Genomic DNA, 55,812 nt, shown 5'->3' with positions numbered 1-55,812 from the left:
CACGCCGTCGTGGTGGAGTCGCCGGCCGACGCCACCGAGGACGCCCCGGACCCGGAGAACCTGGGCGCGGTCGCCGCCGACCTGCTGGGCGAACTGGTCAACGAGGGCGACGTACTGGGCCTCGCGTGGGGCCGCTCGACGATCCACATGGCCGCCTCCCTGCACCGCCTGCCCCAGTGCACGGTGGTGCAGCTGACCGGGGTGTACGACGCGGGTACCGCGGAGCGCGGCTCGGTGGAGGCCGTACGCAGGGCCGCGCAGGTCTCGGGCGGCGACGCGCACCCGATCTACGCCCCCATGCTGCTGCCCGACCCGGCGACCGCGGCCGCGCTGCGCAGCCAGACCGGGATCGCGCGCGCCTTCGACTACTTCGACAAGGTGACGGTCGCGGCCGTCTCCATCGGTTCGTGGGAGCCGGGCATCTCGACCGTCCACGACATGCTGACGGACGAGGAGCGGGCCCACTACGCCTCGCTGGGCGTCGCGGCCGAGATGTCCGCCCACCTCTTCGACGCCGAAGGCCGGCGGGTCGGCCGGGACCTCGGCGAGCGGTGCATCACGGTCGAGGCGGACCGGCTGCGGCGGATCCCGGAGGTCGTGGCGATCGCAGGCGGGCTGCGCAAGGCCTCCGCCATCGGCGCGGTGCTGCGGTCGGGGCTGGTCACCAGCCTCGTCACGGACACGGCGGTCGCCGACTACCTCCTGACGGAGTCGGCCCCGGGACTGCGGCCGGCGCTGGACCGGGCCGACCCCGACGACCTGTAGGGGCGGGGCGGGGGCGGGGGCGGCGGGCGCCGCACACGAAGCGGGGACCTGTGGGCCTGCGGGGCCGGGGGCCGCGCCGCCTCCGTGTGTCTCCGTGTGCCTCCCTGTGCATCCACGCTGCCCTGGTGCGGGCGCTTCCGGGGCGCTGGAGGTGCGGATGGTGCCCGGATTGAGATGCGAAGGGCGACCGCACGGGCGCCCGCGGGGCGCATACTGGTTCCGATGACAAAATCAGCAGTTCCTCGCCGCCACTTGCCGTCCAGCCCGTTCAAAGCCCCCGTGGAACAGCCCATCCGGCAGTTCAACGTGGGCGACCGGGTTACTCACGACGAGCACGGCCTCGGCCGTGTCGTCGGAATTGAGGAGGGGATCGCCGTTCTCGTCGACTTCGGTTCGGTCCAGAAGCGCATCCTGAGTCCGTACAGCAAGATGGCCGCGCTCTGACGCGACCGAACGATTCGCGGGCGAATCGGATATTTGGCACGATCGGCGCATGATCTTCCGGAACGTGCCCCGATGGGTTTGGCGTTCGCTGGGGGCCGTGTTCCTCTGCGCCGCGCTCGTCGCAACGGCGGGCTGTGGTGCGCGTAAACCACCCGGCCCCGCCGTGGCCGGCGGCAGTGCCGAGCCGAGTGCGGCCTCCAGCGCGGCCTCCAGTGCCGTGGCTCCCGATGCCGGTCCCAGCTGGGCGCGGGGGATGGCCGTCGTACGTGCCGACGTGCTGCCGCGCCAGGCGCGGGACGTCCTCGCGCTCATCGACAAGGGCGGCCCGTACCCGTACCGGCAGGACGGCACCGTCTTCGGGAACTGGGTGGGGCGGCTGGTCGCCGTGACCTCGGCGCGGGTACGCGGGGGCGCGGCCGGCGGAGTGGGAGACGTTCGTGGAGGTGCTGGAGGAGGCCGTGGACTTCTGGCGGGGGCCGGAGGGGGAGCCGGGGCTCACGGTGCTCCTGGCCGCGCCCGAGCCCGAGGGTGAGCCTGAGCCTGAGCCCGGGCGCGGGCCGGCCGCCGGGGCTCCGCCCCGGACCCCGGGCCTCAGGCGTCGGCGGGGCTGATGGTGCGGCGGGGCTGAAGGATCGAGGCTCCGCCCCTGGTCCCGCGCCTCAGGCGTCGGCGGGGTTGGAGGGGCGGTCCTGGCTGAAAGGTCGGCGCTCCGTCCCTGGCCCCCGGCCTCAGGCGTCGGCGGGGCTGGAGGTGCGCCGGCGGGGCGGAGAGAAGGGAACCGGGCGGCCTGGGGGCGCCCGGCTCGGGGTCAGTCGGTCTGGGGGATCCAGGGCGGGGTCTGGCCCCAGGACCAGACCGGGATCTTGGCCGCGTCCACCGGTGGGGGGTTGGGGCCCGAATAGATGAGGGCCATGCGGGTGCCCCACTCGATGTAGTAGGCGAACACCCCGCGGAACTCGGGGTCCGTCGGGAGGCCGACCTCGTCGGCCGTGTCCATGAGCAGGTCCACCCAGCGCCGGCGCTGCTTCTCGGTGATCGCGCGGCCCAGGTGCTTGGTGGCCATGTGCTGGTGACCGCCGTGGTGGGCGGTGTACTCCGCCGGGCCGCCGAAGACCTCCGCCAGCCAGATCGCGACGTGCTGCGGGTGCTCCGAGTCCATGCCCGCGAAGACCGGGGCCAGGATCTCGTCCTGGAGGGCGTGGGCGTAGAAGGCGTCGGTGAGGCGGTTCATCGCCTCCGCCCCGCCCATCCACTCGTAGATGGTGGGTGTGGTGCTCATCGCTGTCCGGCGCCCTTTCCCGTGCCCACGACGCCCGTCACGAGGTAGTGCTGCATCTCCTCGATGGCCGTCACGTACGGACGGATCGCGCTGAAGAACGCCGGGAAGTGCTCCCCCTTGCGGAAGCCGCCCAGGTGGGCCTCGATCGAGGTCCAGCGGATCCGGAGGATGTACCGCTCCTTCTCCTCCTCGCACCGTGCCAGTTCGTAGTCGATGCACTCGGGCGAGGCGGCCAGGGCCTCGGCCGCCCGGGCGTACGCGTCCTCGAAGGCCTGCTGGTCGTCCAATGCGATCCGGTAGCGGATGTATTCGACGGTGGTCGTCATGGTGCGTACCTCTCCCTGGGTGTAGGTCTCGGCCAGCCTTACGCGATCACACGGCTCCATGGGGCCGATTCGTCATTCGGACCCGGACTTCATGGAGTCCGTCGTGCCGTCGACGTCCGGACCCTGCGCGCGGACCCGCCCGACCTGGTCCAGGGAGTCGCGCAGGTCCGCCAGCCAGCTGTCGGTGTTGCGCCCGACGAGGCGGACGCACCAGGCCAGTGCGTCGGCCCGGCTGCGGGCCACGCCGCCGGCGACGAGGGTGTCGAGGACCTGGCGTTCGGACTGGCGCAGGCGGGTCATGACGGGGACGGCGAGGTGGGTGAAGAGGGTCGTCTCGTCACCCACCCGTACGCCCCACGCGACCTTGCGGCGGTAGAGCTCCTCGGCCTCGCGGGCCACTTCGATGCGCTGTTCGCGGGTGCGTTCGCGGAACTCCCGGACCGACTCGGTCGCCGGGACGGTGCCGACGACCGTGATCTCCTCGCGGTCGGCGGTCACGGGGTCGAGGGACTCATAGACGTCCGCCGGCAGGCGTTCGGCGAACCACGCGCGGAGCTGCTCGCTCTGTTCGGATGTAATCATGTAATCAACGTTGCGTCCGATGTGTACGTGATCACAAGCCCTGGAGCGTTCGCTCTCAGCCCATCGAGCGGTAGCGGTGGATCAGCGAGACGGCCATCGCCCCCTCGCCCACGCCCGACGCCACCCGTTTGACCGAGTGGGCGCGGACGTCGCCCGCCGCGAAGACGCCGGGCACGCTCGTCTCCAGGGGGTAGGGCGCGCGCTCCAGGCTCCATTCGGCCGGGAGCTCGCCCCCGTTGGAGATCAGGTCCGAGCCGGTGAGGACGAAGCCGTACTCGTCCCGCTCGACGACGCCCGAGAGCCAGTCGGTGTGCGGGCGGGCCCCGATGAAGGTGAACATGAAGCGGGCGGCGACCTCGGTGTCCTTGCCGGTGTCCGCGTCGTGGAGGGTGAGGCGCTCCAGGTGCTCCTCGCCGTCCAGCCGGACCACCGTGGTGCGCACCTTGACCTCGATGTTCGGGGTGCGTTCGATCTCGTCGATCAGGTAGCGGGACATGCTCGCGTCCAGGGAGGACGCGCGGACCAGGATGGTCACGCGGGCGGCGTACTTCGCGAAATGCACGGCGGCCTGCCCCGCCGAGTTGGCCCCGCCGACGATGAACACGTGCTGGGAGATGCAGGCAGAGCTCTCCGTGGTCGCCGCGCCGTAGTAGAGGCCGGCGCCCTCGAAGCGGTCGGCGCCCGGGGCGTCGAGCCGGTTGTACGAGACTCCGGTCGCGAGCAGGACCGTCTCGGCGGAGATCTCCGTGCCGTCGGCGAGGGTGAGGATCTTCGCCGGGTCGTCCCGGGTCAGTGAGACCACCTCCACCGGGTGCAGGATCTCGGCGCCGAACCGGGAGGCCTGGATGGTCGCCCGGCGGGTCAGGTCACCGCCGGAGAGGCCCGAGGGGAAGCCGAGGTAGTTCTCGATCAGGCTGGAGGTGCCGGCCTGGCCGCCCGGGGCGCGGGAGTCCAGCATCAGGGTGGAGAGGCCCTCGGAGGCCGAGTAGACGCCCGCCGCCAGGCCCGCGGGGCCCGCGCCGACGATGACGCACTCGTAGTGCGGGCGCGAGGCGGTGGTGGCCAGGCCCAGGTGCTGGGCGAGCTGCGTGTCGGTCGGTGCCGAGAGGACCGCCCCGTCCGGGAAGCGGACCAAGGGCAGGGCAACGTCGGGCTGGGCGGCGATCAGGGTCAGTGCCTCGGGGTCCCGCTCGACGTTGAGGAAGCGGAACGGCTGGCCGTTGCGGGTGAAGAAGTCCCGTACGGCGTGGGTGCCGGGGGAGACGAGGTGGCCGGCGACGATGATCCCGTCGTAGGCGGGGCGGTAGGTCGCCAGCCAGTCCGAGAGCAGGTCGTCCAGGACTGGGAAGAGCCGCTCGTGGGGAGGGTCCCACGGCTTGAGCAGGTAGTAGTCCAGACGGACCCGGTTGATGGCGGTGATCGCCGCGTCGGTCTCGGCGTACGCCGTCAGCAGCACCCGGCGGGCATCCGGGAAGCGGCTGACGGCCTCCAGCAGGAACTCGACGCCGGTCACGTCCGGCATGCGCTGGTCCACGAGGAACAGCGCCGGGTCGTGGCCGCGCTCGTCGAGGGAGTCCAGGATCTTCAGGGCGTCGGCCGCCGAGGAGGCACCGAGGACCCGGTAGCGGTCGCCGTAGGCGCTGCGCAGGTCGCGGCGGACGGCGCGCAGCACCTGCGGGTCGTCGTCGACGGCCAGGATCACAGGCTTGCGGCTCTCCGCGCGCTCGGCCGCGGCCGAGGCGGGGGCGACGGGGGCGGGGGCGGCAGGGGAGCTCTCCCGGGCCGTGCTCATGCCGAGTCCAACATCAGCTTGTCGGCGTAGCACCAGACCCAGTCCTCGCCCGGCTCGTGGGAGGCCGCGATCGGGTGCTCGGTGGTTCGGTAGTGCCGGGTGGCGTGACGGTTCTTCGACGAGTCGCAGCACCCGACGTGTCCGCAGCTGAGGCACAGCCTCAGGTGCACCCAGGTATCGCCGGCGACGAGGCATTCCTCGCAGCCCACCGCGGTGGGCCTCACCGGACGTATCTGATCGATGTGTGTGCACAACAGGTCCATCGCCATCGTCGCCGTCCCTCTCCTCGTGCTTCGCGCGCCCGCGATTCACGGCGCGTCCAGACCTTAGGACGGGTCTCGCGAAACGGTTCACCGATTCGGCCGAAGTCACCTAGTCCTGGGGCTACTTCATGACGTCCGCGAACGACTTCCTGAAGTGCCGCGGTCACCTGTCCGGCTACCTCACGAAGTCGCATGCCGGCGCTTTGACGAAGGCTCTGGGCCCGGCCAGTGTGGGGGACGCCAACGACAACAGGCGGCGCTGGAGGAATACGTGAGCAGAAAGATTCTGGTCATTGTCTCCGAACACGGTTACTGGGCCGAGGAACTGATAGGCCCCGTCTCGAAGTTCGACGAGCGGGGCTACGAGGTCATATTCGCGACGCCGACCGGAAAGCGTGCGCACGCTCTTCCGCCGAGCCTCGACGCGAACTACGTCGACCCGCCGCTCGGACGCTCGGTGACCACCGAGGAGAACGCCCGGCTGGGGCGGGAGTTCGAGCAGTCGAGCCGGCTGGACTCGCCGCTCGACATCGAGGCGTGGGTGCCCGAGCGCCCGTACACGAGCGACCCGGCCTACCTGCCCAAGCTGGAGCAGTACCACCGCGATCTCGACGGACTCGACGCCGACATCGCCGGATACGACGCGATCCTCATCGTCGGCGGCAGCGGCCCGATCGCCGACCTCGCCAACAACGAGCGCGTGCACGCCCTGATCCTGGGCTTCCGGAAGGCCGGCAAGGTCGTGGCCGCCGAGTGCTACGGGGTCGCCTGCCTGGCCTTCGCCCGGGACTGGGACGACCGCAAGAGCATCATCCGGGGCAAGCACGTGACCGGCCACTGCAAGGAGTACGACTACAAGGACGGCACCGGATTCCTCGGTACCGACTTCAACATGGGGCCGCCGCCGTACCCGCTGGAGTACATCCTGCGCGACGCGACCGGACCGCGCGGCGCGTACCACGGGAACTTCGGAAAGCCGGTCTCAGTGATCGTGGACTTCCCCTTCGTCACCGGACGTTCCACCCCCGACTCCTATCTGACGGGGCAGAAGATCGTGGAAGTCCTGGAAAACGGGCTCACCCGATACGGCTGGTGAACCGGGAAACCGCTGGGAAATCGGATGGTCGAGGGGGAATTCATGGAAGCCACTCCCGGACGGGAAAGGCTGATCGAGCAGTTCAAGGCCGACGGCCTGAAGGTGATGTTCGGAAATCCGGGGACGGTGGAACAGGGATTCCTCGACGCGGTGGACGCGGCGGAGGACTTCCGGTACGTCCTGGCCCTCCAGGAGACCGTGGCCGCCGGCATCGCCGACGGGTACGCCCGGGCGACCGGCGGCGCGGCCCTGCTCCAGCTGCACTCCGGAGTGGGCCTGGGCAACGGTATCGGGATGCTCTACCAGTCGCTGCGCGGCCACACCCCGCTCGTCGTCGTCGCCGGCGACGCCGGGGTGCGCTACGACGCCATGGACGCGCAGATGGCGTCCGACCTGGTCGCGATGGCCAGGCCCGTGACCAAGTACGCGACCCGCGTCACCGATCCGCGGTCCGTCCTGCGCACCGTCCGCCGGGCCGTGAAGATCGCGCTCACCCCGCCGCGCGGGCCCGTGTTCGTCGCGCTGCCGATGGACGTGCTGGACGAGCTCAACTCAGAGCCCGTGCTGCCGGCGACGGTCCCCCTCACGGACGTGGCGCCCTCGCCGGCGTCGGTGGGCCGGGCGGCCGAATTGCTGGCCTTGGCCGAGCGGCCGGTCGTGCTGGTCGGAGACGGGGTGGCGCTCTCCGGGGCGCAGCGCGAGCTCGCCGCCGTCGCCGAGCTGCTGGGCGCCGACGTGTACGAGGTCGACTCCTCCGAGGTGAACATCGCCGCCTCGCACCCGCTGCGGCGCGGCCAGACGGGCCACATGTTCGGCCCGCACAGCAAGGAGCTGATCGGCGACGCCGACGGGGTGCTGGTCGTGGGCACCTACGTCTTCCCGGAGGTGTTCCCCGAGCTGGAGAGCCCCTTCCGGGCCGACGCGAAGGTCGTCCACATCGACCTCAACGCCTATGAGATCGCCAAGAACCACCCGGTGGACCTCGGCCTCGCCGCGGATCCCCGGCAGGCGCTGCGCGCGCTGGCCGGCGTACTGGAGCGGCAGCTGCCCCCGCAGCGGCGGGCCGCCGCGGCCGCCCGGCTCGACGTACGGACCCGGGAGCGGGCCCGGTCGGCGGGCGCGGCCGCCGAGGACGACGGCACGCCGATGGCCGTCTTCCTGCGGGCCCTGGCCGAGCGCACCGGCGGGGACCTGATCGTCTTCGACGAGGCGCTGACCACGTCGCCGCTGGTCACCCGGTACCTGCCGGCGGAGCGCCCCGGCGACTACCACCTCACCCGGGGCGGATCGCTCGGCGTGGGCTTCCCGGGGGCGGTCGGCGCCAAGCTGGCCCGCCCGGACCGGCTCGTCGTGGGCTTCTCGGGCGACGGCGGGTCCATGTACACCTACCAGGCACTGTGGACGGCCGCCCGGCACGGCATCGACGCCAAGTTCGTCGTCTGCAACAACCGCAAGTACCGGCTGCTGGACGACAACATCGCCCAGTACTGGCGGGAGCGGGACATCCCGGAACACGGCTTCCCGGGCTCCTTCGACCTCTCGCACCCCGAGATCGACTTCGCTGGGCTCGCCCGTTCGCTCGGCGCCGGCGGGATGCGGGTGGAGAAGCCGGACGAGGCGGTCGCCGCGGTGGGCCGGATGCTGTCCCACCCCGGACCGTTCCTCGTCGACGTCCAGATCTGACCGCAGACCGGATCGGACCTGAACCGAACCGCTCCGATCCGACCTGCCCCGATCCGACCGGCCCCCATCCGACCTGCCCCGCCCAGTCATCCCGCCCGACACGGAACAGGAGGAGACCGCATGCCCGCCGAGCGGCAGCTGACCGAGGACGCGATCCGCAGTTTCGCCGAGAACTGGTACGTGGCGCTGGACCAGCACGTGGGCCTGGCCGATGTGCTCGCCCTGATCACCGAGGACCTGGAGTTCAAGGTTCCCGAGGACACCTTCCTCGGACACGAGGGCTTCGGCCGCTGGTACGGGGCCGTCACCCACCGCTTCTTCGACGAGGTGCACACGGTCACCAAGGTGGAGCCGGTCATCGAGGGCGATCGGGCGGTCGTCCGGGTCCTCGTCAACTGGCAGGCCAAGATCTGGGACCCGCCGGCCGCCCGCAGCCAGTGGCTCGGCTTCGACGCCGACCAGACCTGGACCGTGGTCGCCGGCCCCTACGGGCCGCTGATCAAGCAGTACACCGTCAACGACCTGGCCCCGATGCCCGGTTCCGGCTCCCTGTGACCGTGACCGCGACCGCGACCGCGGTGAAGGAGAAGCGACGATGACCGAAGTGACACGGGAGCGGGTCCGGGCGGCCTACGCCGCCCTCGGTTCCGGCGACCGGGCGCGGATCCTGGAGTACTACTCGGAGGACCTGCGCTGGCTGGTGCCGGGCAACCACCCCCTGGCCGGCTGGTACGAGAGCCTGGACGCCTTCCTGGAGCTGATGGGGCAAACCCACAAGCTCACGGGCGGCACCTTCCGGATGGACCTGGAAGCGGTGCTGGTCGGCGAGGGCTGCTCGGCGGACGTGTGCCGCAACGTCGCCCTGCGGGCCGGCGCGGCCGAGGCGAGCGGGTCCCCGTACGAGCGGATGGACTACCCCGTCTTCCACTTCATGCGGTGGCGGGACGGCCGGATCGTCGAGGGGCGCGACGGTCTCTTCGGGGACTCGGCGACTGCCTTCAGCCAGTTCTGGGCGCCGTTCGCGCCGGACGGAACCCGCAGGGACCGATAGGGGGATGAGCGCAATGGACGCACGACAGATCCTGCAGAAGTACTACGAGTACGCCAACGCCGGGGACTGGGACCGCTGGTGCGACCTGTTCGCCGACGACCAGGTCATGGACGAGCAACTCGCCGGCCACATCGAGGGCCTGGAGGTGCTCCGCTCGATGATGAAGGGCATGGGGACGATGTACCGCGTCTTCCGCAACGAGCCCGTGCACTTCCTCGTCGACGGTGAGAAGGCCGCGGCCGTCTCCCACCTGACCGCGGTCAGCGCCTCGGGCGAGCCCGTCGAGGCCGAGGTCATGAACTTCTTCCGGATCGTGGACGGAAAGATCGCCTACATGGCGAACTACCACGACACGGTCCCCTTCCAGGTGCTGAGCCAGGACTGAGGGGGGAGCGGTGAGCGTGGAAGAGTACGACTACATCGTCGTGGGATCCGGTACCGCGGGCAGCGTCCTGGCGGGCCGGCTCTCCGAGGACCCGGACGTCTCCGTCCTCGTCCTGGAGGCGGGCGGCTCCCGGATCCCGCCGGAGGTGGACGACCCGTCCTCCTGGTACAAGCTCCTCGGCGGCCCCGTGGACTGGGGCTACACCAGCACACCGCAGCCCGGGCTCGACGGCCGCCGTACGTACGAACCGCGCGGCAAGGCCCCCGGCGGCAGCAGCAACCTCTACATCATGATGCACATCCGCGGCCACGCCTCGGACTTCGACAACTGGGCCTACCAGGGCGCGGCCGGCTGGGCGTACGAGGACGTGCTGCCGTACTTCGCCCTGCTGGAGGGCCAGGAGGACGTCACCGCCTCCACCACCGGCACCCGCGGCCCGCAGCGGATCACCAACGCGGGGCTGCACGGCCCCAACCCGGTCTCCCGGGCCTTCATCGACGCTGCCGTCGAGCTGGGGCACGAGGAGATCGCCGACTTCAACACCGACGGGCCCCGGCGCGGGCTCTTCGGCACCGGCTGGCACCACATCGACGTGGCCGACGGCCGCCGCCAGGGCGCCCTGGCCGCCTATCTGGAGCCCGCGCTCGGCCGGCCCAACCTGACGCTGCGCACCAGCGCCCAGAGCACCCGGCTGCTCTTCGACGGCGATACCTGCACGGGCGTCGAGTACGTCCAGCTCCAGGCGCCCGCCGTGCTTTCGGACAGCGACGTCCCCGGCCGGACCGTCCGCGACGGCCACAGCAGCGCCGCCGCGCCCGGGCCGCACACCGTACGGGCCCGGCGCGAGGTGGTCGTGGCGGCCGGGGCGATCGAGTCGCCGAAGCTGCTGCTGCTCTCCGGCATCGGCCACCCCGAGCAGCTGCGCGAGCACGGCATCGAGGTCACCGCGGCCCTGCCCGGGGTCGGCGAGAACTTCCACAACCACGTCCTGACCGGGCTGATGGCCGAGGTCACCCAGGAGCTCCCGCCGCCGGCGCAGAACCTGTCGGAGAGCGCTCTGTTCCTGTCCTCGCAGCCGGGGCTGCCCGCCCCCGACCTGCAGATCGCCTTCGTCCACGTCCCCTTCGACGTGATCGTCGGCAAGGACCACCCGAACACGGTGTCCATCCTGCCCGGCGTCGTACGCCCGGTCTCGCGCGGCTGGATCAAGCTGGCGAGCGCCGACCCGCTGGCCCACCCGCTGATCAATCCGAACTACCTGGGCGACCGGTGGGACCTGGAACGCATGGTGCAGGGCGTCAAGATCGCCCGGGAGATCTTCGCGACCTCGGCCTTCTCGCCCTGGTACAAGCAGGAGCTGCAGCCCGGTCCCGGCTGTGCCGGCGACGAAGAACTGCGCACGTTCGTGAGGCAGAAGTCGGAGAGCTACCACCACCAGGCCGGCTCCTGCCGCATGGGCATCGACGACCTCGCCGTCGTCGACCCCGAGCTGCGGGTGCACGGCGTGCGCAACCTGCGCATCGTGGACGCCAGCGTCATGCCCGCGGTCCCGTCGGGCAACTGCCACACCGCCATCGCGATGATCGCCGAGCGCGCGGCGGACTTCCTGAGGGGGACCCGCCGTGCCTGATGCCGTCCTGCGCGAGGGCCCGCTGTCCGGGACCCGGATCGCGGTGCTGGTCGAGAGCGACTACTACGAGCCGGAGATCTTCTACTACCAGCACCGGTTCGCGGAGGAGGGAGCCGAGGTCGACTTCCTGACCCGGCTGTGGGGCAACGACTCCATCACCTTCACCGGACACGAGTACCGGGCGCCCTTCACCGTGAACCGGTCCCTGGAGGGGCTGACCGACGAGGAACTGCGCCGGTACGCGGCGGTCATCGTGCCCTCGGGCATGGTGGCCGACCGGCTGCGCTACACCGAGGACGTGGACGTCCTCGCCCCGGCGACCGAGCTGCTGCGCCGGGCCTTCGAGGAGCCGACGGTGCTGAAGGGGGTCATCTGCCACGGCATGTGGCTGGCGTCCTCGATCCCCGGGAAGATCCGGGGCCGCAAGGTGGTCTGCCACAACAACCTGATCGGCGACGTCCGCAACATGGGCGGGGAGTACGTCGACGAGGACGTGGTGGTCGACGGGGACCTGGTCACCGGCCGTACCGGCGCGCACCACCACCTGTTCGCCCGCCGGATCATCGAGCTGATCGCGGCCGGGCGGGGCCGGGGGGCTGGCTGATGCCGGGCTCCGGGGACCGGCCGATGGCCTGGTCGCACGTGGGCCTGAACTGCGTGGACCAGAAGACCACCGAGGACTTCTACACCCGGTACTTCGGCTTCTCCCGGGCCAGGGTGGTCGACCTCGGGGAGTCCCGCATCGTGTTCCTGCGCAAGGGGGACGCGTACCTGGAGCTCTTCGCGGCCGGCGCCGACCCGGCCCGGCCGGCGCCCGGCGACGGGCCGCAGGTTCCGGGCAGGATGCGCCACCTGGCGTTCCAGACCGACAGCGTGGACGCGTTCCTGGCCGACCTGGGCGACGCGGCGGAAGTGACCCTTGGACCGCTGGACTTCGACGACTTCATCTGCGGCTGGCGGACTGTGTGGGTCCGCGACCCGGACGGGGTGGTCGTCGAAGTGAGCCAGGGATACGAGGACGACAGCACTCACGACAAGGACGGTGCATGACATGGCGCACGCCGTGAGCTTCTCCTTCTCCGACACCATCGCGGGCTATGTCGTCCGCTTCCACTCCGGTACGCGCCTGCTGCGGCTGAAGACCCCGGACAGTCGGGAGTTCGACGTCTCCGTCGCCGGCGACCCCAGCGCCGAGCTGGTCCGCAACCTGGACGAGCCCTACATCGACGCCTCCGGGCACATCGACGAGATGCTCTCGCCGGGCCGGTTCCTCTTCGTCCACGGCGTGCACTACCCGGAGCACGGCGGCCGGTTCGAGGCCAAGCGCCTGGTGTTCCTCGGCCGCGGCGCCGAGGACTACCGCTTCGAGGAGGGCAGCTGGTGGATCAAGCAGATCGAGTCGCTGGCCGACTTCTACAGGCGGGCACAGTTCGGCGACGGGCCGGTGGACTTCACCGAGTACCGCACCGAGATCCGACTCGGCGGTGACAAGACCGCCAGCCACGTCCAGGAGACCGACACCATCTCCCGCCTGGTCTACGGCATGGCCTCGGCCTACCTGCTGACCGGCAAGGACGAGTACCTGGAGGTCGCCGAGCGCGGCACCGAGTACCTGCGCAAGCACATGCGGGTCGTGGACGGCGAGGAGGACGTGGTCTTCTGGTACCACGGCATCAGCGTCGACGGGGACACCGAACGCAAGCTGTTCACCTCGGAGTTCTCCGACGACTACGACGCGATCCCGATGTACGAGCAGATCTACGCGCTGGCCGGGCCCATCCAGACGTACCGGATCACCGGTGACGTCCGGATCAAGAACGACGCGGACGCCACCATCCGGCTGTTCGACAAGTTCTTCTTCGACCCGGAGCAGGGCGGCTACTACTCGCACATCGACCCGATCCTCTTCAGCGCCGACCACGAGTCCCTCGGGGAGAACGCCGAGCGCAAGAACTGGAACTCGGTCGGCGACCACGCGCCCGCCTACCTGATCAACCTGTACCTGGCGACCGGCGACCAGAAGTACGCCGACTTCCTCGAGTACACCTTCGACACCATCGCGGACAAGTTCCCGGACTACAAGAACAGCCCCTTCGTCCAGGAGCGCTTCTTGCGCGACTGGTCGCACGACACCGCGCACAGCTGGCAGCAGGACCGCGCGGTCGTCGGCCACAACCTGAAGATCGCCTGGAACCTGATGCGGATGAACTCGCTGAAGGCCAAGCCGGCGTACGAGGAGCTCGCCAAGAAGATCGGCGCGATCATGCCGGCCGTCGGCAGCGACGTGCAGCGCGGCGGCTGGTACGACGTCGTGGAGCGCGTGAAGCAGGGGGACCAGGAGACGTATCGTTTCGCCTGGCACGACCGCAAGGCCTGGTGGCAGCAGGAGCAGGCGATCCTCGCCTACCTCATCCTGAACGGCACCGTCGGCGGCGACGCGAACCTGCGCGAGGCCCGGCAGGCGCAGGCCTTCTACAACACCTTCTTCCTCGACCACGACGAGGGCGCCGTCTACTTCAACGTCCTCGCCAGCGGTACGCCGTACCTGCTCGGCACCGAGCGGCTCAAGGGCAGCCACTCGATGTCCATGTACCACTCGGCGGAGCTCTGCTACCTCGCCGCCGTCTACAACAACCTGCTGATCAACGGCCGGGAGATGGACTTCCACTTCCAGCCCGACCCGACCGGCCTGCCCGACCGCATCCTGCGCGTCTCGCCCGACCTGCTGCCCGCCGGCTCGGTGCGCATCGCGTCCGTGGAGATCGACGAGAAGCCGTACACCGACTTCGACGCGGAGGCGCTCACGGTGCGCCTGCCCGACGTCCAGAGCCGCGTCAAGGTGAAGGTCCGGCTGCGGCCGACGGCCAAGAAGTAGCGCTCAACGGGGGGCGCCCCAACCAGAGGGGAATGCAATGACTCTCAACGTCAAAGAACGCCGGAACAAGACGGCCACCGTGCTCGTCGCCACCGGTGAGATCAACAGCGAGACGTCCGGCACGCTGCTCCAGTCCCTGCTGCCGCTGGTCCGCGAGGGCAAGCCGCTGCGGATCGACCTCACGGCGGTGACCTACGTCTCCAGCGCGGGCCTGCGCACCCTGCTCGTCGTCTACCGCGAGGCCCAGCACGCCGGCGTGGCCGTCACCCTTTACGGGGTGAGCGAGGAAGTCCGGTTCGTCATGTCGGCCACCGGTTTCCTCGACTTCTTCGAGACCGGCGAGGCCGCCGCGGCGGCATCGGCGGCCGCCAAGGCCAAGGCCGCGCGATGAGCGAGACCCGGTCCGAGCAGGTCCTTCGCGTCGACGCGTACCCGACCCACGAGGTGGGCGGGTACCGCGTCCGCGCGGGCAAACCGTTCCCCTTCGGGGCCAACGTGGTCCCCGGCGGGGTCAGCTTCTCCGTCTTCTCCGACCAGGCCACCTCCATGACCCTGGTCATCTACAAGCGCGGAGAGCCCGAACCGATGGCCGAACTGGAGTTCCCCGAGGAATTCCGCACCGGCAGCGTGTTCGCCATGACCGTCTTCGGCCTCGACCACGAGAACATCGAGTACGGGTACCGGGCCGACGGCCCCTACGACCCGGTCACCGGCCACCGCTTCGACGCCCGCCAGGTCCTCTCCGACCCCTACGCCCGGCTGATCGCCGGCCGTGACGTGTGGGGCGTGGAGCCGGACTACAGCCGTGACTACCAGTACCGCTCCCGCGTCTGCCTCCAGGACTTCGACTGGGGCGACGACACCCCGCTGGGCATCCCCGCCGAGGACCTCGTCGTCTACGAGGCCCACGTACGCGGCTTCACCCGGCACCCCAACTCCCAGGTGACCGCACCCGGCACGTTCGCGGGACTGCGCGAGAAGATCCCGTACCTGAAGGAACTCGGGGTCAACTGCATCGAGCTGCTGCCCGTGTTCGAGTTCGACGAGAGCGACAACCCGCGCTCCAACCCGGAGACGGGCGAGAAGCTCTTCGACTACTGGGGCTACAACACCGTCTCCTTCTTCGCACCCAAGGCCGGCTACGCGGCCACCGGACGCTACGGGATGCAGGGCGACGAGTTCCGCACCCTGATCAAGGACCTGCACGCGGCCGGCATCGAGGTCATCCTCGACGTCGTCTTCAACCACACCGCCGAGGGCAATGAGCAGGGGCCGACGATCTCCTTCAAGGGGCTCGACAACGCCACCTACTACATGCTCACGCCCGAGGGGTACTACTTCAACTTCAGTGGCACCGGCAACACCGTCAACTGCAACCACCCCGTCGTACGCAACTTCGTCCTCGACTGCCTGCGCCACTGGGTGGCCGACTACCACATCGACGGGTTCCGCTTCGACCTCGCCGCCATCCTCGGCCGGTCCCTGGACGGCACCCCGCTGCCCAACCCGCCGCTGCTGGAACTGCTCGCCTACGACCCGGTCCTGCGACACACCAAGCTCATCGCCGAGGCCTGGGACGCCGGCGGCCTCTACGAGGTCGGCAACTTCCCGGCGTACGGCCGCTGGGCGGAGTGGAACGGCAAGTACCGCGACACCGTGCGCCGCTTCCTCAAGGGCGACCCCGGAGTCACCGGAGAACTGGCCACCCGCATCGCCGGCTCGCCCGACCTCTACTCCGGCCGCGGCACCGCCGCCTCGGTCAACTTCCTGACCGCGCACGACGGCTTCACCCTCGCCGACCTCGTCTCCTACAACGACAAGCACAACGAGGCCAACGGCGAGGGCAACAACGACGGCGCCAACGACAACAACAGCTGGAACTGCGGCGCCGAGGGCCCCACCGACGATCCGGCGGTCAACGCCCTGCGCACCCGGCAGATCAAGAACGCCCTCGCCATCCTCCTCACCAGCCAGGGCATCCCGATGCTCCTCTCCGGCGACGAGGTCGGCAGGACCCAGCAGGGCAACAACAACACGTACTGCCAGGACAACGAACTGTCCTGGTTCGACTGGGACCAGGTCGACGGCCAAGCCGAACTGCTGCGCTTCACACGCGAGATGATCGCCTTCCGCAAGCACCACCGCGAGCTGCGCTCCACCTCCCACCCCACCGGACGGGTCCGCGAGCACCTCGGCCTGCCCGACATCAGCTGGCACGGGGAGCGGGCCTGGCAGCCCGACTGGTCGGGGGAGAGCCGGCTGGTGGCGGTCGCCCGCTGCGGCGCCGGGGACGACGACGTGGTGTACGTGGCCATGAACTCGCACTGGGAGTCGCACGACCTGGAACTGCCCGCCCTGCCCGGCGGACGCAGCTGGCGCCTGTTCGCCGACACGGGGGCCGGGGCACCGCACGACATCCGCACCCCGGGCACCGAGCCGGAGCTGGACAACGCCGGCAAGTACCTGATCGGCCCGCGCTCCGTGGTCGTCCTGGTGGGCCGCACCGGCGACGCCGACGAATCCGACACGCCCTGACCGAAGGAGACCTGACATGCCGCTTTCCGTGTCCCTGAGCATCGAGGGCGACACCACCGTGATCGAACTGTCGGGCGAGCTGGACGCCGAGACCGCGCCGGACTTCCACCGGACCATCGAGAAGGCCGCCGGTCACGGCACCACCACCGTCGAGATCAGGATGGCCGGCGTCGGCTACATGGCCAGCGCCGGACTGCGCTCCCTGGTCTTCGCCCAGCAGAAGATCGCCGACAACGTCACCATCAAGGTGGTCGGTGCCATCGAGCCCGTCTCCCGGACCATCCGGACGGCCGGCCTCGACCGCAGCATCGTCATCTCCGATGAGTGACGACCGTGAGTGACATGGTCGAGCTGGCGAGAACGCCCGTCGTACTGGAGGTGCCCGCCACGGTCGGGGCGCTGGGCGACATCGCCGCGTTCGTCCTGCGGCTGGCCGGACGGGCGGGGCTCGGTAAACGCGCCTCCTACCGGCTCCGGCTGGCCGTCGACGAACTGGCCACGAACGTCGTGATGCACGGGTACCGGGGCGGCGACGGACGGATCACCGTCCGCGGCCGCTCCGGCCCCGGCGGGGTGCAGATCACCATCGAGGACTCCGCCCCCGCCTTCGACCCCGTCGCGGGCCGCCTGCCGCCCTGCCCCGGGGTTCCCCCGCAGGACCGGCGGATCGGCGGCCTCGGCATCCACCTGGCCCTGACCAGCGTGGACGAGTTCTCCTATGCGCACAGGGACGGCCGCAACATCAGCACGCTGACTGTGAAGGCTGAGGGGACGGACCCATGCCCTCCACGACCGTGATCATCCTCGACGCGCACCCGGCACCACCGCCCGAACTCCTCGACGCCCTGCGGACGATGGACGCCTCACTCATCACCCGCACGCTGACGGAGCTGCGCGAAGGCCCGCTGGAACGGCTGCCCGTCGCGGACGTGCTGCTCGCCCCGGCCGAGTCCGACGGGGACGCCGTACGGACGGCCGTACGCCGGCTGCGCCGCTGGGCCGGGGCCCCCATCGTGGTCGTCTGGACCGTGACGGAGTTCGCCGCCCTGGAGGAACACGTCCGGATCGGGCACGACTACCTCGTACCCCCCTTCCTCCCCGCCCTGGTCGGGGCACGGCTGCACAGCTGCTCGGAGCGCGCCGGACTCGGCCGCACCCTGCGCGAGGCCGACGCCCGCGCCGAACTCATGGGCTACGAGAAGGAACTGGAGATCGGCCGGGAGATCCAGGCGGGCTTCCTGCCCGAATCACTGCCCGTACCCGACGGCTGGGAGATCGACGTACGCTTCCGACCCGCCCGGCAGGTCGCCGGGGACTTCTACGACGTCTTCGAGATCTCCCGCGGCCGCCGGCTGGCCTTCGTCGTCGCCGACGTCTGCGACAAGGGGGTCGGCGCAGCGCTCTTCATGGCGCTCATCCGCTCCCTGCTCCGGCACACCGCGCAGAACAGCGGACTCCAGCACCTGGTCGCCGCCGGCCGGGCCGGCGGCAGCCGGCGGATCCCGGTGGTCGGCGCCACCCCGCTGCTCAACGCGGTCACCGCCACCAACGGCTACCTCACGAGGAACCACCTGCGGCAGGGCTACTTCGCCACCCTGTTCTTCGGGGTGCTGGACCCGCTCACCGGCAGCCTCGTCTACATCAACGGCGGCCACAACCCGCCCCTCCTGCTGCCCGCGGACGGCAGCCCGCCCGCCGCCCTGGACATCACCGGACCTGCCGTCGGAGTCCTGCCCGACTGCGTCTACACGCTCGGCTACGCCCAGCTGGACCCGGGCGACACCCTCTTCGTGTTCACCGACGGAGTCCCCGAGGCCCGCTGCCCGAACGGCAGCTTCCTCGGCGACGAACGGATGCTGGACCTGCTCGCCGGCCCGCCGGCGAGCGGCAAGGACGTCGTCGACCGGATGGACCTGGCGGTGCGCGAGCACACCGGAACCGCCGAACAGCACGACGACGTCACCATGCTCGCCCTGCACCGTCCGCGTACGGCGCGGGGGCCGTACGCGGACGGCACCGGCCATCAGGTGGTGGCCTAGGTGACCCGCACCATCGTGGTGCACTCGCACCGCGGCGGTACCGGGAAGTCTTCGGTACTGGCCAACCTCGCGCTGCTGATCGCGGCCGGTGGGCGCCGGGTGGGGGTGGTGGACACCGACATCCAGTCACCCACCCTGGACCTGCTGTTCCGGCTCGGCCCCGGCCCCTCCCTGGCCGACTACCTGCTCGGCCGCTGCGAGATCGAGGCCGCCGCCCAGCCGGCCGGCGTGCCCGGGCTGTACGTCGTCCCGGCCCGGACCGGGACGGCGGCCTTGCGGGAGCTGATGGCCGGCGGCTACGACGTGGGCCTGCTGCCGGAGGGCTTCGACCGGCTGGCCGAGCACTACGCCCTGGACGTGCTGCTGCTCGACACGCACGCCGGGCTCAACAACGAGTCGGTGACCGCGATGGCGAGCGCCGACGTACTGATGATCATGGCCCGGGCAGACCGGATCGACCTCTCCGGGGTCGAGGAGACCATCGCCCTCGCCGGGCGCCTGGCCTGCCGGCGGACCCTGGTGCTGAGCATGGCACCCGCGGGCATCGACCGGGACGCGGCACGGCGGCGCTCCGAGGAGGTCTACGGCGCACCCGTGGCCGGAATCCTTCCCTATTCGCCGGAGATGGCCTCCCTGTACGGGGAGCGCATATTTGCAGAAGCCCATCCCGACCACCCCTTGGTCGGTGAATTCCGCACCATCATCTCGGCGTTGGACGCACGTGACGAAGTATCGCGGGCCTGACGTCACCCCCTTACGCCCCCTGCGGGGGGCGTGTTGAATCGGCAGCGAATCCAGAACAAGGAGAGAATCATGAAGATTCTCGTCGTCATGACCGCCAAGGCGACCCTGCACCTGCTGGACGGCGAACAGCATCCGTCGGGATTCTGGGCGGAGGAATTCGTCGTTCCCTTTTCGCTCTTCAAGGCCGCCGGCCACGACGTGGACGTGGCGACGATCGCGGGCCGCCCGCCCACGGTCGACCTGACGAGCATCGACCCCCAGTTCCTCCAGTGGGTCCGGCCCCAGGGTTCACCCGACGAGGACGCGGCCAACGCGGCCGAGTACGTCCACGTCATCGAGAACACCCCCCAGCTGAGGGCTCCCCTGGCCCTGGAGTCCCTCACCGAGAAGGACGTCGCCGACTACGACGGCGTCTACGTCAGCGGCGGCCACGGCGCGATCGGCGACCTGCCCAAGTCCGACGAACTCGCCCAGGTCCTGCGCTGGGTCATCGCCCAGGACAAGCCCCTCGCCACGGTCTGCCACGGCCACACCTCACTGCTCGCGCTGCGCGACGGCGAAGGCCGCTGGCCCTTCGAGGGCTACCGGATGACGGCCTTCTCGCACGACGAGGAACTGGTCACCAACATGGCCGGCCGGCTCCCGCTGATCCTCGAAGTCGAGCTCACCCGGCTCGGCGCCCGCTACGAGAAGGCCGCCGCGATCTGGGACTCACACGTGGTCGTCGACCGCAGGCTGACGACCGGCCAGAACCCCTATTCCTCCAAGGCCCTCGCGGAGACGTTCTTGGGCCAGCTCGCGAAGGGCTGACCCCCGCCCGCCCCGCATCCGACACCGGAAGGCAGCCATGACCAAGCGTGAGCTGAGCGGCCCGCCCCTCGCCAACCCTGGGAAACTGTTCATCGGCGGCAAATGGGTCCCGGCCCGGGACGGCCGTACCGAGCCGGACATCAGCCCCGTGGACGGACAGGAGATCGTGCCGGTCGCCCAGGCCGCCGCGGCCGACGCGGACGCGGCCGTCGCCGCCGCCCGCACGGCGTACGAGGAAGGGCCGTGGAGCAGGCTGTCCGCCCAGGAGCGGGCGCTGCGGCTGAACCGGGTCGGTGAGCTGATCGAGCGCGACCTGGAGGAGATCGCCCTGCTGGAGACCGTGGACATGGGCAAGCCGTTCGCCTTCTCCAGCACGGTCGACGCCCCCATGGCCGCCCAGCTCATGCACTACTACGCCGGGGCCGTGACCCGCGTCGACGGCTCCTCGCGCGCCCCGGCCGGCGGCCAGCTCGCCTACACCCTGCGCGAACCGCTGGGCGTGGTCTGCGCGATCACCCCGTTCAACTTCCCGCTGCTGCTGTCGATGACGAAGATCGCACCGGCCCTGGCGGCGGGCAACACCGTCGTCCACAAGCCCTCCCCGGCCACCCCGCTCACCGCGCTGAAGATCGCCGAGCTGTTCCAGGAGGCGGAGATCCCCGACGGGGTGCTGAACGTGGTCACCGGCCCCGGCGTGGAGCTGGGCGAGACGCTCACCGGCCACCCCGACATCGACAAGATCGCCTTCACCGGTTCCACCGTGGTCGGCCAGTCGATCATCCGCAAGGCGGCCGGCACCCTGAAGAAGGTGACGATGGAACTCGGCGGCAAGTCCGCCAACATCGTCTTCGCCGACGCCGACCTCGACGCCGCCGAGGAACTCGCCTTCTTCGGCATCTACTACAACAAGGGCGAGATCTGCACGGCCGGATCCCGGCTGCTCCTCCAGCGCCCCGTCCACGACGAGCTGGTGGAACGCCTCGTGCGCCGGGCCGCCGCCCTCAGGCCCGGCGACCCGCGCGACCCGGCCACCCTCTTCGGGCCCCTGGCCCACCGCGCCCAGTTCGACAAGGTCAGCTCCTACATCGAGGTCGGCGAGAAGGAGGGCGCGGTCCTGCGGACGGGCGGCACCGGGTGGACCCCCGAGGGAGCCTCCGCCGAAGGCCTGTACTTCCTCCCGACCGTGTTCACCGGCGTCGACAACGGGATGCGCATCGCCCAGGAGGAGATCTTCGGCCCGGTCCTGTCGATCATTCCCTTCGACACCGAGGAGGACGCCGTGCGCATCGCCAACGACAGCGCGTACGGCCTCGCCGCGGGGGTCCACACCAAGGACCTGCGCCGCGCACACCGCGTCGCCTCGCAGATCAAGGCGGGCACGGTCTGGGTCAACTGCTACAACCAGTACGACCCCTCGGTGCCCTACGGCGGCTACAAGGCCTCCGGATTCGGCCGCGAATGCGGGCCCGAATCCCTGGAGAGCTACACCCAGACCAAGTCGGTCTGGATCGGCATGGACTGAGACACCCCCCTTTCCGAGGAGCGTCAATGCGTACAGGCATCATCGGCACCGGGCGCATCGGCACGGTCCTCGCGAGGATCCTCGTGGCGGCGGGCCACCAGGTGGTCCTCGCCAACGCCCGGGGCCCGCAGACCCTCGGCCCGCTCGTGGCCGAGCTGGGACCGGCGGCCTCGGCGGCGCACCCCTCCGAGGCCGCCGCCCAGGCCGAACTCCTGGTGCTGATGGTGCCCTTCGAGCGCGTCCGCGGACTGCTCCCGCCGCACGCCGCGCAGGACAAGGTGCTGGTGGACGCGACGAACGCGTTCGGCGGCCCCGGCGCGCCCGCCGACCTCGGCGGGCGCGGCTCCAGCGACCTGGTCGCCGAGTGGTATCCGGACGCCCACGTCGTGAAATCACTGAACACCATGCATTTCGAAACCCTCGCCGTCGCCGGAACCGCATCCGGAGAGCGCCTGGCACATTTCACCGCGGGCGACGACGTGAAAGCGAAGAAAATCGTCGCGGGAATCATCACGGATCTCGGATTCGCCCCCGTCGACACCGGCCCGCTGCACTCCGGGGGAATTCTCCAGCAACCCGGCGGGCCCCTCTTCAACCGGCCGCTCACGGAAGCGCAGGCGCTGGCATGGATATCACACTGAATGTGAACGGAAGACCCGAGCAGTTCTCGGCGCAGCCGAACGAACTGCTCGTCGAACGGCTCCGCGACGGCCTCGGCCTGACCGGCACCAAGGTCGGCTGCGACACCGGCCAGTGCGGCACCTGCGTGGTCCGCCTCGACGGCCGGTCCGTCAAGAGCTGCCTGGTCCTCACCGCCTCCGCGGCCGGCGCCGAGGTGGCCACCATCGAGGGCGTCACCACCCGGGGCGGGGAACTGTCCGGCCTCCAGGAGGCCCTGCGCCAGGAGCACGGCACACAGTGCGGCTTCTGCACCCCGGGCATGGTCATGGCCCTCGGCGAGCTCGTCGAAGCCACCGCCGGCGGCCCGGCCCCCACCGAGCCCGAGATTCGCGAGTGGCTCACCGGCAACCTGTGCCGCTGCACCGGCTACCACAGCGTCGTACGGGGAGTGCAGCGCGCCTGCGCCGCCACCCGCGACGAGGTGACCGCCGGCTCCGCCGCATCCACCGCAGCCGCACCGGAGGTGTGAGGGACATGACCACAGTGACGGGGGAGCCCCCGGCCGACCGGGGCGGCGTGCTCGGGCAGCCGCTGGACAGCCGCGAGGACCCGCAGCTCCTGCGCGGCGAGGCCACGTACGTGGCGGACATCGACCTGCCGGGCACCGCGCACATGGCCATCCTGGGAAGCCCGGTGGCCCACGCGAGGATCCTGTCCATCGAGACCGAGGCGGCCGAGCAACTGCCCGGGGTGCTGAAGGTGGCCACCGCGGCCGACTTCACCGACGTCATGCCGCTGCCCTGCATCTGGATCCCCGGCGGGGTCGAGAGCCACTTCCCGCCGCACCCCTACGGACTGCCCGGCGCCCGCCCGGTCCTGACCGGCGACACCGTCCGCCACGTCGGCGACCCCATCGCCGTGGTCGTCGCCGAGACCCCGCGGCAGGCCGCCGCGGCGCTGGCCGCCATCTCCGTCGAGTACGAGCCGCTGCCCGTCGTCACCCGCGCCGACGAGGCCCTCGCCGACGGCGCGCCCCAGCTCCACGAGGCCGTCCCGGGCAACCTCAACGCGTACTGGACCTGCGGCGACAAGGACCGCACCGACGCGGCCATCGCCACCGCCGAGGTCACCGTCGAGCTCGACCTGGTCAACCAGCGCACCATCAACAGCCCCATCGAGCCGCGCGGCGCGATCGGCGACTACGACCCGGCCACCGGCGAGTACACCCTCTACGCCTCCACCCAGGGCCCGCACAACCACCGCTTCCTGCTCGCCGCACTGGTCCTCGGCATCCCCTTCAACAAGCTCCGGGTGATCGCCCCGACCGTCGGCGGCAGCTTCGGCACCAAGGGCTACCTGTACCCCGACATGCCCCTGGTGCTGCTGCTCTCCAAGGCGCTCGGCCGGCCCGTGAAATGGGTGGACACCCGCACCGGGCTGATGAACTCCACCGTCCAGGGCCGCGACCACCGCCAGCACGTCACCCTCGCCGGCACCCGAGACGGCCGCATCACCGCCGTGCGCTGCACCAGCCACGCCAACCTCGGCGCCTACCCCTCGACGATCGGCCCCGGAGTCGCCACCGCCCTGATGGGCCGCTCCATCAGCGGCATGTACGACATCGACGCCGCCTTCTGCGAGGTGTACGCCGCCTTCACCAACACCGTCTCCCTCGGCGCGCAGCGGGGCAGCGGACGCGCCGAGGCCGCCTTCCTCATGGAGCGGCTCGTCGACCGGTACGCCTCCGAGATCGGCATGGACCCGGCGGCGGTGCGGCGCAGGAACCTGGTGCCGAAGGAGAAGTTCCCGTACGACAACGGTCTCGGCTGGACCTACGACTCCGGGGACTACCAGCTGAACTTCGACAAGGCCATCGAGCTGGCCGGCTACGCCGGCATGCCCGCCCGCAAGGCCGAGGCCCGCACCCGCGGCAAGCGCCTCGGCGTCGGCATCGCCACCTACGTCGCGATCTGCGGCGTCGGCCCCTCCACCCGGATGTCGCAGGAGGGCATGCTCGGCGGGACCTGGGAGAGCGCGAACATCCGCGTCCACCCCACCGGCGAGGTCACCGTCACCGTCGGCTCCGCCTCCACCGGGCAGAGCCACGGAACGGTCTTCGCGCAGGTCGCCGCCGACGAACTCGGCATCGACCCCGAGACCGTCCAGGTCCACGAGGGCGACACGCAGAAGGCCCCGTACGGGCAGGGCACCTACGGCTCCCGCTCCTACAGCATGGCGGCACCCGCCGTGGCCCTCACCGCCCGCAAGCTCAAGGCCAAACTGGTCCGGGCCGGCGCCGTCTTCCTGGGCGTGCCCGAGGACAGGGTCGTCTACGAGAACGGCGGGGTCCACGAGATCGGCAATCCGGAGAACGCCAAGACCCTCGCCGAACTGGCCATGGCCATGTGGTACGGCTGGGGGCTGCCCCCGGAGATCGAGCCCGCCCTCGACGAGACCACCCACTTCGACCCGCCGGACTTCAACTACCCCTTCGGCACGCACGTCGCCGTTGTCGAGATCGACGAACTGACCGGCGAGACCGAGGTGGTGGCCTACACCGCCGTCGACGACGCCGGAAACATAGGCAACCCGAAAATCGTCCAGGGGCAGATCGAAGGCAGCATCGTGCACGGCCTCGGCCAGGCCCTCATGGAAGCCGCCGAATACGACGAGAACGGCCGGCTCATCAGCGCCGACCTCGGCCACTACGCCCTGCCGCGCGCCGCCGACGTGCCGTTCTTCGCCCTCGACAAGACCGTCACGCCCAGCCCGCACAACCCGCTCGGAGCCAAGGGAGCGGGCGAGATCGCCACCGTCCCGCCCGCCGCCGCCGTCGTCAACGCCGTCGTCGACGCCCTTTCCGACCTGGGCGTCCGGCACATCGACATGCCGCTCACCCCCGAGAAGGTCTGGCGCCGCCTGAGAGGGGAAGCCCAGTGATCCTCACCGAGTTCGACTACGCACGCCCCACCGGCCTCGACGAGGCCCTGGCCCTGCTGTCCGGAAGCCGCGGCGCCCGGGTGCTCGCCGGCGGCCAGAGCCTGCTGCCCGACCTGCGCACCGGAGCCGACAGCGCCCGGCTGCTCGTCGACATCCGGCAGCTCGCCGAGCTGCGCGGCACCACCCGCACCTCGGACGGCCGGCGCTTGCGCATCGGGGCCCTCACCACGCTCGCCGACCTCGCCGCCGACCCGCTGGTGCTCGCCGAGGCACCGGAACTTGCCGCTGCGGCCCGCTCCAACGGCGACCCGCAGGTCCGCAACCTCGGCACCGTCGGCGGCAACCTGGCCGCCGCCGGGCAGCCCACCGACCTGCCGGTCGCCGCCATCACCGCCGACGCCCTCGTCGAACTGGCCGGCCCGGGCGGGCGCACCACCCTCCCGGCCGAGGAGTTCGCCGCCGGCAACGCGCCCGCCGGCGAGGTCCTCACCGCCCTCCTGGTGCCCGCCGCCGGCCCGGCCGCCGCCTTCCAGAAGTCCGCCGACCGCGCCACCCGCTACCCGGTCTGCGCCACCGCCGTACGGATCACCCCCGACGGGCCGCGCATCGCCGTCACCGGGGCCACCCCCCGGCCCCTGCGCCTGCGCGGGGTCGAGGACCGGCTGGGCGCAGGCCCGTACGCCACGGAAGCCGTACTCGCCGCCTTCCGCGCCGAACCCCGCCAGCTGTTCGTCCCCGGGCGCGGCACCTCGGCCGAATACCTCGGGCACCTCGCGGGGGTCCTCACCGCCCGAGCACTGCAGAGGGCCGAGCGGGCCCTCGCCTGACCGTCCGACCACGGGGCCCGACCAGTGGTCCACCACGGGGGAGTTGAGTGAAGCAGTGGCCGAACCGTCCAGAACGACCACGGGAGTAACCGTGCAGCCAGCCGCCCACGCGGCCAGTGCGCCCAGAGGCTCCGGCTTCTGGGTGGTGGGCGCCGTCCTCGTGCTGCTGATGCTCTCCTCCTCCGTGCCCTCCGCCCTCTACGTGCTCTACCAGCAGAAGTGGGGGCTGTCCTCCGGCACGATCACGGTGGTCTTCGCCCTGTACGCCGTCACCGTGCTGGCCGGGCTCCTGCTCTTCGGCTCCCTCTCCGACACCCTGGGCCGGCGCCCGGTCCTGGGCGCCGGACTGGTCCTGGCGATCGTCTCGATGGCCCTCTTCGCCGGAGCCCAGGGGCTCGGACTGCTCCTCGCCGCCCGAGCCGTGCAGGGGCTCGCCGTGGGCCTCGCCACCGGCGCGATGGGCGCGGCCCTGCTGGAACTCGGCCCCGCCGCACGGCCTGCACTCGGCGCCCAGGTCAACAGCGCCGGCCCGACCGTGGGCATCGGGCTCGGCGGGATCGGGGCCGGACTGCTCGTCCAGTACGCGCCCGCACCGACCGTCCTCAGCTACCTGCTGCTCATCGGGGCCTTCGCCGTCACCCTGGTGGGCGTCGTCCGCATGCCGGAGAGCGCTCCCGGCGCCGGCGGCCGGCTGCGGGTGGTCCCGCACCGGATCCACGTCCCGCAGGGCGCCCGGGGCCGCTTCGCCGTCCTCGGCCTGACCATCGTGGCCGTCTGGTCCGTGGGCGGGTTCTACCTCTCCCTCGGCCCGCACCTGGCCCTGTCCCTGCTGCAGTCCACCAACTACCTCGTCGGCGGGGCCACGGTCGCACTGCTCGCCGGCGCCGCCACCGTCGCCCAGCTCATGCTGGGCCGCACCGGGGCGCTGCGCACCGCCGTGCTCGGGCTGCTGGGCCTGCTCGCCGGACTCGCCCTGGTGCTGATCGCACTGGGCCTCGGCTCGGCCACCGTGTTCCTGGCGGCCACGGCCGTTCTCGGCAGCGGCTGGGGAGCCGCCTTCCTCGGCGCCTTCCGGGCGCTGAGCGGGCTCGCCGAACCGGCCCACCGGGGTGAACTGACCGCCGCCGCATACGTCTTCGCGTACCTCGCGATGAGCGTGCCGGCCGTACTCGCAGGGATGCTGACCAACATCCACGGCCTGCACCGCACCTCGGTCGGCTTCATGGCCGCCGTCGCCGCGGTGTGCGCGGTGGCCCTGCTGGCCACCCTGCGGCTCGCCGCCCGTACCAGGGCCGAGGGGAGCACCGCGTGACCACACCGGGCATTCCCATCCCGGGCACGACCGCCCCGGAACTGCGGTCCGCCCTGCGCGGGCTGGAGGTCTTCGCGGGGATCACCGAGGAACAGTTGGACTGGCTGGTCTCGGTCTCCCGACCGCAGGTCCTCTCCGACGGGGAGGTCCTCTTCCGCGACGGCGAGGAGGCCACCGGCTTCCACGTCCTGCTCTCGGGCGGGCTCGTCGTCACCAAGGTCGTCGACGGCCGGGAGGAGGTCCTCACCCGGCACTCCACCGAGGAGGAGAGCGCCGCCGCCGAGGACCACGACGGCAAGCCCCCGGCCGCCCACCGGTTCACCGGCGAACTGCCGCTGCTGACGGACGGCGCCTACGTGGCGACGGCCGCCGCGAGCGGGCCCGCGACCACGGTCGTGGCGTACCCCAAGGCGGTCTTCTTCGAGATGCTCACCCGCTGCCACGGGGTGGCCGCCGTGCTGATCCCCGTACTGGCCTGGCGCATCAAGTCCTCCGAGGTGCAGGCCCGTAAACGGGCCACCGTGGAGGCGCTCGGGACCCTCGCCGCCGGGCTCGCGCACGAGCTGAACAACCCGGCGGCCGCCGTCGCCCGGGCCGCGCAGGAACTGGCTCCCGCCCTGGACCGGCTCACCCGGACCGCCCAGGAGTGGGGCGCGGCCGCCACCCCCGACGAGCGCTCGGTCCTTGACCGGCTCGCCGCCGAACTGGACACGCTGCCGCCGCCGGTCACCACCGACCCGCTGGCCCAGGCCGACGCCGAGGAGGAGATCGCCGACTGGGCCGAAGGGGTCGGCGCCGAACGGTCCGGCCTGCTCGGCTCGGGCGTCTCCGACCTCGGACTGGAGCTGGACTGGCTGCTGCGGCGGACGGAGGGCGTCGGCAAGGAGTCCCTCGCCCGCGCGCTCGACCACCTGGCGGCGCTGCTGGAGGTCCGCTCACTCGCCGCCGAGCTGCGGGCCGCGGGTCCCAGGATCTCCCAACTCGTCTCCGCCACCCGGGATTACGCCAATCTCGACCGGGCGCCCGAGCAGCGCTTCGCGGTGACCGAGGGCCTGGAGAACACGCTGGTCGTGCTGCGTGCCAAGCTCGACGGCATCAGCATCGTCCGTGCGTACGAGCCGGATCTGCCCGAACTGGCGGGCTATCCGGGCGAGTTGAACCAGGTGTGGACCAACCTCGTCGACAACGCCGTCGAGGCCATGGAGGGCGCCGGCGTGCTGACGCTGAGTGCCCGGTCCGAGGGCGTCTGCATGGTCGTGGAGGTCGCCGACACCGGCCGCGGCATCCCTGCGGACGTCCTGCCGCGGATTTTCGAACCCTTCTACACGACCAAGGACGTGGGCAAGGGCACGGGCCTGGGGCTGCACCTCAGCTACCGCATCGTGACCCAGCGGCACCACGGGTCGCTCACCGCCCGCTCGCGGCCCGGCGAGACCCGGATGGTCGTACGGCTGCCCTTCGCCGGCAGTGCCCAGTCCTGCGCCGCACCTGCGCAAACACCCGATACCGCCCATGGAGCCGCACCCGCCCCGGGCACCTCTCCCCGTTGAAACGGAGTCGACATGGCCAAGTACGACATCTCCAAGCTGCACCCCGTGTTCGTCCGCCAGATGGAGGCCCTGGCCGCCCTGGACATCGAGGCGGTGATGAAGAACTACACCGACGACGCCGTACTGCTGCGCTTCGAGGGGGTCTCGGAGGGCATCGAAGCGGTGCGCGAGACGTTCACCGGCTATCTCACGGTGAAGCCGACGCTCGTGGAACTGCAGGAGTACATCGAGACCGAGGACACCATCTTCTATCGGGCGATCATGAACCTGAACGGTGAACCGGAGCACGCGTTCGGGACACTTGTGGTCCGCGATGGCCGAATCTGGCGCCAGACAGCCGGCTTCGGCGGCTGAGACCGGAAATCTGGGTAGCGTGTGCGGGGAGGGCGGGTGAACACGCCCTCCCCGTATGTGCGGCCCTCGCCGCGCGTGCAGGAAACGGTAAAGGGGAGGTCATGGAAAATGAAACCGGGCGGGTCGAGGCATTCAGTGACGGCGTATTCGCCATCATCATTACGATCCTCGTCCTGGAACTAAAGGTTCCGGAAGAAACCGGCTCGGCCTTCTGGCATGGAGTCCGTGAACAATGGCCGCATTACGCCGCCTATGTGGTGAGCTTCCTCATCATCGGCGTGATGTGGGTGAACCACCACACCATCTTCAGTCACCTCAAGCGGGTCGACCGTCCACTGTTGTTCCTGAACCTGATGGTGCTGATGGTGGTCTCGGTGATCCCGTACACGACCAACGTGCTCGCCGAGCACCTCACCGAAGGCGGCTCCGCCACCCCGGCCGCCGTCCTCTACAGCCTCGTCACCGTGGCCTACGCCTTGGCGTTCCTGCTCTTCTGGTGGTACGTCACCCGGGTCGGGCACCTCTTCCACGAACAGGTGGACAAGGACGGCGCACGGGCCACCAGGGTGCGTTTCGGCCTCGGTGCCATCGCCTACCCCTGCACGGTCCTCCTGGCCTTCTTCTCCGCACCGCTCACGCTTGTCGCACACTTCCTGATCGCGATCTACTATGCGGCGAACCAGATCCCCATCCCCCTCGTGGTAGAGGAAGAGCGGCTCGAATCTGCCAGCGACCTCAGGAAGTAGCCGCAGGGGCCTACGGCCGTTCTCCGCGGTCAAGTAGGGTATTGGATCTAGCTGGTCGCGGGGGAGGCCCAGATGGCTCGCGCAGTGCTGCCGGAGGATTCCGTCAAGGAAGTCTCCGAATTGATCGATGTCATGATCTCTCTTCTCTTTGAGTCCTTACCCCGGCGGGACCAGCGAAACTGGGCCCGAGTTTATCTGAACGGCCTCGTGCGGACCAACGGGAAGAAAACAATCCGTAACATCGCCGGAACCGGAGCGAGTTCCGTCGAGCAGAGCCTGCAGCAGTTCATCAGCAAGTCCCCCTGGGACTGGACGCCCGTACGGCGCTCCCTCGCCCAGCACCTCGAACGCACCGCACAGCGCCCCCTGGCCTGGGTGCTCCAGCCCATGGTCATCGAGAAGGCCGGCGACCGCTCGGTCGGCGTGGGCCGGCAGTTCGTCCCACAGCTCGGCCGCACCGCCAACTGCCAGCAGGCCAGCGGGATCTGGCTCGCCTCCAGCGAGGCCAGCTTCCCGGTCGAGTGGACTCTCACCCTTCCCGGACCCTGGACCAGTGAACTCCTGCGCCGCCGACGGGCCGGCATCCCCGACACCGCCCGCTCCCTCACCCCCGCCCAGGACGCCGTACACGCCGTCCAGCGGATGGCCGCCACCTGGCAACTCCAGCGCCGGCCCGTGGTGATGGAGGTCGCCAACTGTGACCTGCCGCAGAGCATCGACTCGTTCGCCCTCCAGGACATCCCCTTCGTCTTCAAGGTCGACGGCTCGCTGCCCGTCTCCTTCGGCGGTGCGGGCCGCCACAAACCCGGCCCGCACACCGCCCCCGCACGCGAACTCATCGACTCCCTGCGCTCCCAGCGCCGCGTCGTCGAATGGACCCGGCACGGCCGGGCCGAAGGGGCGGTGACCCTGCTGACCTCGGCCCCCGTCTTCGCCACCCCCTGCGAGGACCGCCCCGCGCCCGCCGCGCCCACCCCGCTGCTGCTGGTCGGAGCGTGGACCGAAGCGGCTCTGCTGCCCTCCGAGTTCTGGATCACCAACATCGGGGACCGGCCGCTCGCCCAGCTCTTCCTGCTCGCCAAACTCACCGACCGCGTCTCCCTGGACTTCACCGAGACCTGCGAACCGGTCGGCATCCGCGACTTCGAGGGCCGCTCCTTCCGCGGCTGGCACCACCACGCCACCCTGGCGAGCGTCGCCCACGCCGCACAACTCCTCGGCACACGCCCGCACGCCCACGACCGCTACCCGGGCCCCGCCCGCCCCGCCGCCCTCCCCCGGCCGGCCACCGCCCTGCCCGGCCCCGCCGCAGCCCGCCCGGCCACCCCGGCCGTGCTGCCGCCGCACCCCCACCTGCCCGGACAGGCCCCCCGCCGCGAATACATCCGCTGATGCTCGACATCGCCGAAGAGCTACGCGCGTGGTGCGCCGGGCGCCGGGAATTCGCCCTGGCCACCGTGGTCGCCGTCAGCGGCAGCGCACCCCGCGGCCCCGGCGCCTCCCTCGCCGTCGACGACCGGGGCACCGCGCTCGGCTCCATCTCCGGAGGCTGCGTGGAGTCCACCGTCCACGAGCTCTGCCTCGACGCGATCGTCTCCGGCCGCGGCGGCCTGCACCGCTTCGGCTACAGCGACGACGACGCCTTCGCCGTCGGCCTGACCTGCGGCGGCGTCCTCGACGTCCTGGTCACCCCGGTACGCGGCCGCGACCCGGTCCGGCCCGTCCTCGGCTCGGTCCTCGACGCCGCCGCCGACGGGCACCGGGCCGCGCTCGCCCGCGTGGTCTCCGGCCCGCCGCGCCAGCTCGGCCGGGCCATCGCCGTCCACGCCGACGGCTCCTACGAGGGCGGGCTCGCCGGCGGCCCCGCCCTCGACCGGGCCGCCGCCGGCCGGGCCCGCGCCCTGCTGCTGGCCGGTCGCACCGGCACCGCCGAGCTCGGCACTGCGGGCGGACTGTGCGGGGAGCCCCTCACACTGCTCGTCGAGTCCGCCGCCGAACCGCCCCGGCTGATCGTCTACGGGGCGATCGACTTCGCTGCCGCCCTCGCCCGGATCGGCGCCTTCCTGGGCCACCGGGTCACCGTGTGCGACGCCCGGCCCGTCTTCGCGACCCCGGCGCGCTTCCCCGACGCCGACGAGGTGGTCGTCGACTGGCCGCACCGGCACCTGGCCGCGCAGTGGGAGGCGGGCAGGCTGGACCCCCGTACCGCCGTCTGCGTACTCACCCACGACGCGAAGTTCGACGTACCCCTGCTGGAGCTGGCCCTGCGGCTGCCACTGGGCTACGTGGGCGCCATGGGATCACGCCGCACCCACGCCGAGCGCGAGAGACGGCTGCGCGGGGAAGGGGTGACGGACGCCGCCCTGGCCCGCCTGCGCTCACCCATCGGCCTCGACCTCGGCGGCGCCACCCCCGAGGAGACCGCCCTGGCCATCGCCGCCGAGTTCACGGCCTTCCGGCACGGCGGCTCGGCGCTCCCCCTCACCGGCGGCGCCGCCCCCGTCCACCGCCGCCCCGCACCCGCCACCCGCCCCGCCGCCGCGGCGGCCCTCAGCCGGCTCCGCCCCTGACGTGCTCAACGACGCGGTGGAACTCGGCGGTCGGGGAGAAGTCGACGTACTCCGTGTCGGCGAGCGCCACGGGGATGTGCCCCGGACCCCAGTAGAAGGCCTGCCCCTCCTCGTACACCTGCTCGCCGTCCCCGGTCCGCATCAGCAGCCGGCCCTTGAGGAGATAGCCCCAGTGCGGACACGGGCACATGTCTCCCGGGAGCCCCTTGAGCGCCTCCGTGAAATCGGTGCCCTGCGGGAGCCGGAAGAACCCGACGCTGAGGTCGCCGCCGATCTCCTGCACCCGCACCTCCAGCCCGCCGCCCTCCACCGCGACGGGTGCCTCGTCCCGCGTCGTTGCCGCCATGGATCCTCCACCGCTGCTCAGCCCGGACACCCGGGACCCGTCCGCCCCTTCCACTGTCACCCGGGCCGGTGCATCCTGCCCCTCGGGGCAGGGGCCCTTCCGCACCCCTGCGGGACCCCGAGGTCCCGTAGGAAACCACCACCCGAACCGGACCGCCTTGGACGTTCGGCCCGGACGGCATGAACCGCAGGTCGTGGGAGAATGAAGTACGTGCGTTTCCTCGGCTGCACCCTGTCGAGGCACCTCCGATTGACTGGGATGTTCAGCACGTGCGTTTCCTCAATGACCTGAAGCCGCCGTACGACCTGACGTACGACGATGTGTTCATGGTGCCGAGCCGCTCCGCGGTCGGTTCCCGCCAGGGCGTCGACCTCTCCTCGCCCGACGGGACCGGCACCACCATTCCCCTGGTCGTGGCGAACATGACCGCGATCGCCGGCCGCCGGATGGCCGAGACCGTCGCCCGCCGCGGCGGCATCGTGGTCATCCCCCAGGACATCCCCATCGAGGTCGTCACCGACGTCATCTCCTGGGTGAAGACCCGCCACCTCGTGCTCGACACCCCGATCACGCTGGCGCCCACCCAGACCGTCGCCGACGCACTGTCCCTGCTGCCCAAGCGCGCCCACGGCGCCGGCGTCGTCGTCGACGCCGAGGGCCGCCCGGTCGGCGTCGTCACCGAGCACGACCTGAGCGGCGTCGACCGCTTCACCCAGCTCTCCGAGGTCATGTCGAAGGAGCTGCTGCTCATCGACGCCGACATCGACCCCCGCGAGGCCTTCAACAAGCTCGACGCCGGCCACCGCAAGCTGGCCCCGGCCGTCGACAAGGACGGCAAGCTCGTCGGCATCCTCACCCGTAAGGGCGCCCTGCGCGCGACCCTCTACACCCCTGCCACCGACGCGAACGGCAAGCTGCGCATCGCGGCCGCCGTCGGCATCAACGGCGACTTCGTGGCCAAGGCCAAGCAGCTGCTCGACGCGGGCGTCGACACGCTCGTCATCGACACGGCGCACGGCCACCAGGAGTCGATGATCAACGCGATCAAGGCCGTCCGCGCCCTGGACCCGCAGGTCCCGATCGTGGCCGGCAACATCGTCGCCGCCCACGGCGTCAAGGACCTCGTCGACGCCGGCGCGGACATCATCAAGGTCGGCGTGGGCCCCGGCGCCATGTGCACCACCCGCATGATGACCGGCGTCGGCCGCCCGCAGTTCTCCGCGGTCCTGGAGTGCGCGGCCGAGGCCAAGAAGTACGGCAAGCACGTCTGGGCCGACGGCGGCGTCCGTCACCCGCGCGACGTGGCGATGGCGCTGGCCGCCGGCGCCTCCAACGTCATGATCGGCTCCTGGTTCGCCGGTACGTACGAGTCCCCCGGCGACCTCCAGCAGTCCGCCGAGGGCCGCCTCTACAAGGAGTCCTTCGGCATGGCCTCCGCCCGCGCGGTGCAGAACCGCACGAGCGAGGAGTCGGCGTACGACCGGGCCCGCAAGGGCCTCTTCGAGGAGGGCATCTCCACCTCGCGCATGTTCCTCGACCCGGCCCGCCCGGGCGTCGAGGACCTGATCGACTCCATCATCGCGGGCGTCCGCTCCTCCTGCACCTACGCCGGTGCCGGCTCCCTCGCGGAGTTCGAGGAGAAGGCCGTGGTCGGCATCCAGTCCGCCGCCGGCTACGCCGAGGGCAAGCCGCTGCACGCCAGCTGGAGCTAGCCTCCCGCCCGGGACCCGGTCCCGGGCGGCCCGTGGCCCCCGGCCCGTCCACACGGACGGACCGGGGGCCACGGGCGTTCACGTCCGGGGCGGCGCCACCGGCCCCGACGGCGAACTGTGCACGCCCGCCCGGTACTTGGGGATCCGCACGGTCACCTTCATGCCGGCGCCCACCCCCGTCTCCATCACCGGGCCGTACGCGTCCCCGTACACCTGCCGGATCCGCTCGTCGACATTGGGCAGCCCCACCCCCGACGAGGAGGCCCCGCGCTCCCCGGCCAGGATCCGGCGCAGCAGGGCCGGATCCATCCCGACCCCGTTGTCCTCGACGGTGATCACCGCGTCCGGGCCCGCGTCCTGCGCCGTGATCGTGATCCGGCACTCCTCGGTGGAGTCCTCCAGCCCGTGCTTGACGGCGTTCTCCACCAGCGGCTGCAGACACAGGAACGGCAGCGCCACCGGCAGCACCTCCGGCGCCACCTGCAACGTCACCTTCAGCCGGTCACCGAACCGGGCCCCGGCCAGCGCCAGGTACTGCTGGATGGAACGCAACTCCTCGGCGAGCGTGGTGAAGTCCCCGTGCCGCCGGAAGGAGTACCGCGTGAAGTCCGCGAACTCCAGCAGCAGTTCCCGCGCCCGCTCCGGATCGGTCCGCACGAACGAGGCGATCGCGGCCAGCGAGTTGAAGATGAAGTGCGGGGAGATCTGCGCCCGCAGCGCCTTGATCTCCGCCTCCATCAGCCGGGTCCGCGAACGGTCCAGCTCCGACAGCTCCAGCTGCACCGACACCCACCGCGCCACCTCCGTCGCCGCCCGCACCAGCACCGCCGACTCCCGCGACCCGTACGCCACCAGCGCGCCCAGCACCCCGTCCTCGCCGGTCAGCGGCGCGAACACCGCCCACTTCAGCGGACAGCCGGGCCGCTGGCAGTCGGTCCGCACGCTCTGGCTGCGCTCCGACTCCAGCATCACCGCCACCCGGGCCATCGCCCGCCGCTGATGGTGGTCGGCGCCGGGGCCGTCCCACGCCAGCACCGCCTCCCGGTCCGTCAGGCACAGCGCCTCCGTCCCCAGCAGCGACCGCAGCCGCCGGGCGGCCTTGCGGGCCGCGTCCTCGGTCAGCCCCGCTCGCAGCGGGGGAGCCGCCAGCGAAGCCGTGTGCAGCGTGTGGAACGTGGCCCGCTCCACCGGGGTCCCCAGGTCCAGGCCCGCCAGACGTTCCCCGCGGCGCGCGTGCCAGCGTCCCGCCGCCCATCCGAGGCCCAGCATCACGGCCGCAGCCACCACCGCCAGCACGGCCGGCAGGGCCTGCCCCGCCCCGGTCACCGCCCGCCCCCCGCCCGGTCCCCGGCCACGACCTCCGGCAGGTGCAGCCGGGCCAGCGTGGCCGCCGTCCCCGCCGGGATCCGGGCCCGCGTGGCCAGCGACACCACCACCATCGTCAGGAACCCCAGCGGCACCGACCACGCCGCCGGCCAGGCCAGCATCGTGTGCGTCCAGCCCGACGGAGCCAGCCCGGCCCGCGTCGCCAGCACCGCCCCCAGCGCCGCGCCACCGCCGGTGACCAGCCCGGCCACCGCACCCGGCGGGGTCAGCCCGCGCCACCAGATCCCCAGCACCAGCAGCGGGCAGAACGACGAGGCCGACACGGCGAACGCCAGCCCCACCGCATCCGCCACCGGCACCTCCGTGACCGCCACGCTCCCGCCCAGCGGCACCAGGATCGCAACCAGCGCCGCGGAGCGGAAACTACGCACCCCGCCCCTCGGCAGCACGTCCTGGTGCAGCACCCCGGCCACCGCCATGGTCAGCCCCGACGCCGTCGACAGGAACGCCGCGAAGGCACCCCCGGCCAGCAGCGCCCCCAGCAACTCGCCCAGCAGCCCGCCCAGCATTCGCTCCGGCAGCACCAGCACCGCCGCGTCCGCGTCACCCGTCAGCGCCAGCTCGGGGGCGTAGATCCGGCCCAGCGCCCCGTACACCGGCGGCAGCAGGTAGAAGACGCCGACCAGCCCCAGCACCACCAGCGTCGTCCGCCGCGCCGCCCGCCCGTTGGGGCTGGTGTAGAACCGCACCGCGACGTGCGGCAGCCCCATCGTCCCGAGGAACGTGGCCAGGATCAGCCCGTAGGTGGCGTACAGCCGGTACTCCCGCAGCTCCCCGGACGGCGGCTCCGACCACGTGCCCGCCCCCGCACCCCGCTCCTCCCGGGCATCCGGCACCGGCGTGTCCGGGGCGAACTCCAGCCGCGCACGGGCCCGTACGGAATGCTCACCGGCGGCCAGCACCAGCGGCTCCGACACGAGACTGCGCCCGTTGACCTGCCCGGTCACCGTCACCGCGAGCGGCTCCTTCACCGACAGCCGCACGTCCTGCGCGAGCGTCACCGACGTACGCTCCCGGAAGACCGCCGGGGCGTCGAAGGTGGCCCGCGGCGCCCCGTCCCCCGCCCACGCGGCGATCAGGAAGAACGCCGGGACCAGCAGCGCCGTGAGCTTGAGCCAGTACTGGAAGGCCTGCACGAAGGTGATGCTGCGCATCCCCCCGGCGGCCACCGCGACGCTCACCACACAGGCGACGACCAGCCCGCCGACCCAGTGCGGAGCACCGGTGAGGATCTCCAGGGTCAGCCCGGCCCCCTGCAACTGCGGCAGCAGGTACAGCCAGCCGACCCCGACGACGAACAGCACCGCGATCCGGCGCACCGCCCGGGACTCCAGCCGCGCCTCCGCGAAGTCGGGCAGCGTGTACGCGCCGGAACGCCGCAGCGGAGCCGCCACCAGCACCAGCAGCACCACGTACCCGGCGGTGTAGCCCACCGGGTACCAGAGCATCCCCGGCCCCTGGAGCAGCACCAGCCCGGCCACCCCGAGGAAGGACGCCGCGGAGAGGTACTCCCCGCTGATGGCCGCCGCGTTCAGCCGCGGCCCCACCGTGCGCGAGGCCACGTAGAAGTCGGAGGTGGTCCGGGATATCCGCAGGCCCAGGGCGCCGAGCAGCAGCGTGACCAGGACGACGACGGCGACCGCGGTCAGCGCGTACGTCTGGTTCACCGGGGCGGTCCTTCAGCCGGGGGGCGGGGTGACCGGAGTCTACGCACGCCCCCCGACCGGGCGACAGGCACGATTCGGACCCCGCGGGCCCACCCGCGCTCAGACGGCCGGGTCGCGGTGCTCGGCGCAGTCGCGCAGGGCGATCTCCAGCTCCACGTAAGACTCCTCCGCCCGCCGGAAGGCCAGTGTCAGCGCCGCCTCCGCGCGCGGCGGGACCTGATCTCGGACGCCCTCGCCGGCCTCGTACAGGATGTCCGCCCAGCGGGCGGCCGCGCTGCGCAGCAGGGCGAGCAGCACCTCGGCCTCGGCGGGCCCCGCCGGCCGCCTCCGCGGCAGCCCGCTCAGGGCGTCGACCAGCGCCTGGACCTCGGACATCTCGCTCCTCCCGCGCCGGGAAGATCCACGATACGCAGCGGCGACGGCATCGGCGGCCCGTTCCCGCCACCGGTGCGGCAGGCGGCTCCCGCGGATCGCCGTACGCCCCTCCCGGTGCGGTGAACGGCACCCGCACGCGCCCGGCGGCGACCGGTTTCAGACGGTCGCGTGCCGCATCAACAGGTCGCGCAGCTCCCGCGAGTGCCTGCGGCTGACCTGGAGTTCGGCCGCCCCCACCCGGACCGTCGTGGTGCCCGAGTCCAGCCGGAGCTCGTCGATCCGGGCCAGCGCCACCAGATGACGGCGGTGGATCCGCACGAACCCGCGCGCCCCCCACCGCTCCTCCAGCGTGGACAGCGGGATCCGCACCAGATGGCTGCCCTCGTCGGTGTGCAGGCGGGCGTAGTCGCCCTGCGCCTCGACGTAGGCGATGTCGGCGATCGCCACGAAGCGGGTGACACCGCCCAGCTCGACCGCGATCTGCTCCGGTCCCCGGTCGGCGACGGCGGCTTCCGGGGCAGGGCGGCGCGCCGCGACCACGGCCGGCGGGCCCGCCGGCGCCGCGGCGGTTGCCACCGGCACCTCCTCGGCCCGGCCCAGCTGCGCGCAGGCCCGCCGCACGGCCTCCGCCAGCCGCTCCGGGCGCACCGGCTTGAGCACGTAGTCCACGGCCTTCAGGTCAAAGGCCTGTACGGCGAAACCCTCGTGGGCGGTGACGAACACGATCAGCGGCGGCCGCGCGAACCCGGCCAGCAGCCGGGCGATGTCCAGCCCGGTCAGGCCGGCCATGTGGATGTCGAGGAACACCACGTCGATGCCGTCGGGCCCGTCCGGACCGGACTCCAGCGCCCGAGTGACGCGGCGCAGCGCCTCGGTGGCGTCCGAGGCGCCCTCCGCGCTGCGCACCCGGGGGTCCGAGCGCAGCAGGTAGAGGAGTTCCTCCAGGAGCGGCTTCTCGTCGTCGACAGCGAGCACTCGCAGCATGGCGCCGAGTCTAAGGGCTGTCCGGCGGATCAAGGCCGGGCCCGGGTCGTCCGCCGGACACCCCCGGGGGCATCCCTTCGGGCAGGAACGGATGCGCGGCCCCTGCCCGGGGGGAGGTGGGGCAGAGGCCGCGCGGACCGTGGTGGGGGGTCGGGGGACCGGACCGGCTACTGGACGGTGATCAGCTTGCCGTCGGGGGAGACGGCGTACCAGGTGCCGCCCACGCCCTGCCCGTTGGTGTCACCGGGCTTCTTGTCGCCCGAGAAGGTGTAGACCGGCCAGCAGTCGACGGTCTGCTGCTTCTTGCCGTCCGGGCGGTCCAGGACGAGGTAGTTCTTCTCCGTGATGCCCTTGGCGTTGGCCTTGTCCACGGGGGGCACGACCGGCCACTTGGCCACGCAGTCGCCCACGCAGTTGGAGACCATCGGCCACGCGGAGTCCTTCTTGAAGCGGTAGACGGTCATTCCCGCGCCGTCGACGATGTGTTCGCCGAGCTTGGGGTCCTTCGCCACGGACAGCCCGTCCGCCGCCTGCGCCGGGGCGGCCTCGCCGGGGGCGGCAGAGGCGGCGGGCGCCGGAGCGGCCTCGGCCGGGGCGCCCTTGGCCGCCTTCTTGCCGTCCGGGCCGAACGCGAACCACACCCCGCCGACGCCCTGCCCCTTCAAGTCGCCCGGCTTGGCGTCCTTGTTGAAGCGGTACGCGGGCCAACCCGCCACCGTCAGCTGCTTCGTACCGTCGCTGCGCACCACCTCGCCGAGCAGCGAGGGGTCCATCCCCGCGGCGGCGGTGACGTCACCGGCCGCGACCACGGGCCAGGTCTTCGCGCAGTCCCCCTCGCAGTTCGACTTCGGCGGCTTCGCGGTGTCCTTGTCGAAGCGGTAGAGCGTCAGGCCCGCGCTGTCGGTGAGGACGGGGCCGAGCTGCTCGGTGGTGGACGCCGCGAGCTGCCCGCCGGGCTGGTTGCCCGGACCGCCCGCCGCCGCCGGGGCGGCTGCGTCGGCGGCGGCTCCGGCGGGCTGGGTCGTGTCCGAGGCCTTGTAGTCCGACGGGCCGCAGGCGCTGGCCGCCAGGACGACGGCGACGGCGGCCGCGGCGAAGGTGGTTGCGCGCTTCATGCCCATGTTGATCTCTCCCACATCGTGTCTGTCGTACCGCCGCCCCCAGCGGCGGCAACTGTGCACAGGACACGCCCCGTCGGACGGGATCTGTTCACCGCGTCCGGTGTGGGCTGTTTCACTCACCCCCCGTCGAACCCGGCGCGCCGCAGGGCCGTGGCCACAGCGAGGCCGAGCACCTGGTGTCCGGAGTCGTTGGGGTGCAACCCGTCCGCGAGGTGCTCGGGTCCGAGCAGGTCGCGGCCCGGGAGGACGGCGAGCCGGTCGTCGCCGGCGGCGATCCGGTCCCGGGTGGCGCGCTCCATCGCGTCGCGCAGGGCGCCCAGGGTGGCGCCGAGCTTGTTCGGGGTGCGTTCGGCGTCGGGCCGCAGGACGGGGGAGACCAGCAGCAGGGGGGTGCGCGGGTGCCCCTGCCGGACCAGTTCGAGGAAGGCGCGCGTGGTCTCGTACAGCAGCGGTACCGAGTAGGGCACCCGGGACCAGCAGTTGGTGCCGAAAGCGAGGGTGAGGACGTCCGCGGGCAGGCCCGCGAGCTGTTCGGCGGTGGCCAGTTCGCCGCGCGCGGCGCCCGCGTAGCCGAGGTTGACGGTGTCCAGGCCGAGGGCCCGGCCGGCGACGGCGGGCCAGCCGTGGGCGGGGCGCGTGGACCACCAGCCCTCGGTGATGGAGTCGCCGTGCACCACCCAGCGCGGCGCGGGCGGCGCGGGGGAGAGGGCGCCGCCGATCCCGCGCAGGCCGAGGACGAGCGGGGACTGGTTCTCGGGCGGGTGGATGGTGAAGGGGCCGTCGCCGGCCCCGAGTCCGATGCGTACGACGGCCTCCGCGGCCGGTTCGGTGAACACCTCGCTGACCACCCCGTGGCGGTCCCACAGGGCGAAGCCGTGCGCGAGGTCGCGCAGGGCGTCCGTCGGGCCGGGAACCGTGGCCCGGTAGCGGATCTCGACGGCCCGCGCGGTCTCGGTGGTGAACTCCAGCCGGACCCCGATGGGCAGGGTGGCCCGCTCGCCGGTGTCCCAGGGCAGCCGCATGGTGTCCACCGGGTCGGCGCGCACCGGCCGGCCCCTGTCCAGCCAGGCGACCCCGCGCAGGAAGGGCCGCGGATCCTGCCAGGCGTCCTGCTCCGCTCCCCGGCCCGCTCCCCGCCGCGTGCCCGGAACCCCGCCCCGTCCCGCGTCCTGCCACGGTCCGGGTCTGCCCTCGTCGTGCACGGGTGCGCTCATCCTCGGCCTCCGATCGTCGGACACGGGAGCTCCGCGCGGCCCCCGCCGTCCACCCGGGCGCCTGCCCCGTCACCCCGGTGCCACCGCGTTCACCCGTACCCCGCTCGGACCCGGTTTCCACCGCCGAGGGGTGCACCGGCTGTCGCGGCGCGCGCCCGGACGGAGGACGGCACGCTGCGGCACACCTGACGCAGTGTCAAGAAACGGGGTTCTCGGCGGCTACGCAGCGATCGATCATCGGCACGCAACAAACGACTGTCAGTGACCGATCCGCGCAACGATCGTGCGCCAATGTGCAAGGATGGTCCATTACGGGCGGTATCACTCAGCTCGTAGGCTCACTCGCTGTACGTGGAGTGGCGCGGATCGCCTGCTCGGCGGTCCCCCATGCCAGGCCCTTCCCCCATCGGGCCCTGTCCTGCTCCGGACCGTCGCGGTCGACGCCTCATCCCCGACCTCTCCGATCCGCAGTGACAAGGAGTCCCCTCGTGCTCGACCACGGCCAGGCGCCACCGCTCGCTTCCGAGCCCCGCAGGCCCGCCAACCCGCTGCTCCGCCGCAAGCCGGTCGAGCAGCTGGTCGCCGAAGGCGGCCAGGGTGAGGGCGGCGCGCTGAAGCGTTCGCTCACCATGTGGCAGCTGACCATGATCAGCATCGGCGCGACCCTGGGCACCGGCATCTTCGTCGTCCTCGGCGAGGCCACCCCGGTCGCCGGCCCGGCCGTCTTCATCGCGTTCATCGTCGCGGGCCTGACCGCGCTGTTCTCGGCGCTCTCCTACGCCGAGCTCGCGGGCTCGATCCCGGTCGCGGGCTCCTCGTACTCCTACGCCTACGCCACCATGGGCGAGCTCATAGCCTGGGTCTGCGGCTGGTGCCTGGTCCTGGAGTACGGCGTCTCGGTCGCGGCGGTCGCCGTCGGCTGGGGCCAGTACCTCAACGAGCTGCTCGACGGCACGCTCGGCATCACGATCCCCGAGGGCTTCTCCGCCCCGCTGGGCGAGGGCGGCTACATCAACCTCCCCGCCCTCGTCGTGGTGCTCCTGTGCATGGTCTTCCTGCTCCGCGGAGCCCGGGAGAGCGCCCGCATCAACACGATCATGGTCGCCGTCAAGATCGTGACGCTGGCGCTGTTCATCGTCATCGGCTTCATGGGCATCAAGGCCGGCAACTACACCCCGCTGGCCCCGCTCGGCGTCACCGCCATCGGCACCGCGGCCTCCATGCTCTTCTTCTCGTACATCGGCTTCGACGCGGCCTCCACCGCCGGTGAGGAAGCCAAGAACCCGAAGAAGGACCTGCCCCGCGCGATCATGCTCTCGCTGCTGATCGTCACCGCGATCTACTGCCTCGTCGCCCTGGTCGCCGTCGGCGCCATGCCCTGGCAGGAGTTCGAGGGCAGCGAGGCCGCCCTGGCCCAGATCATGGAGAACGTCACCGGCCACTCCTTCTGGAGCGTCATCCTGGCCGCCGGCGCGGTCGTCGCCATCGCCAGCGTCGTCTTCGCCGTGCTGTACGGCCAGACCCGCATCCTCTTCGCCATGTCGCGCGACGGCCTGATGCCCAAGTCCTTCGCCAAGGTCGACGAGAAGACCGGCACCCCGAAGGTCAACACGATCATCGTCTGCCTCTTCTGCGGACTGCTCGCCGCGTTCATCCCGCTGGGTGAGCTCGCCAACGCCACCAGCATCGGCACGCTCTTCGCCTTCGGCCTGGTCAACGTGGCCGTCGTCATCCTGCGCTACACCCGCCCCGACATGAACCGCACCTTCAAGGTCGCCCTCTTCCCGGTGACCCCGATCCTGGGCTTCGTCCTCTGCGCGGTTCTCATGACCGAGCTGCCGCTGGCCACCTGGTTGGTGTTCGGTGGCTGGATGGCGGTCGGGCTCGTGATCTACTTCTTCTACGGCATGCGCCGCTCCAGCCTGGCCACTGTGGCCGATGTGGCCGCTCCGGCCGCGGAGGTCGCTGAACAGAAGTGATTCACCGCCCGTGCGACTGAACGATCTCGACGAACGCATCGTGCACGCCCTCGCCGAGGACGCCCGCCGCTCCTACGCGGACATCGGCTCCGAGGTCGGGCTCTCCGCGCCCGCCGTCAAACGGCGCGTGGACCGGCTGCGCGCCGAAGGCGCCATCACCGGCTTCACCGTCCGCGTCGACCCGGCCGCCATGGGCTGGGAGACCGAGGGCTTCATCGAGATCTACTGTCGCCACAACACCTCGCCGGACGACATCCGGCGCGGACTGGAGCGGTACCCCGAGGTGGTGTCCGCGTCGACCGTCACCGGCGACGCGGACGCCCTCGTCCAGATCTTCGCCTCCGACATGCGCCACTTCGAGCGGGTCCTGGAGCGCATCGCGGGCGAGCCCTTCGTCGAACGCACGAAGTCCGTCCTCGTCCTGTCCCCGCTCCTGCGCCGCTTCACCTCGGGCGCCCCCGCGTAGGCCGTCCCCCCGCGGGTCCGGGGCCGCCGGTTGCGGAAAACGCCCCCCGGGCCGCGTCAGGCGTGCTGGGGCGCCTCGTCCTTCAGCATGCCGCGCAGCGAGTTCCGGAACTCCGCAGTGTCATCGTGGCCGTGAACGGCCGCGGCGTGCTGGGCGGCCGCCGCGACGACCTCTTCCTCCTCGCCCGAGATCGCGAGGGTGCAGTTCATCTCGCTGGGGTAGTCCCTGCAGTCCATGACCTTGCGCATGAGGTGCCTCCCGGGACGGGTGTCCGCCGGCGCCGACGCCGACGGTGCACCTCCCACGATCCTCTTCGCCGCGACCCGGCGAAAGCCGGGCGGGCGCGCGTACCGCTCGGCGCGGCGCACCCGGGACCGGAAGCCCGCTCCGCGCCCCACCGGAACGAGCTGTCCACCCTCGTCGCCCGGATCACAGCGGCCGGCCGGGCCCCGGTGTACGGTCGCCCCAGCACCGGCGGGCAGCCTCCGCACGACGCCCCACCAGGGGCTTCGCGATTCCCCGGGCACCCCGGGCCCCCAGCGGAACGACGTCGCCGAACGCGTGACGCAACGAATCGCCGCCCCGACCTCGTAACGCGCAACGAATCGCACACCAGCGCGCAACATCGGCGCCTTGTTGCGCCGGGAGGGCGAAACGTACCGTCTATAGGACCGCACCCACCCCTCCTGCCACAGAGGTTCGCCCATGCCCCCGCTGCGCACCGCCCTCCTCCAGAGCTCCGGAGTCCTCGGCGATGTCGCCGAGAACCTCAAGGCGCTCGACGAGGCCGCCGAGCGCGCCGCACAGGCGGGGTCCGGGCTGCTGGTCACCTCCGAGATGTTCCTGACCGGCTACGCGCTCGACCTCGACGCCGTCCCCGGACTGGCCGAGACCCGCGACGGAGACTCCGCCCGGGCCGTCGGCGAGATCGCCCGGCGCCACGGACTCGCCGTCCTCTACGGCTACCCCGAGCGCGACGGCGAGACGGTCTACAACTCCGCCCAGCTCATCGGCCCCGACGGCGCCTCCCTCGCGAACTACCGCAAGACCCACCTCTTCGGCTGCTTCGAGCAGGACGCCTTCACCCCCGGCGACACCCCCGTCGTCCAGGCCGAACTCGGCGGCCTCCGCATCGGCATCATGATCTGCTACGACGTGGAGTTCCCCGAGAACGTCCGCGCCCACGCGCTCGCGGGCACCGACCTCCTCCTGGTGCCGACCGCCCAGATGCACCCCTTCCAGTTCGTCGCCGAGCACCTCGTCCCCGTCCGGGCCTTCGAGAACCAGATGTACATCGCGTACGTCAACCGCACCGGCCCCGAGGGCGAGTTCGAGTTCGTCGGCCTCAGCTGCCTGGCGAGCCCCGACGGCACCACCCGCACCCGCGCCGGCCGCGGCGAGGAAATGGTGCTCGGCGAGGTCGACCCCGAGCTGCTCAGCGCCTCGCGCGAGAACAACCCCTACCTGCGCGACCGCCGGCCCGGGCTCTACGCCTCGCTCGTCTGACCCGCACCAGCACCCCTCCCGCCCCCACCGCTCCACCCCCCCCGAGCCCTGCCCGCAAGGAGTCGTACCCCATGACGTCCACGGTGCCCACCACCGCCGTCCCGCACAGCGACGGACAGCCGCCGATCACCATGTTCGGTCCGGACTTCCCGTACGCCTACGACGACTTCCTCGCCCACCCGGCGGGCCTCGGCCAGATACCCGCGACCGAGTTCGGCACCGAGGTCGCCGTCATCGGCGGCGGACTCTCCGGCATCATCTCCGCCTACGAGCTCATGAAGATGGGCCTCAAGCCCGTCGTCTACGAGGCCGACCAGATCGGCGGCCGCCTGCGCACCGTCGGCTTCGAGGGCGCCGAGACCGAGGGCCTCACCGCCGAGATGGGCGCCATGCGCTTCCCGCCCTCCTCCACGGCCCTGCAGCACTACATCGACCTCGTCGGCCTGGTCACCGAGCCCTTCCCGAACCCGCTCGCCGAGGCCACCCCCTCCACGGTCGTCGACCTCAAGGGCGAGAGCCACTACGCCGAGACCATCGCGGACCTCCCGCAGATCTACCGCGACGTCGCCGAGGCCTGGAACGCCTGCCTCGACGAGGGCGCCGACTTCTCCGACATGAACACCGCGATGCGCGAGCGGGACGTCCCGCGCATCCGCGAGATCTGGGCCAAGCTCGTCGAGAAGCTCGACGACGAGACCTTCTACGGCTTCCTCTGCAAGTCGGAGGCCTTCAAGTCCTTCCGCAAGCGCGAGATCTTCGGCCAGGTCGGCTTCGGCACCGGCGGCTGGGACACCGACTTCCCGAACTCCATCCTGGAGATCCTGCGCGTCGTCTACACCGAGGCCGACGACCACCACCGCGGCATCGTCGGCGGTTCCCAGCAGCTGCCGCTGCGCCTGTGGGAGCGCGAGCCCGAGAAGATCGTCCACTGGGCCCAGGGCACCTCCCTGTCCACCCTCCACGACGGCGCCCCGCGCCCCGCCGTGACCCGCCTGCACCGCACCGCCGGCAACCGCATCACCGTCACCGACTCCTCCGGCGACATCCGCACGTACCGCGCCGCGATCTTCACGGCGCAGTCCTGGATGCTCCTCTCGAAGATCGAGTGCGACGACACGCTGTTCCCGATCGACCACTGGACGGCGATCGAGCGCACCCACTACATGGAGTCGTCCAAGCTGTTCGTCCCCGTCGACCGGCCGTTCTGGCTGGACAAGGACGAGGAGACCGGCCGCGACGTCATGTCGATGACGCTGACCGACCGCATGACCCGCGGCACCTACCTGCTCGACAACGGCCCGGACAAGCCCGCCGTCATCTGCCTCTCGTACACCTGGTGCGACGACAGCCTCAAGTGGCTGCCGCTGTCCGCGAACGAGCGGATGGAGGTCATGCTGAAGTCCCTCGGCGAGATCTACCCCAAGGTCGACATCCGCCGCCACATCATCGGCAACCCGGTCACCGTCTCCTGGGAGGACGAGCCCTACTTCATGGGCGCGTTCAAGGCCAACCTCCCCGGCCACTACCGCTACCAGCGCCGCCTGTTCACCCACTTCATGCAGGACCGCCTCCCCGAGGACAAGCGCGGCATCTTCCTCGCGGGCGACGACATCTCCTGGACGGCCGGCTGGGCCGAGGGCGCGGTCCAGACCGCCCTCAACGCCGTCTGGGGCGTCATGCACCACCTCGGCGGTTCCACCGACTCCACCAACCCCGGCCCGGGCGACGTCTACGACGAGATCGCCCCGGTCGAACTCCCGGAGGACTGATCCTCCCGGCCCCCGGATCAGGGGCCTCCAGATCACGGGCCGCCGCCCCGCGCCGTCAGCACGCGGGACGGCGGCCCGTTCTCATGCCCGCATCCACGGATCCCGGGCGTCCGGCACGTTCAGCACTGCCACAGCAGCGCCGCCCGTCCGCATCCGCCGCACACGTGGGCGTAGGCCTGCCCCGAGCCGAAGTTCATGGCCGTGACCGGGTCCGGCCCCTCCGCCAGGCCCGCCGCGAACCCCATCGGCCGGGCGCACGCAGGGCAGTCGGGGGTCTCGTCGTACTGGAGCCAGTCGGGCTCGCCGCCGAGCGAGCCCAGCACGGCCCGCCCCTCGGACGCGGCAACCGACGGCAGGGATACCGAGGGCAGGGCAACCGAGGGCAGGGCCGCCGCGGGCACGGCCGCCCGTACCGCGCCCAGCCCCAGCACCTCCGGAGCCGCCCCGCGCGGCGCCGGTACGGGCACCAGCCCCTCGGCGGGCAGCAGCAGGGCCAGGTTCCCGCCCGCGGAGGGACTCCACTGCTCGCATTCTCCGGGGCGGTTCGCGCACATGAACAGGGCCAGCACACCCGCGTCGAGCACGATCTGGGCGAGGAACTGCAGCGGGCCCGCGCATGCGCGGCACTCGGGCCAGAGCATTGCGGCGGGGCCCAGCGGGACGCCCCCGGTCCGGCTGACCGGGGCGTCCGGGGCGACCGGACCGCCGTCGAGGAGAAGTGTCGTCATGGCCGGAATCTATCGCCAGGCCCTGACAGCGGCCCCGGGTCGGCGCGTACGGCGTCTCGGCCCCGCGTCAGCCCCTCGGGGTCAGCAGGCAGCGGCCGACCAGCCCCACGCCCGCGTCCAGGGAGTCGGTGAACTCCTCGGCCAGGTCCGGCGCCCGGCGCAGCGTCCACAGCAGCCGGGCCGCCGACCAGGCTCCCGCGCGGGCGCGCTCCAGGCTCCACGAGCCGACCAGGTGGGTCAGCGGATCGGCGATCTCCAGCAGGTCCGGGCCCGGCATCAGGTCCTCCCGGATGTGCTCCTCCAGCGAGACCAGCGTGTCGCCGACCCGGTCGAAGTCCGCCTCCAGGGCCCGCGGTTCGCAGTCCAGCTCACCGCAGGTGGCGACCACCGCGAGCGCCAGGTCGTGACCGATGTGCGCGTTGATCCCGGCCAGCGCGTGCTGCAGCGGCCGGATCCCGGGATGGCGGCGGTACTGCAGCAGCGGGCGCCAGCAGGCCGGGGCCCGGTCCGCCTCCACCGCCGTCAGGTACCGCTCCGCGAACCGCACGCTGAGGATCGCCGCCCGCCGGGGCGCGGGGAAACCTCCCTGGGCCATCCGATGGTGCAGGGTCTCCGTCACCGTCAGGTAGACCCGGTTGAAGACGGCGACACCGTCCTGCGGCGGGAGCCGCTCCTCCAGGGCGCGCATCCGCGCCAGCACCGCTTCCATGGGAGGCAGAGTCGCAGGCGCCGGCGCGGATCCGGGGAACTTGGCCGTACGCTTCCCCGGTTCGGACGAAACCCCGTCAACGGGGCTTGTCCTCCGCCTCCCCGCCGTCGTCGTAGGCGGACGTGCCCGCGTCGAGCAGGGGCTCCTGAGGCTTCAAGTGCGCGGGGGCGAAGCGCCGCAGCGCGTGGTAGCCGCCGATCACCACGATCGTGCCCAGCGCGATGCCGCCCAGCTCGAAGCTGTCGGTGATCTGCAGCTTCACGCCGCCGACACCGATGATGATGCCGGCCGCGGCCGGCACCAGGTTCAGCGGATTGCGCAGGTCCACCCTGCCGTTGATCCAGATCTGGGCGCCGAGCAGGCCGATCATGCCGTAGAGGATGACGGTGATGCCGCCCAGGACGCCGCCCGGGATCGCGGCGACGACCGCGCCGAACTTGGGGCACAGGCCGAAGAGCAGTGCGAAACCCGCCGCCGCCCAGTAGGCCGCCGTGGAGTAGACGCGCGTGGCCGCCATGACGCCGATGTTCTCGGAGTACGTGGTGTTGGGCGGGCCGCCGACCGCCGTGGACAGCATCGACGCGGCGCCGTCCGCCGCGATGGCCGTGCCCAGCTCGTCGTCGAGGGGGTCGCCGGTCATCTCGCCGACGGCCTTGATGTGCCCGGCGTTCTCGGCGATCAGCGCGATCACCACGGGCAGGGCGACCATGATCGCCGACCACTCGAAGGACGGCCCGTGGAAGGACGGCAGCCCGCCCCAGTCGGCCTTCGCGACCGCGGAGAGGTCCAGGCGCCAGTGGTCCACGGCCGCCTCGCCGCCCACCGTCGAGTGGATCTTCCCGAACAGCAGGTCGGAGAGCCAGGAGATCGCGTACCCGAAGACCAGCCCCAGGAAGATCGCGATGCGTGACCAGAAACCGCGCAGGCAGACCACGGCGAACCCGGTGAACAGCATGGTCAGCAGCGCCGTCCACTGGTCCTGCGGCCAGTACGTCGACGCCGTCACCGGCGCCAGGTTGAAGCCGATCAGCATCACCACCGCGCCCGTCACGATCGGCGGCATCGCCGTGTGGATGATGCGGGCGCCGAAGCGCCGCACCGCGAGACCGGCCAGGAACAGTGCCGCGCCGACGACGAACACGGCACCCGTGACGACCGCGCTGTCCCCGCCCGCCGCCCGGATCGCCGCCGCGACACCGACGAAGGACAGCGAGCAGCCCAGGTACGAGGGCACCCGGCCGCGTGTCGCGAGCAGGAAGATCACCGTCGCGATGCCGGACATCATGATGGCCAGGTTCGGATCCAGGCCCATCAGGACCGGGGCGACGAAACTCGCCCCGAACATCGCCACGACGTGCTGGGCGCCCAGCCCGGCGGTCCGCGGCCACGACAGCCGCTCCTCCGGCCGGACCACCGCGCCGGGGGCGGGAGTCCGCCCGTCACCGTGCAGGGTCCAGCCCACGCCGAGGCCCATGTTCCACTCCTCTTTCCCGGTCTTTCCGGCCATCCGGACGAGCGCGGCCGCGGCCGCGCCCACATCGAGGCCGCAGCGCACGGAGTGCTGCTGCGGCCAGTCGACATATTACGGCCGGATATCGGCAGGTTCGTCCCGGTCCGAGGGGCCGGCCTTCCCGGTGAACCCGCCCCCGGACTGCCCGACCGGGGACTTCGGGCGCAGCACCGCTGCACCCACCACCAGCGCGAACGCCAGCACGGTCACCAGCCCGAACGACACCACCAGCGAGGTCGCGTCGGCCACGGCGCCGATCGCCGACGGTGCGATCAGCCCCGAGGTGTAGGTGATCGTCGCGACACCGGCGATCGCCTGCGCCGGAGCCGGGCCGCTGCGGCCCGCCGCGGCGAAGGCCAGCGGGACCACCACCGCGATGCCGAGGCCGATCATCCCGAAGCCGGCCAGCGCCCCGGCCGGGTGCTGGACGCCGACCACGAGCAGACCGCCCACGGTCGCCAGGACGCCGCCCGCGCGGACCGTGCGCACCGGCCCGAAGCGGTCCACCACCCGGTCGCCGACGAGCCGGGCCACGGCCATGGTCAGCGCGAAGGCCGTGGTGGAGGCGGCCGCCAGGCCCGCGTCCGTGTGCAGGACGTCCCGCAGGTAGACCGCCGACCAGTCCAGGCTCGCACCCTCGGCGAACACCGCGCAGAACCCGATCGCGCCGATCAGCAGCGCGGACCTGGGCGGCAGCGCGAAGTGCGGCGGCGCCTCCGTCTCCTCGTCGCTGCGCAGGTCCAGCACGCCCTGCACGGCGACCAGCCCGCCCGCGGTCAGGACGAGCGCGGCGACCAGGTGGTGCAGCCGGGCGTCGGTCCCGGTGTGCGCGGCGACCGTACCGGCGGCGGACCCCAGCAGCGCGCCCACGCTCCACATGCCGTGCAGGGAGGACATGATCGAGCGGCCCAGCCGGTTCTCGGTCTCCACGCCCAGCGCGTTCATCGCCACGTCCGACATGCCCGCGGTGGCCCCGTAGACGAGGAGGGCGAGGCACAGGGCGGGCAGGTTCGGGGCGAGGCTCGGCAGGATCAGCGAGAGGGTCCACATGGCCAGCAGCCCCCGCAGCGCGGCCCGCGCGCCGAAGCGGTGGTTGATCCGCCCGGCCAGCGGCATCGCCAGCGCGGCGCCCAGGGCGGGGAAGGCGAGCGCGAGCCCCAGGGTGCCCGCGCTGAGCTGGGCGTGGTCCTGGATCCAGGGGATGCGCGTGGCGAAGGAGCCGGTGACGGCGCCGTGGGCGCAGAAGACGGCGGCGATGGCGAAACGGGCATGGCGCAGGCGCGCCGGGCTGAGGTCGGAGTCCCCGGTCATGACGCATAAACTATCAGGGACCCTGCCTGATAGATGATGGTCCCGACTCCCTAGGATGGGCGCCGTGACTCCAGCGACCGCACCGGTACCGTCCCCCGCCTCACCCAGCACGGCCCGGGCCATCAACGACCGCCTCGCCCTGCAACTCCTCCAGGACTCCGGACCGCTGACGGCCACCCAGCTGAAAACCCTGACCGGCCTCTCCCGCCCCTCCGTCGCCGACCTCGTCGACCGGCTCACCGAAGCCGGCCTGATCGAAGTCGTCGGCGAATCCGGCGAACAGCGCCGCGGCCCCAACGCCAAGCTCTACGGGATCGTCGCCAGCCGCGCCCACCTGGCCGCACTCGACGTCCGCACCGACCGGGTCACCGCCGTCGTCACCGACCTGCTCGGCCACCCCCTCGCCGAAGCCGCCCTCCCCGTCGGCGCACCCGAGGACGCGGTCGCGGCCCTGCTGCGCACCGCCCACGAGGCCGGCGCCGCCGAACTGCACACCGTCGTCGTCGGCGCCCCCGGCCTGGTCACTCCCGCCACCGGCGAACTCCGCGACACCCTCGGCCTCCCCGCCTGGCACCGCGACCTGGTCACCGCCCTCCAACGGACCCTGCCCGCCGTCGTGGTCGTCGAGAACGAGACCAACCTGGCCGCCCTCGCCGAGCAGCGCCTCGGCGTCGCCCGCGACCTGGACTCCTTCGTCCTGCTGTGGCTCGGCGCCGGCGTGGGCGCGGCGGTCGTCCTGGACGGCCGGCTGCGCCGCGGCGCCTCCGGCGGCGCGGGCGAGATCGGCTTCCTCCCGGTGCCGGGCACCGGCGGACTGCCCTCGGCCGCCGACTGCGCGGGCGGGTTCCACGCTCTGGCCGGCCGGGACGCCGTGACCGCGCTGGCGCGCGAACACGGCTTCACGGGCCCCGCCGAGCAGGCCGTCGCGGGCGCCGCGGGCGAGCCCTTCCTCGAAGCCCTCGCCGAACGCCTCGCCCTGGGCGCCGCGGCCGCCGCGGCCCTCCTCGACCCCGGATGCGTAGTCCTGGCCGGAGAACTCGGCCGCGCCGGCGGCCCCGCCCTGGCCGCCCGCGTCTCCCACCGGCTGGCGAAACTGACCCCCGTCCCCACGGAGATCCGCGCCACCACCCTGGGCGACCCGGCAGTCCTGTCGGGTGCCCGCCTGGCCGCCCGCGAAGCGGCCCAGGGCGCCCTCTTCGGGGGGTAACCCCACCCGGCGTGCGGGCGGTAGCGGGATCGTACGGCCCGGCCGCGCCCGGAAGGATCGGCCTCGGCGTCCACCGCCGAAAATGCCGACGATCACAGGGGAGCTGGCTCATGGGGAAGCAGGCACGGAAGAAGCTGCGGCCGGTCGCGGCGGTCACGGCCGTCGCAGTCATGGCCCTGAGCGCCCTGAGTGTCCGGGCGCCGTCCGTCGCGGCCGCGACGGGACCGGACACCGTCCAGCAGAACCTGAACCGGCTCGTGCGCTCCGACGGCCTGCCCGCCGCGCTGGCGAGCGTCACGGAACGCGCCGGCCGGACCCGTACGTACGTCGCAGGGGTCGGCGACCTGGCCACCGGATCGAAGGTGCCCAGGGACGGGCAGGTGCGCATCGGCAGCAACACCAAGACCTTCACCGCCGTTGTCGTACTCCAACTGGTCGGCGAGGGCAGGGTCGGCCTGGACGCCGCCGTCGACACCTACCTCCCCGGCCTCGTCCGCGGGGAGGACATCGACGGACGCCACATCACCGTCCGCCAGCTGCTGCAACACACGAGCGGACTTCCCAACTACACCGAGCACGACGACCTCCAGCCCCGGCCGTATCACCCCCGCGACCTCCTCGACATCGCTCTCCGGCACAAGGCCGACTTCGCCCCCGGGGCCAAATGGGCCTACAGCAACACGAATTACGTCCTGGCCGGCCTGATCGCCGAAAAGGTCACCGGCCGGCCCCTCGCCCAGGAGATCGACCGGCGCATCATCCAGCGCCTCGGGCTGCGCCACACCTATTTCCCCGCCCCCGGGGACGTGACCATCCGTGAGCCGCACCCCCACGGTTACCACCGGGAATCAGCGAACGGGCCGCTGCGCGACATCACGGAAATGGACCCCTCCTGGAGCTGGGCGGCCGGCCAGCTGATCTCCACCAACTCGGACCTCAACCGCTTCTTCTCCGAGCTCCTACGGGGCCGCCTCCTCCCGGACGCCCAGCTCGCCCAGATGCGCACCACCGTCCCCGCCGACTACTTCGGCCGCGGCGCGGGCTACGGACTGGGGCTCGTGAGCAGGCCCCTGTCGTGCGGCGGCGTCTACTGGGGCCACGGCGGCAGCTTCCCCGGATACGAGACCCGGGGCGGAGCCACGGAGCACGGCCGCCGTGCCGCCCACATCGCGGTGACCACCCAGCCGACCGACAAGACGGTGATGGAACGCGTCGACGCCACAGTGGACGAAGCCCTCTGCCCGTGACCGTCAGCGCGGCATGCGCCGCCCCAGTTCCCACGCCCTCGCGCGCATCCCCGCACCCCACGCTCCCCCCTCCGCAGGAGCGGACAGCCCCGTCACGCCGGAGGCCTGCACGTTTTCGAAGCGGGTCTCCGGGGTGGCCCCGTGCTGCCCCCAGTCCACCCGGATGCCGGCGCGCTCCGCGAGCACCACCACCGTGGCGGTGAACCCTTCGGAGAGCGCGAGCATGACGGCGTGGCTGGTCCTCCGGTGCCGCGCCAACAGGGCATTGACGAAGACCTCGAAGACGGCGGGGTCGATCTGGCACTCGTCGTTCTCCATCGGCCCGATGCCGGAAGGGAGTTCCATCTCCGCCTCGAAGGCGGCCACTTGGCGCTGAAACATCCGCGAGGCGCCGTTGGACGGGTTCCACAGGGTCTCGTCGCCCACGTCGAAGTACTGGCTCACCACGCCACCTCTCAGTTGATCACGACGCGTCAGGGTACGGGGTGGGGTGGTGGCGGAGGCGGGGGCGGTGGCGGGGGCGGGGGTTGCGGGAGGTGGGGAGCCGCTCGGGCGGGGGTCGGGGAGGCGCGGGGGCTCCGGGAGGTCGGGAGCCGCTCGGGCGGGGGACGGGGAGGCGTGGGGGCTTCGGGAGGTCGGGAGCGGCTCGGGCGGGGGTCGGGGAGGCGCGGGGGCTCCGGGATGGTCGGGAGCCGCTCGGGCGGTGTCAGGGATGTGCTGGGGGTTTCCCGTCAGTCCCATCGTCTCTCCGTGTCGGGCCGGCCCGTCAAGGGCGCTCGTTCCTCGCGTCGCTTCGCGATGTCGCTGCGCTCCACCCTTGACCGACCGTCCCGCCACGGAAATACGAGGACAGCCGGGAAACCCCCAAAGGAACGGGCCGGGACCAGATTTCAGGACGGGGCGTCGGATGCGTCCGGGCGGAGCCCGGTGCGCCCCAAATCGCTACGCGCTCCCGCCGGACGGCGCCTGCGAGCCCCCTGGGCTGGGCATAAGCCGCCACCAATCGCTACACGCTCCTGCGAGACGGCGTCAGCGAGCCATTTGGGCTGGTCATAAGCCGCCACTAATCGCTGCGCGCTCCTCGATCACGCGTCTGCGATCCGTCTTGGGCTGGTCACGGGCCGCAGAAACTTTCCTCCACTCTTCACGGACGGCGTCCGGCCCCCTGTGTGGGGTGGAAAAGCGTCAGATGACGGCTGGAGCGATGCCAATCCAGGTCTGGGTGAGTGCGCGCCTCAAAGAGCCGCCAATTCACCCCAATTGTCCCCATCTGTACCGGCGGCTGGGATCTCATGGTGGTCTTGATGGGGGTTGGGTTCGGCTGAGTCGATGGATCGCCCTTCCGCCCCTCGATATCGCCCCCGTCAGCCCTATATGAGGGCCGGACGCGGTCGGTGGGGAGCGCGTAGCGATCGGTGGCGGCCTATGCCCAGCCCACGGGGCTCGCGGACGCCGTCCGGCAGGAGCGCGTAGCGATCGATGGCGGCCTATGCCCAGCCCACGGGGCTCGCGGACGCCGTCTCGCCGGAGCGTGTAGCGATTGGTGGCGGCCTATGTCCGGCCCGAGGGGCTCGCGGACGCCGTCCGGCAGGAGCGCGTAGCGATCGGTGGCGGCTTATGTCCGGCCCGAGGGGCTCGGGGACGCCGTCGTCGAGGAGCGCGTAGCGATTGGACGCGCACCGGGCTCTGCCCGCGCATCGCTGGCCGCCCCGTCTCTTGCTCGATCCCCGGCCCGTTCTTTTGGGGGTTTCCCGGCTGTCCTCGTATTTCCGTGGCGGGACGGTCGGTCAAGGGTGGAGCGCAGCGACATCGCGAAGCGACGCGACGAAGGAGC

General features: G+C 71.8%; 54 protein-coding genes (1 of these 54 only partly in view). 36 read left to right on the top strand and 18 right to left on the bottom strand.

The features are described from left to right. Positions 1-765, top strand: partial view of a sugar-binding transcriptional regulator gene (locus ACZ3X1_RS20975; RefSeq protein WP_030656274.1) — the 3' portion only. 252 nt of this gene lie to the left of the window's left edge; only the last 765 of its 1,017 coding nucleotides appear in the window; its start codon lies beyond the left edge, outside the window; the stop codon is at positions 763-765. A gap of 222 nt (positions 766-987) precedes the next feature. Beyond that, positions 988-1,209, top strand: coding sequence for a CarD family transcriptional regulator (locus ACZ3X1_RS20970; protein ID WP_030036649.1), 222 nt, complete (start codon positions 988-990; stop codon positions 1,207-1,209). 808 nt (positions 1,210-2,017) lie between these two features. On the opposite strand, the gene ACZ3X1_RS20965 is transcribed toward ACZ3X1_RS20970, so the two are convergent. The 5 genes from ACZ3X1_RS20965 to ACZ3X1_RS20945 all read right to left on the bottom strand — a co-directional run bounded on the left by ACZ3X1_RS20965 (position 2,018) and on the right by ACZ3X1_RS20945 (position 5,451). Further along, positions 2,018-2,488 (bottom strand): group II truncated hemoglobin, encoded by a 471-nt coding sequence (locus tag ACZ3X1_RS20965; RefSeq protein WP_467280612.1) that lies wholly within the window; start codon positions 2,486-2,488, stop codon positions 2,018-2,020. After that, positions 2,485-2,814 carry a putative quinol monooxygenase gene (locus ACZ3X1_RS20960; RefSeq protein ID WP_362635778.1) on the bottom strand — a complete coding sequence of 110 codons (330 nt, stop codon included), beginning with the start codon at positions 2,812-2,814 and terminating at the stop codon, positions 2,485-2,487. Before ACZ3X1_RS20960 ends, ACZ3X1_RS20965 begins: the two co-directional genes overlap by 4 nt. Positions 2,815-2,886: 72 nt before the next feature. Next, on the bottom strand, positions 2,887-3,396 hold the full coding sequence (locus tag ACZ3X1_RS20955) for a hypothetical protein (protein WP_467280611.1): 510 nt from the start codon (positions 3,394-3,396) through the stop codon (positions 2,887-2,889). A gap of 55 nt (positions 3,397-3,451) precedes the next feature. Next, positions 3,452-5,188 (bottom strand): FAD-dependent oxidoreductase, encoded by a 1,737-nt coding sequence (locus ACZ3X1_RS20950; RefSeq protein ID WP_467280610.1) that lies wholly within the window; start codon positions 5,186-5,188, stop codon positions 3,452-3,454. Beyond that, the gene (locus tag ACZ3X1_RS20945) at positions 5,185-5,451 is read right to left on the bottom strand and encodes a UBP-type zinc finger domain-containing protein (protein WP_467280739.1); all 267 of its coding nucleotides are present in this window, start codon (positions 5,449-5,451) and stop codon (positions 5,185-5,187) included. The genes ACZ3X1_RS20950 and ACZ3X1_RS20945 overlap by 4 nt, the downstream gene beginning before the upstream one ends. A gap of 271 nt (positions 5,452-5,722) precedes the next feature. On the opposite strand from ACZ3X1_RS20945, the gene ACZ3X1_RS20940 reads away from it, so the two are divergent. From ACZ3X1_RS20940 to ACZ3X1_RS20810, 27 genes are all read left to right on the top strand, one after another. Next, positions 5,723-6,547, top strand: coding sequence for a type 1 glutamine amidotransferase domain-containing protein (locus ACZ3X1_RS20940; RefSeq protein WP_467280609.1), 825 nt, complete (start codon positions 5,723-5,725; stop codon positions 6,545-6,547). Positions 6,548-6,589: 42 nt separating this feature from the next. Continuing rightward, positions 6,590-8,230, top strand: a complete 1,641-nt coding sequence (locus tag ACZ3X1_RS20935; protein ID WP_467280608.1) for a thiamine pyrophosphate-binding protein — start codon at positions 6,590-6,592, stop codon at positions 8,228-8,230. A gap of 120 nt (positions 8,231-8,350) precedes the next feature. Next, positions 8,351-8,785: a nuclear transport factor 2 family protein gene (locus ACZ3X1_RS20930; protein ID WP_467280607.1), complete on the top strand. Its 435-nt coding sequence runs from the start codon at positions 8,351-8,353 to the stop codon at positions 8,783-8,785. Between the two features lie 40 nt (positions 8,786-8,825). Continuing rightward, the gene (locus ACZ3X1_RS20925; protein WP_467280606.1) at positions 8,826-9,281 is read left to right on the top strand and encodes a nuclear transport factor 2 family protein; all 456 of its coding nucleotides are present in this window, start codon (positions 8,826-8,828) and stop codon (positions 9,279-9,281) included. A gap of 13 nt (positions 9,282-9,294) precedes the next feature. Then, positions 9,295-9,666, top strand: a complete 372-nt coding sequence (locus ACZ3X1_RS20920; protein ID WP_043194167.1) for a nuclear transport factor 2 family protein — start codon at positions 9,295-9,297, stop codon at positions 9,664-9,666. A gap of 10 nt (positions 9,667-9,676) precedes the next feature. Beyond that, positions 9,677-11,296: a GMC family oxidoreductase gene (locus ACZ3X1_RS20915; RefSeq protein WP_467280605.1), complete on the top strand. Its 1,620-nt coding sequence runs from the start codon at positions 9,677-9,679 to the stop codon at positions 11,294-11,296. Further along, on the top strand, positions 11,289-11,900 hold the full coding sequence (locus ACZ3X1_RS20910) for a DJ-1/PfpI family protein (protein ID WP_467280604.1): 612 nt from the start codon (positions 11,289-11,291) through the stop codon (positions 11,898-11,900). Before ACZ3X1_RS20915 ends, ACZ3X1_RS20910 begins: the two co-directional genes overlap by 8 nt. 23 nt (positions 11,901-11,923) lie before the next feature. Beyond that, on the top strand, positions 11,924-12,346 hold the full coding sequence (locus ACZ3X1_RS20905) for a VOC family protein (protein ID WP_467280603.1): 423 nt from the start codon (positions 11,924-11,926) through the stop codon (positions 12,344-12,346). Between the two features lies 1 nt (position 12,347). Next, entirely contained in the window at positions 12,348-14,171 is a 1,824-nt protein-coding gene (locus tag ACZ3X1_RS20900) for an AGE family epimerase/isomerase (RefSeq protein ID WP_467280602.1), read from the top strand. Between the two features lie 37 nt (positions 14,172-14,208). Next, complete coding sequence (locus ACZ3X1_RS20895; protein WP_467280601.1) at positions 14,209-14,562, top strand: STAS domain-containing protein; 354 nt, start codon at positions 14,209-14,211, stop codon at positions 14,560-14,562. Next, complete coding sequence (glgX, locus tag ACZ3X1_RS20890) at positions 14,559-16,706, top strand: glycogen debranching protein GlgX (protein WP_467280600.1); 2,148 nt, start codon at positions 14,559-14,561, stop codon at positions 16,704-16,706. Before ACZ3X1_RS20895 ends, glgX begins: the two co-directional genes overlap by 4 nt. 16 nt (positions 16,707-16,722) lie before the next feature. After that, a complete protein-coding gene (locus tag ACZ3X1_RS20885) occupies positions 16,723-17,034 on the top strand; it encodes an STAS domain-containing protein (RefSeq protein WP_391695153.1) in 312 nt (103 codons plus the stop codon). Between the two features lie 14 nt (positions 17,035-17,048). Continuing rightward, complete coding sequence (locus tag ACZ3X1_RS20880) at positions 17,049-17,504, top strand: ATP-binding protein (protein ID WP_467280738.1); 456 nt, start codon at positions 17,049-17,051, stop codon at positions 17,502-17,504. After that, positions 17,486-18,745, top strand: a complete 1,260-nt coding sequence (locus ACZ3X1_RS20875; protein ID WP_467280599.1) for a PP2C family protein-serine/threonine phosphatase — start codon at positions 17,486-17,488, stop codon at positions 18,743-18,745. The genes ACZ3X1_RS20880 and ACZ3X1_RS20875 overlap by 19 nt, the downstream gene beginning before the upstream one ends. Further along, positions 18,746-19,489 carry a MinD/ParA family ATP-binding protein gene (locus tag ACZ3X1_RS20870; RefSeq protein ID WP_467280598.1) on the top strand — a complete coding sequence of 248 codons (744 nt, stop codon included), beginning with the start codon at positions 18,746-18,748 and terminating at the stop codon, positions 19,487-19,489. 69 nt (positions 19,490-19,558) lie between these two features. Then, entirely contained in the window at positions 19,559-20,299 is a 741-nt protein-coding gene (locus tag ACZ3X1_RS20865; RefSeq protein WP_467280597.1) for a type 1 glutamine amidotransferase domain-containing protein, read from the top strand. Between the two features lie 37 nt (positions 20,300-20,336). Next, positions 20,337-21,821: an aldehyde dehydrogenase family protein gene (locus ACZ3X1_RS20860; RefSeq protein WP_467280596.1), complete on the top strand. Its 1,485-nt coding sequence runs from the start codon at positions 20,337-20,339 to the stop codon at positions 21,819-21,821. Between the two features lie 26 nt (positions 21,822-21,847). Continuing rightward, a complete protein-coding gene (locus tag ACZ3X1_RS20855; RefSeq protein ID WP_467280594.1) occupies positions 21,848-22,462 on the top strand; it encodes an NADPH-dependent F420 reductase in 615 nt (204 codons plus the stop codon). Beyond that, positions 22,459-22,971: a (2Fe-2S)-binding protein gene (locus ACZ3X1_RS20850; protein ID WP_467280737.1), complete on the top strand. Its 513-nt coding sequence runs from the start codon at positions 22,459-22,461 to the stop codon at positions 22,969-22,971. The genes ACZ3X1_RS20855 and ACZ3X1_RS20850 overlap by 4 nt, the downstream gene beginning before the upstream one ends. Before the next feature lie 5 nt (positions 22,972-22,976). Then, positions 22,977-25,382, top strand: coding sequence for a xanthine dehydrogenase family protein molybdopterin-binding subunit (locus ACZ3X1_RS20845; RefSeq protein ID WP_467280593.1), 2,406 nt, complete (start codon positions 22,977-22,979; stop codon positions 25,380-25,382). Beyond that, positions 25,379-26,209, top strand: coding sequence for an FAD binding domain-containing protein (locus tag ACZ3X1_RS20840; protein WP_467280592.1), 831 nt, complete (start codon positions 25,379-25,381; stop codon positions 26,207-26,209). The genes ACZ3X1_RS20845 and ACZ3X1_RS20840 overlap by 4 nt, the downstream gene beginning before the upstream one ends. Positions 26,210-26,300: 91 nt before the next feature. After that, positions 26,301-27,521, top strand: coding sequence for an MFS transporter (locus ACZ3X1_RS20835; RefSeq protein ID WP_467280591.1), 1,221 nt, complete (start codon positions 26,301-26,303; stop codon positions 27,519-27,521). Continuing rightward, positions 27,518-29,071 carry an ATP-binding protein gene (locus ACZ3X1_RS20830; RefSeq protein ID WP_467280590.1) on the top strand — a complete coding sequence of 518 codons (1,554 nt, stop codon included), beginning with the start codon at positions 27,518-27,520 and terminating at the stop codon, positions 29,069-29,071. The genes ACZ3X1_RS20835 and ACZ3X1_RS20830 overlap by 4 nt, the downstream gene beginning before the upstream one ends. A 12-nt stretch (positions 29,072-29,083) precedes the next feature. After that, entirely contained in the window at positions 29,084-29,425 is a 342-nt protein-coding gene (locus ACZ3X1_RS20825; protein WP_350996823.1) for a nuclear transport factor 2 family protein, read from the top strand. Between the two features lie 101 nt (positions 29,426-29,526). After that, a complete protein-coding gene (locus ACZ3X1_RS20820; RefSeq protein WP_467280589.1) occupies positions 29,527-30,171 on the top strand; it encodes a TMEM175 family protein in 645 nt (214 codons plus the stop codon). 72 nt (positions 30,172-30,243) lie between these two features. Further along, a complete protein-coding gene (locus tag ACZ3X1_RS20815) occupies positions 30,244-31,563 on the top strand; it encodes an IS701 family transposase (RefSeq protein ID WP_467280588.1) in 1,320 nt (439 codons plus the stop codon). Beyond that, positions 31,563-32,741 carry an XdhC family protein gene (locus ACZ3X1_RS20810; protein ID WP_467280587.1) on the top strand — a complete coding sequence of 393 codons (1,179 nt, stop codon included), beginning with the start codon at positions 31,563-31,565 and terminating at the stop codon, positions 32,739-32,741. Before ACZ3X1_RS20815 ends, ACZ3X1_RS20810 begins: the two co-directional genes overlap by 1 nt. Here ACZ3X1_RS20810 and ACZ3X1_RS20805 read toward each other — a convergent pair. After that, positions 32,722-33,087, bottom strand: coding sequence for a cupin domain-containing protein (locus ACZ3X1_RS20805; protein WP_362635783.1), 366 nt, complete (start codon positions 33,085-33,087; stop codon positions 32,722-32,724). The genes ACZ3X1_RS20810 and ACZ3X1_RS20805 overlap by 20 nt on opposite strands. Positions 33,088-33,335: 248 nt before the next feature. On the opposite strand from ACZ3X1_RS20805, the gene ACZ3X1_RS20800 reads away from it, so the two are divergent. Beyond that, positions 33,336-34,799 carry a GuaB1 family IMP dehydrogenase-related protein gene (locus ACZ3X1_RS20800; RefSeq protein ID WP_356812773.1) on the top strand — a complete coding sequence of 488 codons (1,464 nt, stop codon included), beginning with the start codon at positions 33,336-33,338 and terminating at the stop codon, positions 34,797-34,799. A 78-nt stretch (positions 34,800-34,877) separates the two neighbouring features. Here ACZ3X1_RS20800 and ACZ3X1_RS20795 read toward each other — a convergent pair whose 3' ends face one another. From ACZ3X1_RS20795 to ACZ3X1_RS20770, 6 genes are all read right to left on the bottom strand, one after another. Further along, positions 34,878-36,125 carry a sensor histidine kinase gene (locus ACZ3X1_RS20795; RefSeq protein ID WP_467280586.1) on the bottom strand — a complete coding sequence of 416 codons (1,248 nt, stop codon included), beginning with the start codon at positions 36,123-36,125 and terminating at the stop codon, positions 34,878-34,880. Continuing rightward, a complete protein-coding gene (locus tag ACZ3X1_RS20790) occupies positions 36,122-37,852 on the bottom strand; it encodes a sodium/solute symporter (protein WP_467280585.1) in 1,731 nt (576 codons plus the stop codon). The genes ACZ3X1_RS20795 and ACZ3X1_RS20790 overlap by 4 nt, the downstream gene beginning before the upstream one ends. 99 nt (positions 37,853-37,951) lie before the next feature. After that, entirely contained in the window at positions 37,952-38,227 is a 276-nt protein-coding gene (locus ACZ3X1_RS20785; protein ID WP_356812759.1) for a hypothetical protein, read from the bottom strand. Between the two features lie 156 nt (positions 38,228-38,383). After that, entirely contained in the window at positions 38,384-39,211 is an 828-nt protein-coding gene (locus tag ACZ3X1_RS20780) for a LytR/AlgR family response regulator transcription factor (RefSeq protein WP_390077961.1), read from the bottom strand. Positions 39,212-39,378: 167 nt separating this feature from the next. Next, on the bottom strand, positions 39,379-40,332 hold the full coding sequence (locus tag ACZ3X1_RS20775; protein ID WP_356812761.1) for an SCO0930 family lipoprotein: 954 nt from the start codon (positions 40,330-40,332) through the stop codon (positions 39,379-39,381). Positions 40,333-40,448: 116 nt separating this feature from the next. Then, positions 40,449-41,546, bottom strand: a complete 1,098-nt coding sequence (locus tag ACZ3X1_RS20770; protein ID WP_467280584.1) for a GDSL-type esterase/lipase family protein — start codon at positions 41,544-41,546, stop codon at positions 40,449-40,451. A gap of 488 nt (positions 41,547-42,034) precedes the next feature. Here ACZ3X1_RS20770 and ACZ3X1_RS20765 point away from each other — a divergent pair, with 488 nt between their 5' ends. After that, on the top strand, positions 42,035-43,525 hold the full coding sequence (locus tag ACZ3X1_RS20765) for an amino acid permease (protein ID WP_356812763.1): 1,491 nt from the start codon (positions 42,035-42,037) through the stop codon (positions 43,523-43,525). A gap of 10 nt (positions 43,526-43,535) precedes the next feature. Next, positions 43,536-43,991 carry an Lrp/AsnC family transcriptional regulator gene (locus tag ACZ3X1_RS20760; RefSeq protein ID WP_030027017.1) on the top strand — a complete coding sequence of 152 codons (456 nt, stop codon included), beginning with the start codon at positions 43,536-43,538 and terminating at the stop codon, positions 43,989-43,991. Positions 43,992-44,047: 56 nt separating this feature from the next. Here the strand turns inward: ACZ3X1_RS20760 and ACZ3X1_RS20755 are convergent, their stop codons facing one another. After that, entirely contained in the window at positions 44,048-44,239 is a 192-nt protein-coding gene (locus tag ACZ3X1_RS20755) for a DUF1059 domain-containing protein (RefSeq protein WP_362635801.1), read from the bottom strand. Between the two features lie 457 nt (positions 44,240-44,696). On the opposite strand from ACZ3X1_RS20755, the gene ACZ3X1_RS20750 reads away from it, so the two are divergent. Together ACZ3X1_RS20750 and ACZ3X1_RS20745 are read left to right on the top strand one after the other, a co-directional pair. Beyond that, a complete protein-coding gene (locus ACZ3X1_RS20750) occupies positions 44,697-45,497 on the top strand; it encodes a carbon-nitrogen hydrolase family protein (protein ID WP_467280583.1) in 801 nt (266 codons plus the stop codon). Positions 45,498-45,568: 71 nt separating this feature from the next. After that, positions 45,569-47,266, top strand: a complete 1,698-nt coding sequence (locus ACZ3X1_RS20745; protein ID WP_356812766.1) for a flavin monoamine oxidase family protein — start codon at positions 45,569-45,571, stop codon at positions 47,264-47,266. Positions 47,267-47,385: 119 nt separating this feature from the next. Here the strand turns inward: ACZ3X1_RS20745 and ACZ3X1_RS20740 are convergent, their stop codons facing one another. The 4 genes from ACZ3X1_RS20740 to ACZ3X1_RS20725 form a co-directional block, all read right to left on the bottom strand. Next, positions 47,386-47,994, bottom strand: coding sequence for a hypothetical protein (locus ACZ3X1_RS20740; protein ID WP_467280581.1), 609 nt, complete (start codon positions 47,992-47,994; stop codon positions 47,386-47,388). A 67-nt stretch (positions 47,995-48,061) separates the two neighbouring features. Continuing rightward, on the bottom strand, positions 48,062-48,703 hold the full coding sequence (locus ACZ3X1_RS20735; RefSeq protein WP_356812768.1) for a DUF5995 family protein: 642 nt from the start codon (positions 48,701-48,703) through the stop codon (positions 48,062-48,064). Positions 48,704-48,779: 76 nt separating this feature from the next. Then, positions 48,780-50,177: a uracil-xanthine permease family protein gene (locus ACZ3X1_RS20730; protein WP_467280736.1), complete on the bottom strand. Its 1,398-nt coding sequence runs from the start codon at positions 50,175-50,177 to the stop codon at positions 48,780-48,782. A gap of 108 nt (positions 50,178-50,285) precedes the next feature. Beyond that, a complete protein-coding gene (locus tag ACZ3X1_RS20725; protein ID WP_467280580.1) occupies positions 50,286-51,524 on the bottom strand; it encodes an MFS transporter in 1,239 nt (412 codons plus the stop codon). 55 nt (positions 51,525-51,579) lie between these two features. On the opposite strand from ACZ3X1_RS20725, the gene ACZ3X1_RS20720 reads away from it, so the two are divergent. Together ACZ3X1_RS20720 and ACZ3X1_RS20715 are read left to right on the top strand one after the other, a co-directional pair. Further along, on the top strand, positions 51,580-52,731 hold the full coding sequence (locus tag ACZ3X1_RS20720) for an ROK family transcriptional regulator (protein WP_467280579.1): 1,152 nt from the start codon (positions 51,580-51,582) through the stop codon (positions 52,729-52,731). A 110-nt stretch (positions 52,732-52,841) separates the two neighbouring features. Further along, a complete protein-coding gene (locus ACZ3X1_RS20715) occupies positions 52,842-53,978 on the top strand; it encodes a serine hydrolase domain-containing protein (RefSeq protein ID WP_467280577.1) in 1,137 nt (378 codons plus the stop codon). A gap of 3 nt (positions 53,979-53,981) precedes the next feature. Here ACZ3X1_RS20715 and ACZ3X1_RS20710 read toward each other — a convergent pair whose 3' ends face one another. Further along, entirely contained in the window at positions 53,982-54,422 is a 441-nt protein-coding gene (locus ACZ3X1_RS20710; protein ID WP_467280576.1) for a DUF6086 family protein, read from the bottom strand. Between the last annotated feature and the right edge of the window lie 1,390 nt (positions 54,423-55,812).

The sequence above is a fragment of the Streptomyces sp. NPDC023541 genome (assembly GCF_055559995.1).
The sequence above is the reverse complement of the archived record's forward strand: the minus strand, read 5'-3'. Positions and strand labels throughout refer to the sequence as shown.

Excerpts from the sequence above, each read along its gene's own strand:
- ACZ3X1_RS20970 (WP_030036649.1), top strand. The coding sequence starts at position 988 with ATGACAAAATCAGCAGTTCCTCGCCGCCACTTGCCGTCCAGCCCGTTC.
- ACZ3X1_RS20965 (WP_467280612.1), bottom strand. The coding sequence starts at position 2,488 with ATGAGCACCACACCCACCATCTACGAGTGGATGGGCGGGGCGGAGGCG.
- ACZ3X1_RS20960 (WP_362635778.1), bottom strand. The coding sequence starts at position 2,814 with ATGACGACCACCGTCGAATACATCCGCTACCGGATCGCATTGGACGAC.
- ACZ3X1_RS20955 (WP_467280611.1), bottom strand. The coding sequence starts at position 3,396 with ATGATTACATCCGAACAGAGCGAGCAGCTCCGCGCGTGGTTCGCCGAA.
- ACZ3X1_RS20950 (WP_467280610.1), bottom strand. The coding sequence starts at position 5,188 with ATGAGCACGGCCCGGGAGAGCTCCCCTGCCGCCCCCGCCCCCGTCGCC.
- ACZ3X1_RS20945 (WP_467280739.1), bottom strand. The coding sequence starts at position 5,451 with ATGGACCTGTTGTGCACACACATCGATCAGATACGTCCGGTGAGGCCC.
- ACZ3X1_RS20935 (WP_467280608.1), top strand. The coding sequence starts at position 6,590 with ATGGAAGCCACTCCCGGACGGGAAAGGCTGATCGAGCAGTTCAAGGCC.
- ACZ3X1_RS20930 (WP_467280607.1), top strand. The coding sequence starts at position 8,351 with ATGCCCGCCGAGCGGCAGCTGACCGAGGACGCGATCCGCAGTTTCGCC.
- ACZ3X1_RS20925 (WP_467280606.1), top strand. The coding sequence starts at position 8,826 with ATGACCGAAGTGACACGGGAGCGGGTCCGGGCGGCCTACGCCGCCCTC.
- ACZ3X1_RS20920 (WP_043194167.1), top strand. The coding sequence starts at position 9,295 with ATGGACGCACGACAGATCCTGCAGAAGTACTACGAGTACGCCAACGCC.
- ACZ3X1_RS20905 (WP_467280603.1), top strand. The coding sequence starts at position 11,924 with ATGGCCTGGTCGCACGTGGGCCTGAACTGCGTGGACCAGAAGACCACC.
- ACZ3X1_RS20900 (WP_467280602.1), top strand. The coding sequence starts at position 12,348 with ATGGCGCACGCCGTGAGCTTCTCCTTCTCCGACACCATCGCGGGCTAT.
- ACZ3X1_RS20895 (WP_467280601.1), top strand. The coding sequence starts at position 14,209 with ATGACTCTCAACGTCAAAGAACGCCGGAACAAGACGGCCACCGTGCTC.
- glgX (WP_467280600.1), top strand. The coding sequence starts at position 14,559 with ATGAGCGAGACCCGGTCCGAGCAGGTCCTTCGCGTCGACGCGTACCCG.
- ACZ3X1_RS20885 (WP_391695153.1), top strand. The coding sequence starts at position 16,723 with ATGCCGCTTTCCGTGTCCCTGAGCATCGAGGGCGACACCACCGTGATC.
- ACZ3X1_RS20880 (WP_467280738.1), top strand. The coding sequence starts at position 17,049 with ATGGTCGAGCTGGCGAGAACGCCCGTCGTACTGGAGGTGCCCGCCACG.
- ACZ3X1_RS20875 (WP_467280599.1), top strand. The coding sequence starts at position 17,486 with ATGCCCTCCACGACCGTGATCATCCTCGACGCGCACCCGGCACCACCG.
- ACZ3X1_RS20865 (WP_467280597.1), top strand. The coding sequence starts at position 19,559 with ATGAAGATTCTCGTCGTCATGACCGCCAAGGCGACCCTGCACCTGCTG.
- ACZ3X1_RS20860 (WP_467280596.1), top strand. The coding sequence starts at position 20,337 with ATGACCAAGCGTGAGCTGAGCGGCCCGCCCCTCGCCAACCCTGGGAAA.
- ACZ3X1_RS20855 (WP_467280594.1), top strand. The coding sequence starts at position 21,848 with ATGCGTACAGGCATCATCGGCACCGGGCGCATCGGCACGGTCCTCGCG.
- ACZ3X1_RS20845 (WP_467280593.1), top strand. The coding sequence starts at position 22,977 with ATGACCACAGTGACGGGGGAGCCCCCGGCCGACCGGGGCGGCGTGCTC.
- ACZ3X1_RS20825 (WP_350996823.1), top strand. The coding sequence starts at position 29,084 with ATGGCCAAGTACGACATCTCCAAGCTGCACCCCGTGTTCGTCCGCCAG.
- ACZ3X1_RS20820 (WP_467280589.1), top strand. The coding sequence starts at position 29,527 with ATGGAAAATGAAACCGGGCGGGTCGAGGCATTCAGTGACGGCGTATTC.
- ACZ3X1_RS20815 (WP_467280588.1), top strand. The coding sequence starts at position 30,244 with ATGGCTCGCGCAGTGCTGCCGGAGGATTCCGTCAAGGAAGTCTCCGAA.
- ACZ3X1_RS20810 (WP_467280587.1), top strand. The coding sequence starts at position 31,563 with ATGCTCGACATCGCCGAAGAGCTACGCGCGTGGTGCGCCGGGCGCCGG.
- ACZ3X1_RS20805 (WP_362635783.1), bottom strand. The coding sequence starts at position 33,087 with ATGGCGGCAACGACGCGGGACGAGGCACCCGTCGCGGTGGAGGGCGGC.
- ACZ3X1_RS20785 (WP_356812759.1), bottom strand. The coding sequence starts at position 38,227 with ATGTCCGAGGTCCAGGCGCTGGTCGACGCCCTGAGCGGGCTGCCGCGG.
- ACZ3X1_RS20780 (WP_390077961.1), bottom strand. The coding sequence starts at position 39,211 with ATGCTGCGAGTGCTCGCTGTCGACGACGAGAAGCCGCTCCTGGAGGAA.
- ACZ3X1_RS20775 (WP_356812761.1), bottom strand. The coding sequence starts at position 40,332 with ATGGGCATGAAGCGCGCAACCACCTTCGCCGCGGCCGCCGTCGCCGTC.
- ACZ3X1_RS20770 (WP_467280584.1), bottom strand. The coding sequence starts at position 41,546 with ATGAGCGCACCCGTGCACGACGAGGGCAGACCCGGACCGTGGCAGGAC.
- ACZ3X1_RS20755 (WP_362635801.1), bottom strand. The coding sequence starts at position 44,239 with ATGCGCAAGGTCATGGACTGCAGGGACTACCCCAGCGAGATGAACTGC.
- ACZ3X1_RS20750 (WP_467280583.1), top strand. The coding sequence starts at position 44,697 with ATGCCCCCGCTGCGCACCGCCCTCCTCCAGAGCTCCGGAGTCCTCGGC.
- ACZ3X1_RS20745 (WP_356812766.1), top strand. The coding sequence starts at position 45,569 with ATGACGTCCACGGTGCCCACCACCGCCGTCCCGCACAGCGACGGACAG.
- ACZ3X1_RS20740 (WP_467280581.1), bottom strand. The coding sequence starts at position 47,994 with ATGACGACACTTCTCCTCGACGGCGGTCCGGTCGCCCCGGACGCCCCG.
- ACZ3X1_RS20735 (WP_356812768.1), bottom strand. The coding sequence starts at position 48,703 with ATGGAAGCGGTGCTGGCGCGGATGCGCGCCCTGGAGGAGCGGCTCCCG.
- ACZ3X1_RS20730 (WP_467280736.1), bottom strand. The coding sequence starts at position 50,177 with ATGGGCCTCGGCGTGGGCTGGACCCTGCACGGTGACGGGCGGACTCCC.
- ACZ3X1_RS20725 (WP_467280580.1), bottom strand. The coding sequence starts at position 51,524 with ATGACCGGGGACTCCGACCTCAGCCCGGCGCGCCTGCGCCATGCCCGT.
- ACZ3X1_RS20720 (WP_467280579.1), top strand. The coding sequence starts at position 51,580 with ATGGGCGCCGTGACTCCAGCGACCGCACCGGTACCGTCCCCCGCCTCA.
- ACZ3X1_RS20715 (WP_467280577.1), top strand. The coding sequence starts at position 52,842 with ATGGGGAAGCAGGCACGGAAGAAGCTGCGGCCGGTCGCGGCGGTCACG.